The sequence below is a fragment of the Agrobacterium sp. NPDC090273 genome (assembly GCF_044772305.1).
Taxonomy (GTDB): Bacteria; Pseudomonadota; Alphaproteobacteria; order Rhizobiales; family Rhizobiaceae; genus Agrobacterium.
This window is the reverse complement of sequence record NZ_JBIVYN010000009.1, coordinates 115,344-172,101: the sequence shown is the minus strand read 5'-3', so window position 1 is coordinate 172,101 and position 56,758 is coordinate 115,344. Positions and strand designations below refer to the sequence as shown.

The 56,758-nt window shown below is 56.7% G+C and carries 56 protein-coding genes (2 of these 56 only partly in view); 41 read left to right on the top strand and 15 right to left on the bottom strand.

What is annotated here, in order from left to right; translation table 11 throughout:
• The 10 genes from ACIQT8_RS21735 to ACIQT8_RS21690 form a co-directional block, all read left to right on the top strand.
• Positions 1-381, top strand: the end of a protein-coding gene (locus ACIQT8_RS21735) for an HD domain-containing phosphohydrolase (RefSeq protein ID WP_400969599.1). 750 nt of this gene lie to the left of the window's left edge; 381 of the gene's 1,131 nt are visible here — the last part of the coding sequence; its start codon lies off the left edge, out of view; its stop codon occupies positions 379-381.
• Positions 371-694 (top strand): STAS domain-containing protein, encoded by a 324-nt coding sequence (locus ACIQT8_RS21730; RefSeq protein ID WP_400969596.1) that lies wholly within the window; start codon positions 371-373, stop codon positions 692-694. The genes ACIQT8_RS21735 and ACIQT8_RS21730 overlap by 11 nt, the downstream gene beginning before the upstream one ends.
• Positions 695-698: 4 nt before the next feature.
• Entirely contained in the window at positions 699-1,067 is a 369-nt protein-coding gene (locus ACIQT8_RS21725; RefSeq protein ID WP_262526851.1) for a response regulator, read from the top strand.
• Positions 1,064-3,031 carry a chemotaxis protein CheA gene (locus ACIQT8_RS21720; protein WP_400969592.1) on the top strand — a complete coding sequence of 656 codons (1,968 nt, stop codon included), beginning with the start codon at positions 1,064-1,066 and terminating at the stop codon, positions 3,029-3,031. The genes ACIQT8_RS21725 and ACIQT8_RS21720 overlap by 4 nt, the downstream gene beginning before the upstream one ends.
• A complete protein-coding gene (locus ACIQT8_RS21715; RefSeq protein ID WP_400969589.1) occupies positions 3,028-3,573 on the top strand; it encodes a chemotaxis protein CheW in 546 nt (181 codons plus the stop codon). The genes ACIQT8_RS21720 and ACIQT8_RS21715 overlap by 4 nt, the downstream gene beginning before the upstream one ends.
• Position 3,574: 1 nt before the next feature.
• A complete protein-coding gene (locus ACIQT8_RS21710) occupies positions 3,575-5,395 on the top strand; it encodes a methyl-accepting chemotaxis protein (RefSeq protein ID WP_400969586.1) in 1,821 nt (606 codons plus the stop codon).
• A gap of 2 nt (positions 5,396-5,397) precedes the next feature.
• A complete protein-coding gene (locus ACIQT8_RS21705) occupies positions 5,398-5,892 on the top strand; it encodes a chemotaxis protein CheW (protein ID WP_400969691.1) in 495 nt (164 codons plus the stop codon).
• Positions 5,889-6,749: a CheR family methyltransferase gene (locus ACIQT8_RS21700; protein ID WP_400969583.1), complete on the top strand. Its 861-nt coding sequence runs from the start codon at positions 5,889-5,891 to the stop codon at positions 6,747-6,749. Before ACIQT8_RS21705 ends, ACIQT8_RS21700 begins: the two co-directional genes overlap by 4 nt.
• 11 nt (positions 6,750-6,760) lie before the next feature.
• Positions 6,761-7,849 (top strand): chemotaxis response regulator protein-glutamate methylesterase, encoded by a 1,089-nt coding sequence (locus tag ACIQT8_RS21695; protein WP_400969580.1) that lies wholly within the window; start codon positions 6,761-6,763, stop codon positions 7,847-7,849.
• A 116-nt stretch (positions 7,850-7,965) separates the two neighbouring features.
• Positions 7,966-8,667, top strand: coding sequence for a ParA family protein (locus ACIQT8_RS21690; RefSeq protein ID WP_400969577.1), 702 nt, complete (start codon positions 7,966-7,968; stop codon positions 8,665-8,667).
• A 12-nt stretch (positions 8,668-8,679) separates the two neighbouring features.
• Here ACIQT8_RS21690 and ACIQT8_RS21685 read toward each other — a convergent pair whose 3' ends face one another.
• A complete protein-coding gene (locus ACIQT8_RS21685; protein ID WP_400969574.1) occupies positions 8,680-10,410 on the bottom strand; it encodes a chemotaxis protein in 1,731 nt (576 codons plus the stop codon).
• 286 nt (positions 10,411-10,696) lie between these two features.
• Between ACIQT8_RS21685 and ACIQT8_RS21680 the strand changes: the two genes are divergently transcribed.
• The 14 genes from ACIQT8_RS21680 to ACIQT8_RS21615 all read left to right on the top strand — a co-directional run bounded on the left by ACIQT8_RS21680 (position 10,697) and on the right by ACIQT8_RS21615 (position 25,119).
• On the top strand, positions 10,697-12,193 hold the full coding sequence (locus tag ACIQT8_RS21680) for an NAD(P)-binding domain-containing protein (RefSeq protein ID WP_400969571.1): 1,497 nt from the start codon (positions 10,697-10,699) through the stop codon (positions 12,191-12,193).
• Positions 12,186-12,830, top strand: coding sequence for a 2-hydroxychromene-2-carboxylate isomerase (locus tag ACIQT8_RS21675; RefSeq protein ID WP_400969568.1), 645 nt, complete (start codon positions 12,186-12,188; stop codon positions 12,828-12,830). Before ACIQT8_RS21680 ends, ACIQT8_RS21675 begins: the two co-directional genes overlap by 8 nt.
• A complete protein-coding gene (locus ACIQT8_RS21670; protein ID WP_400969565.1) occupies positions 12,827-13,828 on the top strand; it encodes a dipeptidase in 1,002 nt (333 codons plus the stop codon). Before ACIQT8_RS21675 ends, ACIQT8_RS21670 begins: the two co-directional genes overlap by 4 nt.
• A 29-nt stretch (positions 13,829-13,857) precedes the next feature.
• Entirely contained in the window at positions 13,858-14,931 is a 1,074-nt protein-coding gene (locus tag ACIQT8_RS21665) for an ABC transporter substrate-binding protein (protein WP_400969562.1), read from the top strand.
• 20 nt (positions 14,932-14,951) lie between these two features.
• Positions 14,952-16,007, top strand: a complete 1,056-nt coding sequence (locus ACIQT8_RS21660) for an ABC transporter ATP-binding protein (RefSeq protein WP_400969688.1) — start codon at positions 14,952-14,954, stop codon at positions 16,005-16,007.
• The gene (locus tag ACIQT8_RS21655) at positions 16,007-16,876 is read left to right on the top strand and encodes an ABC transporter permease (protein ID WP_400969559.1); all 870 of its coding nucleotides are present in this window, start codon (positions 16,007-16,009) and stop codon (positions 16,874-16,876) included. Before ACIQT8_RS21660 ends, ACIQT8_RS21655 begins: the two co-directional genes overlap by 1 nt.
• An 8-nt stretch (positions 16,877-16,884) precedes the next feature.
• Positions 16,885-17,673, top strand: a complete 789-nt coding sequence (locus ACIQT8_RS21650) for an ABC transporter permease (RefSeq protein WP_400969556.1) — start codon at positions 16,885-16,887, stop codon at positions 17,671-17,673.
• Between the two features lie 7 nt (positions 17,674-17,680).
• The gene (locus ACIQT8_RS21645; protein ID WP_400969553.1) at positions 17,681-19,192 is read left to right on the top strand and encodes a carboxylesterase/lipase family protein; all 1,512 of its coding nucleotides are present in this window, start codon (positions 17,681-17,683) and stop codon (positions 19,190-19,192) included.
• A gap of 43 nt (positions 19,193-19,235) precedes the next feature.
• Entirely contained in the window at positions 19,236-20,192 is a 957-nt protein-coding gene (locus ACIQT8_RS21640; RefSeq protein ID WP_400969550.1) for a LysR substrate-binding domain-containing protein, read from the top strand.
• 275 nt (positions 20,193-20,467) lie between these two features.
• Complete coding sequence (locus tag ACIQT8_RS21635) at positions 20,468-21,208, top strand: FadR/GntR family transcriptional regulator (RefSeq protein ID WP_138791733.1); 741 nt, start codon at positions 20,468-20,470, stop codon at positions 21,206-21,208.
• A 399-nt stretch (positions 21,209-21,607) separates the two neighbouring features.
• Positions 21,608-22,630: an ABC transporter permease gene (locus ACIQT8_RS21630; protein ID WP_262526878.1), complete on the top strand. Its 1,023-nt coding sequence runs from the start codon at positions 21,608-21,610 to the stop codon at positions 22,628-22,630.
• Positions 22,630-23,517, top strand: coding sequence for an ABC transporter permease (locus ACIQT8_RS21625; protein WP_400969545.1), 888 nt, complete (start codon positions 22,630-22,632; stop codon positions 23,515-23,517). Before ACIQT8_RS21630 ends, ACIQT8_RS21625 begins: the two co-directional genes overlap by 1 nt.
• Before the next feature lie 4 nt (positions 23,518-23,521).
• Entirely contained in the window at positions 23,522-24,358 is an 837-nt protein-coding gene (locus tag ACIQT8_RS21620) for an ABC transporter ATP-binding protein (protein WP_400969543.1), read from the top strand.
• Entirely contained in the window at positions 24,358-25,119 is a 762-nt protein-coding gene (locus ACIQT8_RS21615; protein WP_400969540.1) for an ABC transporter ATP-binding protein, read from the top strand. Before ACIQT8_RS21620 ends, ACIQT8_RS21615 begins: the two co-directional genes overlap by 1 nt.
• A 331-nt stretch (positions 25,120-25,450) precedes the next feature.
• Here the strand turns inward: ACIQT8_RS21615 and ACIQT8_RS21610 are convergent, their stop codons facing one another.
• The 8 genes from ACIQT8_RS21610 to ACIQT8_RS21575 form a co-directional block, all read right to left on the bottom strand.
• Positions 25,451-27,049 (bottom strand): ABC transporter substrate-binding protein, encoded by a 1,599-nt coding sequence (locus tag ACIQT8_RS21610; RefSeq protein ID WP_138791738.1) that lies wholly within the window; start codon positions 27,047-27,049, stop codon positions 25,451-25,453.
• 86 nt (positions 27,050-27,135) lie between these two features.
• A complete protein-coding gene (locus ACIQT8_RS21605) occupies positions 27,136-27,765 on the bottom strand; it encodes an SGNH/GDSL hydrolase family protein (protein ID WP_262526885.1) in 630 nt (209 codons plus the stop codon).
• 11 nt (positions 27,766-27,776) lie between these two features.
• Positions 27,777-28,925 carry a mandelate racemase family protein gene (locus ACIQT8_RS21600; protein WP_262526887.1) on the bottom strand — a complete coding sequence of 383 codons (1,149 nt, stop codon included), beginning with the start codon at positions 28,923-28,925 and terminating at the stop codon, positions 27,777-27,779.
• Positions 28,926-29,405: 480 nt separating this feature from the next.
• On the bottom strand, positions 29,406-30,326 hold the full coding sequence (locus ACIQT8_RS21595) for an SMP-30/gluconolactonase/LRE family protein (RefSeq protein WP_400969535.1): 921 nt from the start codon (positions 30,324-30,326) through the stop codon (positions 29,406-29,408).
• A 34-nt stretch (positions 30,327-30,360) separates the two neighbouring features.
• A complete protein-coding gene (locus ACIQT8_RS21590) occupies positions 30,361-31,308 on the bottom strand; it encodes an ABC transporter permease (protein WP_400969532.1) in 948 nt (315 codons plus the stop codon).
• Entirely contained in the window at positions 31,305-32,246 is a 942-nt protein-coding gene (locus tag ACIQT8_RS21585; RefSeq protein ID WP_400969530.1) for an ABC transporter permease, read from the bottom strand. The genes ACIQT8_RS21590 and ACIQT8_RS21585 overlap by 4 nt, the downstream gene beginning before the upstream one ends.
• Complete coding sequence (locus ACIQT8_RS21580; protein WP_400969528.1) at positions 32,243-33,706, bottom strand: ATP-binding cassette domain-containing protein; 1,464 nt, start codon at positions 33,704-33,706, stop codon at positions 32,243-32,245. The genes ACIQT8_RS21585 and ACIQT8_RS21580 overlap by 4 nt, the downstream gene beginning before the upstream one ends.
• Before the next feature lie 95 nt (positions 33,707-33,801).
• Entirely contained in the window at positions 33,802-34,818 is a 1,017-nt protein-coding gene (locus ACIQT8_RS21575; protein WP_400969525.1) for an ABC transporter substrate-binding protein, read from the bottom strand.
• A gap of 291 nt (positions 34,819-35,109) precedes the next feature.
• Here ACIQT8_RS21575 and ACIQT8_RS21570 point away from each other — a divergent pair, with 291 nt between their 5' ends.
• Positions 35,110-36,345: an ATP-binding protein gene (locus ACIQT8_RS21570; RefSeq protein WP_400969523.1), complete on the top strand. Its 1,236-nt coding sequence runs from the start codon at positions 35,110-35,112 to the stop codon at positions 36,343-36,345.
• A 1-nt stretch (position 36,346) separates the two neighbouring features.
• The gene (locus tag ACIQT8_RS21565; protein ID WP_400969520.1) at positions 36,347-37,069 is read left to right on the top strand and encodes a response regulator; all 723 of its coding nucleotides are present in this window, start codon (positions 36,347-36,349) and stop codon (positions 37,067-37,069) included.
• A gap of 15 nt (positions 37,070-37,084) precedes the next feature.
• Here the strand turns inward: ACIQT8_RS21565 and ACIQT8_RS21560 are convergent, their stop codons facing one another.
• Positions 37,085-37,972: a LysR family transcriptional regulator gene (locus tag ACIQT8_RS21560; RefSeq protein ID WP_400969517.1), complete on the bottom strand. Its 888-nt coding sequence runs from the start codon at positions 37,970-37,972 to the stop codon at positions 37,085-37,087.
• Positions 37,973-38,085: 113 nt separating this feature from the next.
• Between ACIQT8_RS21560 and ACIQT8_RS21555 the strand changes: the two genes are divergently transcribed.
• The gene (locus tag ACIQT8_RS21555) at positions 38,086-38,547 is read left to right on the top strand and encodes a VOC family protein (protein ID WP_400969514.1); all 462 of its coding nucleotides are present in this window, start codon (positions 38,086-38,088) and stop codon (positions 38,545-38,547) included.
• A gap of 73 nt (positions 38,548-38,620) precedes the next feature.
• Positions 38,621-39,454 carry an oxidoreductase gene (locus ACIQT8_RS21550; RefSeq protein WP_400969511.1) on the top strand — a complete coding sequence of 278 codons (834 nt, stop codon included), beginning with the start codon at positions 38,621-38,623 and terminating at the stop codon, positions 39,452-39,454.
• A gap of 125 nt (positions 39,455-39,579) precedes the next feature.
• On the opposite strand, the gene ACIQT8_RS21545 is transcribed toward ACIQT8_RS21550, so the two are convergent.
• Positions 39,580-39,966, bottom strand: coding sequence for a MarR family winged helix-turn-helix transcriptional regulator (locus ACIQT8_RS21545; protein ID WP_400969508.1), 387 nt, complete (start codon positions 39,964-39,966; stop codon positions 39,580-39,582).
• A gap of 385 nt (positions 39,967-40,351) precedes the next feature.
• Here ACIQT8_RS21545 and ACIQT8_RS21540 point away from each other — a divergent pair, with 385 nt between their 5' ends.
• The 6 genes from ACIQT8_RS21540 to ACIQT8_RS21515 all read left to right on the top strand — a co-directional run bounded on the left by ACIQT8_RS21540 (position 40,352) and on the right by ACIQT8_RS21515 (position 46,765).
• Complete coding sequence (locus tag ACIQT8_RS21540; RefSeq protein WP_400969505.1) at positions 40,352-40,879, top strand: sugar dehydrogenase complex small subunit; 528 nt, start codon at positions 40,352-40,354, stop codon at positions 40,877-40,879.
• A gap of 29 nt (positions 40,880-40,908) precedes the next feature.
• On the top strand, positions 40,909-42,540 hold the full coding sequence (locus ACIQT8_RS21535) for a GMC family oxidoreductase (protein ID WP_400969502.1): 1,632 nt from the start codon (positions 40,909-40,911) through the stop codon (positions 42,538-42,540).
• 2 nt (positions 42,541-42,542) lie between these two features.
• Positions 42,543-43,979, top strand: a complete 1,437-nt coding sequence (locus ACIQT8_RS21530) for a c-type cytochrome (RefSeq protein ID WP_400969500.1) — start codon at positions 42,543-42,545, stop codon at positions 43,977-43,979.
• Between the two features lie 131 nt (positions 43,980-44,110).
• Complete coding sequence (locus tag ACIQT8_RS21525) at positions 44,111-45,601, top strand: sensor histidine kinase (RefSeq protein ID WP_400969497.1); 1,491 nt, start codon at positions 44,111-44,113, stop codon at positions 45,599-45,601.
• Positions 45,598-46,179 carry a response regulator transcription factor gene (locus ACIQT8_RS21520; RefSeq protein WP_400969494.1) on the top strand — a complete coding sequence of 194 codons (582 nt, stop codon included), beginning with the start codon at positions 45,598-45,600 and terminating at the stop codon, positions 46,177-46,179. Before ACIQT8_RS21525 ends, ACIQT8_RS21520 begins: the two co-directional genes overlap by 4 nt.
• A 97-nt stretch (positions 46,180-46,276) precedes the next feature.
• Entirely contained in the window at positions 46,277-46,765 is a 489-nt protein-coding gene (locus ACIQT8_RS21515; protein WP_400969491.1) for a heme-binding protein, read from the top strand.
• A gap of 76 nt (positions 46,766-46,841) precedes the next feature.
• Here ACIQT8_RS21515 and ACIQT8_RS21510 read toward each other — a convergent pair whose 3' ends face one another.
• Positions 46,842-47,873: a D-alanyl-D-alanine carboxypeptidase family protein gene (locus tag ACIQT8_RS21510; RefSeq protein ID WP_400969488.1), complete on the bottom strand. Its 1,032-nt coding sequence runs from the start codon at positions 47,871-47,873 to the stop codon at positions 46,842-46,844.
• A gap of 376 nt (positions 47,874-48,249) precedes the next feature.
• Between ACIQT8_RS21510 and ACIQT8_RS21505 the strand changes: the two genes are divergently transcribed.
• Entirely contained in the window at positions 48,250-48,714 is a 465-nt protein-coding gene (locus ACIQT8_RS21505; RefSeq protein WP_400969485.1) for a heme-degrading domain-containing protein, read from the top strand.
• Between the two features lie 71 nt (positions 48,715-48,785).
• On the opposite strand, the gene ACIQT8_RS21500 is transcribed toward ACIQT8_RS21505, so the two are convergent.
• On the bottom strand, positions 48,786-49,892 hold the full coding sequence (locus ACIQT8_RS21500) for an NADH:flavin oxidoreductase/NADH oxidase (protein ID WP_400969483.1): 1,107 nt from the start codon (positions 49,890-49,892) through the stop codon (positions 48,786-48,788).
• 105 nt (positions 49,893-49,997) lie between these two features.
• Between ACIQT8_RS21500 and ACIQT8_RS21495 the strand changes: the two genes are divergently transcribed.
• Positions 49,998-50,357 carry an ArsR/SmtB family transcription factor gene (locus ACIQT8_RS21495; protein ID WP_400969480.1) on the top strand — a complete coding sequence of 120 codons (360 nt, stop codon included), beginning with the start codon at positions 49,998-50,000 and terminating at the stop codon, positions 50,355-50,357.
• A 15-nt stretch (positions 50,358-50,372) separates the two neighbouring features.
• Here ACIQT8_RS21495 and ACIQT8_RS21490 read toward each other — a convergent pair whose 3' ends face one another.
• Positions 50,373-51,215, bottom strand: coding sequence for a LysR family transcriptional regulator (locus tag ACIQT8_RS21490; protein WP_400969477.1), 843 nt, complete (start codon positions 51,213-51,215; stop codon positions 50,373-50,375).
• Positions 51,216-51,315: 100 nt separating this feature from the next.
• On the opposite strand from ACIQT8_RS21490, the gene ACIQT8_RS21485 reads away from it, so the two are divergent.
• Positions 51,316-52,554 carry an MFS transporter gene (locus ACIQT8_RS21485; protein WP_400969474.1) on the top strand — a complete coding sequence of 413 codons (1,239 nt, stop codon included), beginning with the start codon at positions 51,316-51,318 and terminating at the stop codon, positions 52,552-52,554.
• A 59-nt stretch (positions 52,555-52,613) separates the two neighbouring features.
• Positions 52,614-53,087, top strand: coding sequence for a GNAT family N-acetyltransferase (locus ACIQT8_RS21480; RefSeq protein ID WP_400969471.1), 474 nt, complete (start codon positions 52,614-52,616; stop codon positions 53,085-53,087).
• Between the two features lies 1 nt (position 53,088).
• On the opposite strand, the gene ACIQT8_RS21475 is transcribed toward ACIQT8_RS21480, so the two are convergent.
• Positions 53,089-54,033: a LysR family transcriptional regulator gene (locus ACIQT8_RS21475; protein ID WP_400969468.1), complete on the bottom strand. Its 945-nt coding sequence runs from the start codon at positions 54,031-54,033 to the stop codon at positions 53,089-53,091.
• Between the two features lie 106 nt (positions 54,034-54,139).
• Between ACIQT8_RS21475 and argH the strand changes: the two genes are divergently transcribed.
• The 3 genes in view from argH to ACIQT8_RS21460 are tightly spaced (at most 8 nt apart) and all read left to right on the top strand, a layout consistent with a single transcriptional unit that may run on beyond the window.
• On the top strand, positions 54,140-55,600 hold the full coding sequence (gene argH / locus ACIQT8_RS21470) for an argininosuccinate lyase (protein ID WP_400969465.1): 1,461 nt from the start codon (positions 54,140-54,142) through the stop codon (positions 55,598-55,600).
• Positions 55,597-56,469: an amino acid ABC transporter permease gene (locus ACIQT8_RS21465; RefSeq protein WP_400969462.1), complete on the top strand. Its 873-nt coding sequence runs from the start codon at positions 55,597-55,599 to the stop codon at positions 56,467-56,469. Before argH ends, ACIQT8_RS21465 begins: the two co-directional genes overlap by 4 nt.
• 8 nt (positions 56,470-56,477) lie before the next feature.
• Positions 56,478-56,758: the 5' end (the start) of an amino acid ABC transporter ATP-binding protein gene (locus ACIQT8_RS21460; protein ID WP_400969459.1), read on the top strand. It continues 490 nt past the right edge of the window; 281 of the gene's 771 nt are visible here — the first part of the coding sequence; its start codon is at positions 56,478-56,480; its stop codon lies beyond the right edge, outside the window.

Genomic DNA, 56,758 nt, shown 5'->3' with positions numbered 1-56,758 from the left:
GTTGCAGAAGCCATTGCTGGCGGCCATCACGAGAAGTGGGATGGCACCGGATATCCTCACGAAATTGCTGGCGAACTTATTCCTCTGGAAGCCCGTATCGTTGCAATTGCCGACGTTTTCGAAGCCCTGTGCTCGGAGCGCCCCTACAAGAAGGCATGGTCCGTTCACGAGGCCTATGCACACATCGATGCACAAAGCGGCATTCACTTCGATCCGGACTGCGTGGCAGCTTTCCAGCGCCAGTGGCCGCAGATCGAGAGATTGATGGCTGGCCATGAACTTCTGGAGATTGAGGTTCCAAGCCTTGAGATGCCGGATGAGGCCCAATCGACAGACGATCAGATCACGCACATTACACGGGAGTTTCCCAATGTCGGGTGAAATCACGAAAAACACATTGGTGATGCCAAAGGCCCTGTCCATACGCTCGATTTCGGCCGCGCACAGTCTCCTCCTCCAGGGCCTCGAAAACACCGATACCCTTATCATAGAGGTGCCTGATGAAGCCGACGCAGACCTGAGCTTTGTGCAACTCATCGAAGCTTGCCGCAAATCTGCGGCGCAAGACAACAAAACCATAACTTTGAAAGATCCAGCAGACGGCCAGGTTCTGCAGACACTCCGACGGGGCGGTTTCCTGTCGCGGATGGATGACGCCTCCCGCCGGTTCTGGCTGCATGGAAAGGACCTATAATAGAATGAGTGCGCATATTCTGACAGTCGACGATTCCGCCAGCATCCGTATGACAACCAAAATTGCCCTGACAGGCGCCGGTTATCAGATCACCGAGGCTGTCGACGGACAGGACGGCCTTGGCAAGGCAAAGGCCGCGAACTTCGACCTGATCATCACCGACCTCAACATGCCGAACATGAACGGTCTCGAAATGATCGAGGCCCTTCGTCAGTCTCCGGCCCATACCGGCATTCCGATCATCTTCCTCACGACGGAATCCGACGCCGATATGAAAGCGCGTGCCAAGGCCGCAGGCGCAACCGGTTGGCTGACGAAGCCTTTTGACGCGGAACATCTGGTCAAGATCGTCAAAAAGGTCCTTGGAAAATGACCACACTGGACCCCATTCAGGTTTTTAGGACAGAAGCAGCTGAGCTTTTCGAGCAGATCGAAAGCGGTCTGTTGGACCTGCTGCATGATCTGACCGATCAGGACCAGATCGACGCGGTTTTCCGCGGATTGCATACTCTGAAGGGGTCCGGCGCAATGTTCGGGTTCGAAGCGCTCGCAGCTTTCACCCACCATTGCGAGACAGCATTCGATCGCGTGCGGAAGGGCGAGGTTACGGCGACCAGCGAGTTGGTGGCCGCCGTCCTCGAAGCACAGGATCACATGCAGGCATTGGTCGAAAACCCGCATGGCGTTCAAGGCGACGTCGGCGAACGACTTCTTGCCAGACTGCACGCTGCGGTCGGTGCGGATGGCGACAGTGGCGTTCTCACCCATCTCCCCGCTCAGAGCACGACAGTCAAACCATCGACGACACGTTCCGCCACCTGGGAAATCCGGTTTAGATTGCCGGTCAACGCCATGGCGAACGGGACAAACCCTCTTGGTCTGCTCGATGAATTGGCGGAACTCGGCGAGTGCGAAATTGTTGCCGATACCTCCAGCGTTCCTTCGCTTGAGGTACTGAACCCAAGCGACCTCCACCTCGGCTGGACAGTCCGCTTGACGACGGAGCAACCGCAATCGGCGATCGATGACGTCTTCATCTTTGTGATGGACGACATGGAAATCGACGTACGTGAGATCAAGGCGGCGGTTGTGACAGCGCCGATCGTTCCCGAACCGCTTGCGGAGACGAAAAAGGCTGCAGTCGAACCAAAAGGTAACAAGGCCGCCGAAAACGTGCGCGTACCTGCGGAACGACTGGATGAATTGATGGATCGGGTCGGCGAACTGGTCATCGCCCAATCACGCCTCTCACAGTTGGCAGGCGGCAGTGCGGATATTCTGTTGCGGTCGGTATCAGAAGATGTCGAACGTCTTTCTGGCGAACTGCGCGACACGATGATGGTGTTGCGAATGGTGCCAATCGCCCAGCTTTTTGGCCGTTTCCGGCGCCTCATCCATGATCTGGCACGGGAAACCGGCAAACAGATCGAACTCGAGACCGAAGGCGAAAGCACGGAAGTGGACAAAGCCGTCATCGAGCGCCTTGCAGACCCGCTTGTCCACCTGGTTCGCAACTCCTGCGACCACGGTCTTGAAAAGAGCGATGAACGTATCGCTGCCGGGAAACCGGCCAAGGGTCGCATCACCCTCGTTGCCCGTCAGTCCGGCGGTGATGTGACCATTACGATCCGCGACGATGGGCGGGGCATCGACCGTCAACGGGTTCGCGCCAAGGCAGAGGCCTCTGGCTTGCTGGCTGCAAATGCCCAAGTCAGCGATCAGGACCTGTTGCAGATGATCTTCCAGCCGGGCTTCTCAACAGCGGCAGAAGTTACAAATCTTTCTGGCCGTGGTGTCGGCATGGATGTCGTGAAAAAAAGCGTGGAAGCCTTAAGAGGCACGATCAACATCGTCAGCGAACCGGGCGTCGGCTCGGAAATCTCGCTTGCGATCCCGTTGACGCTGGCCATCATCGACGGCCTTCTCGTGCGCGTCGGCAATGGCTGCTACGTTATCCCGCTGCCGGCCGTGGAAGAATGCCTCGAACTGTCACCTGAAGACGACATCCGTTCCCGTGGCCGCTCCTTCATTTCGCTGCGCGAAAGCCTTGTCCCCTTTATCCGCCTGCGCGAACTGTTCCACACCGGGACGGCGCCTGGCGAATTCCAGAAAGTTGTCGTGGTTTCCACCGGGTCCGAGCGCGTCGGACTGGTGGTGGACCAGATCATCGGCGACCACCAGACAGTCATCAAGGCCATGTCCAAACTGCACCATGACGTCGCGACCTTCTCCGGTGCAACCATCCTCGGCGATGGCAATGTCGCACTCATTCTCGATGTCGCCCATCTGGTGACAGCGGGACAGCAGCAGGAGGCGCAATTGCGGGCGGCAGGATGAACCAGCCTTTGTTGAAAAAAACCGACGGATTCTGGGGTGATTTCAGCGAGGTGGAGGTGCTTACCTTCAACATCGCCGGCGAAACCTTTGCAATAGAAGCTGTGAAAGTACAGGAAATCCTCGACCTTTTGCCAGAAACCGCGGTTCCCGGCGCAAAGCCCTTCGTGGCAAGCGTGATAAATTTTCGCGGCAAGGTCATTCCCCTTGCCGACATTCGCCTCGCTTTTGGCATGGACGCCACTGAGCGGACGATCGACAGCCGCATCGTCGTCGTCGAGCTTCTGCTCGACAACGAAACCACATTGGTCGGCATCCGCACGGACAAGGTGAATGAGGTAACAACACTTAGCAGGGCCGCAAGCGAACCCCCACCCAGTGTTGGGATGCGGTGGCGCGCAGATTACATCCACTGCCTCATCAAACGGGGCAGCGAATTCGTCATTCTTCCGAATCTCACAGCAATTTTCACGGCACACCGCGACGCGGGTCCGGGCGTAGGCAGCACACGCGGCAACGTCATCGAACTTTCCAAGGAGCATTGATATGCGATTTACAATCAAGATGAAGCTGGCCGCCGCCTTCGGCTTCCTTATATTGATGCTTGCCGGAACCGCCGGCTACGGCATTTACAGCCTTGGCGTCTCCAAGGATTCGATGGACGACGTTGTCGAAGGCACGGTCGTGCGTCTCGACAAGGTGCATCAGATGAATGCCCTGGCCCTGACGACTGTCCGGTCGCAAAAGAACATGATCCTTTCAACATCGCAGGAAGAAACCCAGCGCCACAAGGCGTCCAGCGACGAAAGCCGCAACCATATCAACGCCATGCTCAGCGATATGGCGGCCAGCGCCAGCGCCGAAACACGTGCATACTGGACGGACCTTCAGGCGATAGCCAAAGCGTTCGAAGCGAGTGACGATCGCGTGCGCGAACTGGTCGCGCAGGGCAACACTTCGCTTGCTGCGTCGTTCTCCTCCGGGGATGGTCGTCTGGCGGCCAATGCCTTGACGCAAAAGCTGGACGAAGGCGTCAAGATGAACCGCGATCGTCTTGAAGCCGCCAAGCAAGCAGCAAATGACGATTACGAACAGACCCGCACCCTTCTGATCGGTGCATCGGCGGTGGCAGTCCTCATTGCGGCGGCAACAGCACTCTGGATCGCACTTGGCATCAGCAGCGGCCTGCGCAAGATCATGACGGTTGCCGAAGCAGTTTCGGTTGGCGACCTCAACCAGAACGTCGAGATCAAGACGAATGACGAGATCAAGGATCTCGTAAACCGCATCAACATTATGACCGGCAACCTGCGCAACACCGCCAGCATTGCAGACCGCATCGCCGATGGCGACCTGACTGTCATGCCGAAGCCGCTCTCAGAGCGCGATACGCTTGGTCTTGCCCTGGAACGTATGGTCGAACGCCTGCGTGGTATCGTTGCAGATGCTCTTTCCGCTTCCGACAACGTTTCTTCCGGCAGCCAGGAGCTGTCTGCGAGTTCCGAGCAGTTGAGCCAGGGCGCTACAGAACAGGCATCGTCTGCCGAAGAGGCATCGGCCTCGATGGAAGAGATGGCTGCAAACATCAAGCAGAATGCAGATAATGCCGCACAGACGGAGAAGATCGCACGCCAGTCGTCGAAAGATGCCGAAGCCAGCGGCGAAGCCGTCAACCGCGCAGTGGTCGCGATGCGCACCATCGCAGAGAAGATTTCGATCGTGCAGGAAATTGCCCGTCAGACCGACCTTCTCGCGCTGAACGCTGCGGTCGAGGCCGCACGTGCCGGTGAACACGGCAAGGGCTTTGCCGTCGTGGCGTCGGAAGTCCGCAAACTCGCCGAACGCAGCCAGGCGGCGGCGGCTGAAATCAGCTCGCTCTCCGGCGAGACGGTGAAGGTGGCGACGGATGCGGGTGACATGCTGAACCGTCTGGTTCCGGATATCCGTAAGACGGCAGAACTGGTTGCCGAGATCTCTGCCGCATGCCGCGAACAGGATATCGGGGCCGCACAGATAAACGAGGCGATCCAGCAGCTCGACAAGGTCACGCAGCAGAACTCCGGCGCATCAGAAGAAATGTCGGCGACATCGGAAGAGCTGGCTGCACAGGCAGAGGAACTGCAGAGCAGCATCGCCTTCTTCAAGGTTGACGCTTCAGGTCTCTCGTCGCACCCGGCTCAAGTTTTGCGCCGTCCAGCCGCAAAGCCTGTCGCTACCCCACGGGCAACCACAAAACCTGCTCTCGCACGCAAGCCTCACACGGATAATTCTGTCGGTGCTCAGCAAGCCCGCGCCAAGGGTTTTGCATTGGACATGTCCATGGGCGGTCCTGACGCCGATGATGCGGATTTCCGCGAAAGCGCCTGATGATGACCAGCACGTCCTCCGATTTCCAGTTTGTGACGTTCAGCCTCGGCGAGGAAGTCTTCGCGGTTCCTGTGACTGTCGTTCGTGAAATTCTCGACTACGAGGATACTTTCAAAATCCCTCACAGCCCCGAATATCTGCTGGGTCTGAGAGACGTGCGTGGGCAGGGCGTGCCCATCATCGACCTTCGCCTGCGGCTCGGCATGAGCCGCAGCGTGAGGACGCCCCATACGCGTGTTCTGGTGTTGGATATCCCCTTCCCTTCCCGGACACTTGCTGTTGGTCTCGTGGCGGACAAGGTGTTCGAGGTAACGCCTTTCAGCCGCGACCAGATGGAAGCCGCGCCCGACATCGGTGTTCACTGGAACTGCGACTACATCGCCAGCGTCGTTCGTCGAGAGGGTGACTTTGTTGTCATCATCGACCTGGCAAAACTGTTTTCGGATGAAGAGAGCGCCCTTGCCCGGCAGAGTGGCAAACCGGTCCAAGCAGCATGAGGGGAGCCGTTTCCGTGAATGCGTCCGCCGCTGTTTATGACGGATTGAGCCAGCGGGATTTCAAGCTGCTCGCCGAGTACATCTACAATTACAGCGGCATAAAAATGCCCGACACCAAACGCACGATGCTTGAGGGACGTTTGCGAAAGCGCCTGCGCGCCACAGGCCATGCCACCTTCGGCGAATATTGCAACTTTCTGTTCCGTGAAGACGGGCTGGAAGAAGAAGCAATCTATCTGATCGACGTGGTGACCACCAACAAAACGGATTTCTTCCGCGAGCCGAACCATTTCGACTACCTGGAAAAGTTCGCCTTACCGGCATTGGTGAATGAGGGTCACAACCGCATTAGAGCCTGGAGCTCTGCCTGCTCGACAGGCGCAGAGCCTTATACCATGGCGATGGTGCTGTCCGAAGCTGTCGATAAACAGGTGATCAGCAACTTTAGCATCCTCGCCACCGATCTCTCCACCGACGTACTCAGTAAAGCCCATAGTGGCATCTATGCCCGTGAACTTCTCGATCCGGTCCCTGCAGAAATGATGCGCAAATACGTCATGCGCCCGGTCGACGCCGGTCGTCGGGACGTGAGGATTGTTCCAAGGTTGCGGTCAAAAATCGGCTTCGCCCGTCTTAATCTCATGGATAAGACGTATCAGATCGGCGATGCAGTGCAGCTAATCTTCTGCCGTAACGTTTTGATATATTTCGACAAGAAGACGCAGACACATGTGCTGACCGAATTATGCCGTCGCCTGGTGCCGGGAGGCTATCTTTTCATCGGCCATTCCGAAACCATTACCGGTATCGACCTGCCGTTACGCCAGGTCGCCAATACCGTTTTCAAGAAACAGTAACGGCAGGAACCATGTCGAAAAAGATCCGCGTCCTTATTGTCGACGATTCTGCCAGCGTCCGGCAGACCTTGACGCAGGTTCTCGAGAGCGACCCAAAGATCGAAGTGATCGGAGCCGCATCTGATCCCTTTGTCGCGGCCAAGCGTATCCAGGAAGAAATCCCTGACGTCATTACGCTCGACGTGGAGATGCCACGCATGGACGGCATCACTTTTCTGCGCAAGATCATGTCGCAAAAACCGATCCCGGTGGTCATGTGCTCGTCATTGACGGAAGCCGGATCGGAAACACTGCTGCAGGCTCTGGAAGCGGGTGCTGTCGACATCATCCTCAAACCAAAAATCGCTGCGGCAGATCATCTTGCCGAGCAGGCTTCCCGCATCTGCGAGGTCGTCAAAAGTGCTGCCCATGCCCGCGTCGGAAATGCACGCCCTGCCCTCCGATCAGCCTCGGCCAGCGGTCCCCTCGCCAAACTGACGGCTGATGCCGTGCTGCCGCCCCCGTCAGGCAAGGCGATGGCGCGGACCACAGAAATGGTGATCTGTGTCGGTGCGTCCACGGGCGGGACAGAAGCGTTGCGTGAAATGCTCATGAGGCTACCAGCAAACTCTCCCGGTATGGTTATCGTCCAGCATATGCCGGAGAAATTCACCGCAGCCTTTGCAAAGCGTCTGAACAGCTTGTGCGATGTGGAAATCAAGGAAGCAGAAGACGGTGACCCGGTTTTGCGTGGTCATGTGCTGATTGCGCCGGGCGACAAGCACATGTTGCTGGAACGGCAAGGAGCCCGTTACCGTGTCTCAATTCGCAGCGGTCCTCTCGTTTCACGGCATCGCCCATCTGTCGACGTCCTGTTTCGCTCATCCGCACGCGCCGCAGGGGCAAATGCAATGGGTATCATCATGACCGGCATGGGCGACGACGGTGCTCGCGGCATGTTGGAGATGCATCAGGCTGGTGCTTTCACAGTTGCTCAGGACGAAGCATCGTCCGTCGTTTTCGGCATGCCCAAGGAAGCGATTGCGCATGGCGGTGTCGACAAGATCCTTCACCTCGACAAGATTGCGCAGGAAATCCTGGCAGAGGATCACCGTCGTTAATATGGCCGACTGTTTTACCCGGCGTTAACCAAACTCGCCAATGATGCTGGCAACACCATGCAACAGGTGCGTTGAGCGAGGCATGACTGTCTCCGACCAATCTTCCGGGTCATTCCATGCCAGTTATCACGTTCGCGAACACCAAAGGCGGCGCAGGCAAAACAACTGCTGTGTTGCTGCTGGCGTCCGAACTGGCCCGGCGCGGGTCGCGGGTCTGCGTGATCGATACCGATCCGCAACGCTGGATATCCCGCTGGCGCGAAAAAGCCCACGCCAAAGTCGAATTTTCAGTCATCACCTATGTGACCGCGACGACACTTCAACAGCATGTCCTCGATAGCCGGCGCGCGTTCGACCACGTCCTCATCGATCTGCCGGGCGCCCAATCACCATTGCTGGCAACGGCGATCGGACTTTCTAACCACGTACTCATTCCCGTACAGGGCAGCACGATGGATGCTCAGGGTGGCGCACAAGTTCTGGAACTGCTGCGCTACCTCTATGAAAAAGCAAATATCCGGATCGAGCATTCGGTCGTCCTGACCCGCGTTAATCCGCTTGTCACCACGCGTGCCCTGCTGGCCGCACGCGAACTCCTGGCACAAAGGAATGTCCGTGTCCTCGATACGCCGATTTTCGAGAGATCGGCATTCAGAGATATGTTCGAGTTCGATGGATGCTTGCACACGATGAATTCAGGCACTGTCAGCAACCTCGACAAGGCCCTCAAAAATGCAGGCGCTTTCGCAGACGAAGTTCTTCGGTTGCTTGAAGCTTCAGAGAAGGAGACCGCCAGCAAACTGATGCAGGCGGCCTGAAACAAAGAAATTCTAGAAAAGCGCGTCGGCGAACAGATCGTCGTCGTCATCCGAGGCTGTACTCATCGGCTCCTTCTGCCCGGACGCGAGATCGACCGGCAGGTAGTGCATATGGACGTCGCGCTCCTGTGCCATTGTGTAGATCTTGTAGATGCGAGACGATAAGGGAAGGATCTTTTCTGCGAATGCCGTTATATCCTGAGCGCTGGTTACAGCGATATCCCCGGCAATTTGCCTGCATTCTTCCAGAACGTTGCCAAGCTCGCTCTCAAAATCAAGCTTCACCACGGCGGCGCTGATACGGCTGAAAACCGCCTGCCCTTCTTCCGCCAGATCCCGCAGACCAGTTTCCATCTGGGTCTTTGCCTGGCTGACTGCGTCAAGCGCCTCATTCAACGGTTCGCGCAGATCTGCGGAGCCCTGTTTTTCGCCAGCCAGATCGGCAATCGCCGCCTCGATCCGGCGAAGATCGCCAACGATTGCGTCCGCAGGTGTCTCCAGCTTGTCGGCGAAGACCCGAAGCTCAGCGCTGACAACATTGACCGAACGTCCCTCGTCACCCAGCTTTGAGCAACGCAGGTTCGAGTTCAGCGCCATGTAGTGAATTTCGGTTTTGATGGACCGTAGAACCTCGATGCCCTGCAAGAGATCCTGCGCCGTACTGGTCACCGATGAGACGGCCGCGTTAGCTTCAACCATACTCTCCTGCACGCGACCTGCGAGATTGCACGCCTTGGCAATATCTCTTTCGAGCAGTTGAAGCGCGCTGCCGCCGTCCTTGTCCGCATCTTCCACCAGCCGATCGCGGAGGGAGAGAATGTTGGCGGCATCATCAGCAAAGCTTGCGATTCCCGCAAAAATCTTGCGGCAATCCTGTTGGAAGGTTGCAGCTGTTTCCTCGATCTGCGCGCGAACAAGCTCGAACACCGTATCACATAAGGCATCCATTTCGGCAGCGCTCAGCACACGTGCTTCCTCGGAGTGCCGGTACTCGTCAAAAAGAGCCAGTGTTGTATTCACATGCTCGATGCGCTGGCGGGTTATGTCGCCGATCTGCAGCGAAGAGAGTGTCGATCCGATCTTGACCTGTACGCCCTGTGCAATCGACTTCACCTTGGATGCCATCGCCGTCATATCGCGATGTTGATCGCCGATGCGACCCGCATTGGTTTTCAACCCTCTGACAATTTCTGGGATCGTCGCATCGAAATCCACCCCAATAGCAGACGAAACATCACGCGCTTTGGCGAGCTGCTTATCCATGAGATCGAGATATTGCGCAAATTTGGCAACTTCATCACCGCCGAAATGAATGCGCTCACGTATTTCCTCGGCAAAAGCGGAAAACTCGGAGATACCCGCGCCCGTGATCTTCACGGTGACTGCGAAGGTTTTCAAATAGCGGATAGTCTCCTTGATATCGTCCACATGGCCGTTCGAGGATTTGCAAAGCGCGCCCATTTCAGCGAACGCGGTTTGCCGAGCGTGTTCCATTTCGGGAAGACGGATGAGCTCATCCACCGTCTTTTGCATGTTCGACACGGCCGTACCAGCGGTATCGCCATCCATGGAACCGGTCATGCGATCCAGGATCGCGACGAGTTCGCTTAGGATTTCCATGACTGAGACGAGGACCGAACCGCCATCAAGGAAGGTTTGCTCGATGCGAGACTGCGCAAGCGCCAGACGCTCGGTCAAATAGGCCTGCGGGTCGTGCGTTTCAGCTTTTGATAGATGTCTCACGTCGCGATTTTTCCTGTAGTTGAATAACGCAAGGATAGGGCGAGCTCAAAAACAGTCGGTGAATATTTTAAGTTGATCGCGCGTTAACAACTCGCGTGGTTGACCAAGTCCTACCTTTGCCGCGTGGATCAGCATAGAGGGCGGCAAATGCCCACAAAATGTTCAGCGCCTTAATTTTTGCCTGAAACAGCCAATTATTAGAAGATTTTTGCTTTCAGGGATCGGCGTTCTGTGGTTCTTATGATGCGCAAATAGAATTCATTACATTGATAAATGCAGAAAAAGCATGATTGACGATCACGGGACGAGCCGTTCACAGGAAAGATCCTTCGGGCTGAAGGCGCTTGAGGAAAGGCTTGCCTATGAATTGCAGCTGCTTGAGCGACCGGCACGGTCGTGGGTTCCTGAGACGAACTCTGCTGAAGATCACGTTCTTGATGTTGCGGTGATTGGGGCGGGACTTTGCGGCCTGACGGCCCTTGCTGCCTTGCTTTTCACCGGCATTAACAATGTCCGGGCTTTCGACAAGTCTCCCGCTGGCCAGGAAGGGCCGTGGATCACGTCAGCGCGTATGGAAACACTGCGTACGCGCAAGGAACTTGCAGGCCCGGCGCTTGGTATTCCATCGCTAACCTTCCGCGCATGGTACGAAGCCCAGTTTGGTGGACAGGCCTTCGAGGCCATGCCGCTTATTCCGCGTGAAATGTGGATGGAATACATGGTGTGGTACAGACGTGTTCTGACCCTGCCTGTGAGCAATGACCAAGCACTCGAAAACCTGGCAATCCGGCATGACGGACTGCTGGAACTCGATTTCGGTGGAGAAACAGGAAGCCAGCGCGTATTGGCGCGACGCGTCATTCTTGCCACCGGTCTGGATGGCCTTGGCGCACCACGACTGCCGGACGTCGCTGCGACCGTTCCAGCCCGTTTTATCCGCCATAGCGGTGATGTGTTCGATATCTCGACATTACGTGGAAAGCGTGTCGCCGTCGTCGGGGCCGGAGCTTCAGCCATGGATAATGCTGCATCAGCACTAGAGGCGGGTGCGGCGAGCGTCGATCTCTTTATACGGCGTGAGGATATTCCCCGCGTCGAGAAGTTTGGAGGCGTTGCCGGTCTTGGCATGACACACGGTTTTATCGGCCTGCCGGATGAAGATCGTTGGACCTTCATGACAGAAGCCGAGCGCACGCAAATTCCACCGCCGCGTCACAGCGTTCTTCGCGTGTCGCGCCATAAGAATGCATTTTTCCACCTTGGCAGCCCCATTAACGCGCTGACGCAAACCAACGAAGCTGTGGAAATCTGCACCCCCAAAGGCCGCTATACAGTCGACATCATCATTTTCGCGACGGGATTCGACGTCAATTTTGCACAACGGCCTGAATTCACGGCTCTTCAGGATCGCATCCTTTTATGGCGCGATGTCTATCAGCCACCGGCACATAACCGGAACGAGGCGCTGGGTAGCTATCCCTATCTCGGGCCATCGTTCGAGTTTCTGCCCAAGCCTGACCTCAGCGTTGCGGAAGCGGAGACAATTTCACACATCTATTGCTTTGCTTACCCGGCGGTTCCTTCTCACGGCAAGATCACTAGTGGCATCCCTGCCGTCAGCCACGGCGCAGAACGGCTGGCCGAAGGCATCGCCCGCTCACTCTTCGTCGAAGATCGCTACCGCCATCTCGAGACATTCATGGGCCACGACGTCTCGGAAATCATTGGCGACGAATGGCTCGACGCGGATGAAAATCAAGAACAGGAGACCGCAAATGGTTGAGACGGCTGTCAAACTGGAGATATTCTACGGCATCTCCTCGCCTTGGGCCTATTTCGGTGCGCCGCACGCGGTTGAAATCGCAAAGGCGAATGGTGCGGAGGTTGTCTTGCGCCCAATTCGCATCATAGAGGCCAATGGCGGCATTCCGCTGCGCACGCGTCCCGACGCGCGACAGCGATACCATGCTGTCGAGCTCGATCGTTGGCGCCGGCACCTCAACATGCCCCTTAACCTGACACCAAAATTCTACCCCTGTGCCACCATTGAGCGAGCAGCACAGACCGTCATCGCCGCACAGACGGCGGGTCTCGATGCCATCAGCCTCTCCTTTGCAATCCAGCGTGGCCTGTGGGCGGAGGAACGCGATATCGCCGACCTCGACACGTTGCGCGCCATTGCTACGGCGACTATTGGCCCCGAAGGTGCCGCGCTCGTGCGTGATCCTCAGCCCGACGACATCGTTGCCGAATGGCACGGTAACCTGGCGGAGGCGGAGCGTCTCGGCATCTTCGGCACGCCCACATATGTCGTAAACGGCGAATTGTTCTGGGGTCAGGACAGACTGGAATTCGCCGGCCGCGCCTTGGCGGCCCTCAAGCAAGAACAGACACAATCTGCGGTAAGGACGTTCCGATGAACGATGCTCAAAAACTCCACGACCAAGCCATCGTGATCGATGGCCTGCAGACCTGCCAGTGGAGCCGGTCGATATTCGAGGACATGCGCAAGGGCGGTCTGACCGCAGTAAACGCGTCGAGTGTGATCTGGGAAAACTTCCGCGAAGGCGTCGGTTATGTCAGCCAGTGGAAGCGCTTTATGCGCGAAAACGATGACATTATCCGACCAGTGCGTACTGTTGCCGATATCCACGACGCCAAGGAAGAAAACAAGACAGGTATCATCATCGGCTGGCAGAATACGTCGCCGCTCGAAGACAAGCTGGATTATGTCGAGATTTTCAAGGATCTCGGCGTCGGCATCATGCAGTTGACCTATAATACCCAGAACTATTCCGGAGCGGGATATCTGGAAGAGAACGATAGCGGCCTGACCGGTTTTGGGCGCGAAGTGCTCTCGGAAATGAACCGCGTTGGTCTGCTTTGCGACCTCAGCCATGTGGGTGACAGGACGACGGCAGATGTGATCGAGCGATCCAAGTCACCTGTCTGTATCTCGCATGTGTTGCCCCGCGCGTTGCGTGACGTGAAGCGCAACAAGCCGGACGAATTGTTCAAGGCATGCGCCGAAAAGGGCGGAATCATCGGCGTCAGCTTGTTCGCGCCGGGCCTTGCAGCCGGCAACGACGCAACGGTCGAAGACTATCTTGATGCCATGGCCTACATCATTGACCTCGTTGGGGAAGATCACGTGGGCATCGGCACCGACTTCTCTCAGGAACGCCCGCGCCCTGGTCCTTGGCAGATCTGGGCGAACAAGGACAAGGGAACAGCCCGCACCCTGACTGAATTCGCGACGGTGAAGATTTCCAAACCGCAGGGCATCGAACGAATTGGCGACGTTCCGAACCTTACGTCCCGTATGCTCGCGCGCGGCTGGAGCGAAGCTCTGGTTCTCAAACTCCTGGGGCAGAACTGGCTACGCGTACTTGATGCCGCCTGGCGGCCGACAAACTGACAAGACTTTATCAATCGGAGGCAATTGACATGAAAAATGCTATCAAGGGCCGCAAGGCCGCGACCTTCGCCGGCATCGTTGCTGCCGGTATCGCCTCGCTTTCTGGCTCTGTCTTCGCGCAGGACGCGACCAAAGGCACCGTCAACGTCGTCGGGTTCTCAGGCGTGTTTGCGGATAACTACCAGAAGTTCGTGATCGACGCCTTCAAGGCCAAATATCCGGGCATTGAAGTCACGTATCAGCAGAGCAAGAACTCTGCCGAGACACTGGCGCTCCTTACCCTCCAACGCGCCGACCCGAAGGTCGATGTCGCGCTGATCGACGTTTCGGTTGCTATCAAGGCCAACAAGGAAGAACTATTCACCAAGCTTGATGCCGCCAAGGTGACCAATCTTGCCGATCAGCCAGAATGGGCACGGATCGACGGCGACCGCGCCGTCGCCTTCTCGCAAGACAACCTGGCTATTCTCTACAACACCGACAGCGTCAAAACTCCGCCAACAAGCTGGAACGACCTGGCGGACCCGCAATACAAGGGCAAGATTGCCGCCAAGCTTTCCGACACACGCGGCGTCATCCTTTTGCCGATCCTGACCAAACTGAAGGGTGGCGACTACAAGAATTCGGTCGATCCAGGGATCGAACTCTTGAACGAAATCGCCCCAAGCGTTTCAACGTTCGAGCCCGCACCGGATTGCTATGCAGTGGTACAAAGCGGTGAAGTCGATCTTTCCATCTGCTGGAATGGTCGCGCTCAGTATCTGCATGACACCCAGGGAGGCAAGATCGGTGTGGCGCTTCCAAAGGAAGGCTCAATCGGCCAGACGAATACCATTGGTCTCGTCGAGGGTTCCAAGAACAAGGAAGCAGCGGAACTCTTCGTGAACTACGCACTAAGCCCGGAAGCACAGGCGACTTTCGCCGAGAAGAGCTTCTACGGTCCTGTTAACACCAAGGTTTCGCTGACGGAACCGGTTGCTGCCCGTATCTATGGCAGCAAGGAAGCACAAGCCGCACAGTCTTCGCTGGACTGGAACTTCGTGTCGGAAAAATACTCGGCATGGATTCAGCTGATCAACCGCGAGGTTATCGCGGCAAACTGAGAATAGAGGCAAAGGACGCCATGGCCGATCACCACCTCGAGATCGACAATCTCGTGAAGACCTATCCGGGCGCCCTCAAGCCCTCCGTCGATCACGTCAGCCTTTCCCTGCCGCGCGGGGAAATGCTGGCGCTGCTCGGCCCTTCGGGCTGTGGAAAGACGACAATCCTGCGCATGATCGCAGGTCTCATTCCCGTAACCTCGGGCGAGATCCGTCTCGATGGCCGCGACATCTCGGCAATCCCGGTTTACAAACGCAACATGGGCATGGTCTTTCAGGCCTATGCCCTTTTTCCGCATATGACCGTTGCCGAAAACATTTCCTTCGGTCTGGAAATGCGCGGCATCGCCAAGCCAGAGAGAACCGAGCGGGTGCTTAAAGCACTCGATCTCGTGAAACTGTCTGGCTATGGCGAACGACGCGTGTCGCAGCTTTCCGGCGGACAACAGCAACGTGCGGCAATTGCCCGATCACTTGTCATCGAACCCGCCCTCCTCCTTTTCGATGAACCGCTTTCCAATCTCGATGCGAAGTTGCGGGACGAGATGCGCGATGAAATTCGCGATATTCAGAACCGTACAGGGGTGACCAGCATATTCGTGACGCACGATCAGGATGAAGCGCTTTCGATGGCCGACAGACTTGCCGTGATGTCCGAGGGACGGCTGGAACAGATCGGTACGCCACGCGAGATTTTCGACCGCCCACGTACGGAATTTGTTGCGTCCTTCATCGGTGCCGGCTCCTTCCTGGCTGGAACCGTAACGGCGCCGGGTCAGGCAGAAATTTCAGGCCTCGGGCCGCTTCATTTTTCGGGCAAAGTCGCCGTTGGCGAAACTGCGCGCTTCCTCGTGCGTCCGCATCGCTTTGTGCTGGGTGAAGGCGTCAATTCGTTTTCAGGCATCGTCGATCACGTCGTTTATCGCGGCCAGATGCTGACGATTTCTGTGAAAACGGGTGATCATCGCCTTCAAGCCGATCTTCCAACCCATGCTGCGACTTTGCCGATGAAGGGTGACCACGTCACCCTCTCGGTCGCGCCCGACGATGTGACCCTTGTCGGGGAGGCCGCGTAATGGCGGTTCCCGGCCATTCCTCCAGTGGCGGTTCTCGCGGTGTTCTCCTGCTTCTGCTGTTGCCGGGGCTTCTCGCCCTGCTGACAACATTTCTGTTGCCACTGTTTTGGCTGGTGCGCGCATCATTCGCCTCATCCGCCGTTGCAGCACTGAAAGGTGGCGACTGGACGCTTGAATCTTACCGCACCGTTCTATTCGATCCGTTCTATTGGAAACTCGCCTGGAACACGCTCTATCTTGGCGTGAATGTCGCGTTTTTCGCGGTTGTGCTTTCCTATCCGATCGCTTTGTTTCTTGCCCGCACGAAGAGCCGCTGGCGCGGTGTTTTGACAGCGCTGGCGGTCGCGCCGCTGTTGACCTCTTCGGTCGTCCGCACCTATGGCTGGATGGTCATCCTGGGTGACCGCGGCGTCATCAATACAACACTGCAATCTGCCGGCTTGACGGATGGTGTCATCAGACTGACCAACAATTATTTCGGCGCGACGGTAGCACTGATCGAAATTCTGATGCCCTACGCCATTCTCGCAATGTTGAGTGGCTTTGGCCGCCTCAACGCACAACTGGAAGAAGCAGCCGCGATGCTCGGAGCCAACCGTTTTCGCGTTTTCACGCGCATCATCCTGCCCTTGTCGCTACCGGGGGTCCTCACCGCAGCATTGCTGGTTTTCGTGCTGGCAATTTCATCCTTTGTCACGCCGCGCCTGATGGGCGGTGGCCGTGTGTTCGTCATCGGTACGGAAGTGTTCAATGAGGCGACAGTCACCCTGAATTGGCCATTGGCAGCGGCACTTTCTGTGTTGCTCCTCGTCCTCTTCGGCAGCGTGATCCTGATTTACCAGCGCGCGATGCGCGCGCTTGAAACGTGAGGCCGTCCATGAACGCCAAACTCGAACGTCTCACATTCGGCCTGACGATCACGCTGCTCTACCTCTTCCTGCTGGCGCCGATCATCGTCGTTCTCGTCATTTCCTTTGATACAAGGCAATATCTGGCCTTTCCGCCAGAGAGCCTGTCTTTCGGCTCCTATGCGAAGGTATTTGCCAACGCCAAATTTATTGCCGCCTTCTGGCGAAGCCTCGGCATTGGTCTACTGGTCGGTTTTGTTTCGATCTTCGCCGGGCTTCTTCTATCGCTTGCGTTGTCGCGTTACGACTTCAAGGGCAAGGGCGCTATCAACTTCCTGATCCTTGCGCCCTTCCTCGTCCCACACATCGTGCTGGCCGTCGGCGTTATGCTTGTGCTGGGACCGCTCGGTCTACTCGACAGCTATACCGGCATTTTCCTTGCCCATCTCGGCATTACCACACCCTATACTGTGCGTACGATCAGCATGAGCCTGATGGCAGTTGATCGCCGCATAGAAGAAGCGGCACTGGTCCATGGTGCCTCACCCGCAATGGTGCTCTGGCGCATCACACTGCCATTGGTCAGGCCTGGCCTGATTGCAGGTGCGGTCATCGCCTTCCTCATCTCTTTCGACGAAGCGACAATTTCTCTCTTCATCGTGTCGGTCAAATCTTCAACGTTGCCGACGGAGATTTATCACTACCTCGAATACTCGACCGATCCGCAGATTGCAGCACTTTCGGTCATTCTCATCCTGATTTCCGTAGCCGTGGTCGTGGCTGTTGAACGGCTGATCGGTCTGCGCAAGGCATTGTGAGGAGACGATGACGGTTGTCAAAACCACCAGAGGTACCATAGGCGGATTTGTCGAAAATGGCATTCACTCCTTCCTGAGTGTCCCCTATGCAGCACCGATCACACCGGCGTTGCGTTTTGAGGCGCCGCAATCAGTCTCACCATGGCATGGCATACGGGACGCGACGACACTTGGTCCGGTCTGCCCACAAATCCCGACATATGGGCCGGTCGGGACCGCAGCAACCTCGACACTGACCTTTGGGACCGACTTTCTGACACTTAACATTCGCACGCCAGATCCGGCCGGCAAGGCACCAGTTTTGCTTTGGGTGCACGGTGGCGGTTATGCAGTCGGCTCAGCCAATGAGGCTGTACTTCAAAGCGGCGCTTTCGCGGCTAGCGGCATTGTCGAGGTGACGGTGAATTATCGCCTCGGCGCGCTCGGTTTCCTCCATGTCGACGGCAAGCCGGACAATCGTGGATTGCTCGACATCATCTCGGCTTTGGAATGGGTGCGCGACAACATCGAACGTTTTGGTGGCGATCCCACCTGCGTGACTTTGGCAGGAAGATCTGCCGGTGGCTTTGCTGTTGCTACATTGATGGCCATGCCGGCGGCACATGGACTGTTTCATCGCGCCATGCCGCAAAGCGGCGCAAGCACGGCCATTGCATCACCCGATGACGCCAGAAAGCTGACGCAGCGTTTTGTCTCCGCGATGGCCGCCGACGAGAGCACGCTTGAAGAACTTCCGATCAGCCGGCTACTCGAAATCCAGCGCGACCTCTGCAACGAATCCTACGAGCGACACGATTTCGAACGCGATGGATCGGCTGCCATGCTCGGTGTTCCGTTCGTGCCCGTCATAGACGGCACGAGCCTACCGGAACACCCGGAATGCGCGGCGGCTGCAGGACGAACCGCCCCTGTCCCGATTATGATAGGCTGCACAACGGCAGAGTATCTCACACATGCAACGGCACAGCCGGAGATGGACTTCGATCTCTGTGCAACGCTGCTGCATGAACGAGTGAGGCCACATGGCCTCAGCGGACGCGGAATTGTCACGCGTTACCGCCAGGCACTTCCAGAACACAACCCACGCGGCATTTGGCGTGCGGTCGCTGGCGATCTCGTATTCCAGCTACCGGCTGTCCGCTTCGCCAGATTGCATTCCCGTGCGAACCCGGTTCTCAAATATCTCTATGGAGCGTTTGAAGCACACGAACTCGGCGCTGCGCACGGCGCGGAAGTCGGTGCAGTCTGGTTCAGGGCTGGCCGTGACGAGAACGCTTTACCGGAACGTCAGCGCGTAACGGACGTGTCCTTCGCTGCTGCAATACACAATCTGTGGGCCGCTTTCATAAAGGATGAGCGGTCGGCGGCGGAGGAAATCGAATGGCCGTCTTACACCGAGCTGAACCCAGTCGTGCTTCAGCTGTCACCGAACGGATTTGTCGCCAAGATCGATCCCTTTGATACGCGTACGGCTCTATGGACGAAGCAGACTGGCAAAGCAGACGACAACGCGGCATAAGCCCCTAAAATAGAAGACGTGAATTCTCGTGGCGGAGCGAAAAATGGTGTCTGATTATCTCGACACGCGGCAGTTGGAAGCCTTTGTTGCTGTCGTTTCCATTGGCAGCATAACCGGCGCCGCGAAGGCACTGGGGAAATCCCAGCCAGTCGTGACCAGGCTAATCCAGGATCTGGAGGGAGAACTCGGTTTCGCACTTCTGCATCGCAATGGTCCCCGGATAACCCCGACGGAAAAAGGCGTGGCGTTCTATTCGCAGGCCGAACTATTTCTAAGCGGGCTAAAGACCATCAGCGAGCGGGCACGGCGTATAGAAGCCAGCCGTCCCACCTCGATTGAAGTGGCATCCATTCCCGCTATTGCCGCAAGCTTGCTGCCGCGCGCACTTGCAACGCTATCTCCCGAACGATTTCCCAACCACGTTCATCTGCAAAGCATATCCTCGGAGAACGTCGTGCAGGCGGTCGTTGCCGGAACGGCAGATCTCGGCGTGGTCAGCCTACCGCTCGACAATCCCGGCATCGAAGTTCATTGGTTGGGCGAAGTGCCCTGCGTCGCAGTTGTTGCAGAAGATCACCCGCTGGCCGACAAAAATGTACTTTCCGCCACCGACCTTTCCGGTCACCGGTTGATTGCCTCTGCCAACCCGTTCCGTCTCCGGATGCGGATCAACGAAGCCCTTGGCAAACATGGCGTCGAGCCGGCTTCAGTCATCGACAGCAACGCCACCTATGTTTCCCTCTCGCTTGCGCGTATGGGTCTTGGTATCGCCATCGTTGAGTCCGTTACACTCTGGGGATTGCCTGTCCAGGGTGTGAAGGTCCTACCTTTGTCCTTCCGTATCCCTTTCCAGTGGGGTCTGGTGACCGCAGCCGGTCGCCCAGCCATATCGGAAGTGGAACAGCTGGTGGCAGCGGCCCGCAGGATCGTTGACGACATTCCCCATGCTGTGACCTACGATACGCTGGCGGAAGTGCCCGCAATCGACAGAGGCAACTGACAACATCCTCTCCCCTGATCGCCAGCATCCAGAGCTAACACTTTACGATCTCACTCCGCCTAAAATGCTGCAACCTGTTCCGCTAGATCGCGCCTGATTGCGATGACAACGTGAAGTTTAATTTCCATGTCCACGGATGGTAGCTGGAAGACGACGCATGACGTCGGCTGGAAGGCGCCGCCCCATGCCTGAGCATCTGTTCGCATGATGCTACTCTTGCTTTCGGCGTGATAACGGCTAACATGCCAGACAGGTTCTAACAAGTGAGGGCGGACATGGACGCTGCAAACACGACCGTACGTGGTGCATCGCTCGCGGCAACCATCAGCGCCGCGCTGCGAAAAGATTTGACAGAAGGCGTGTTTCGGCCCGGCGACAGACTGCCGAGCGAAAATGCCCTGACCCGTGAATATTCCGTCAGCCGGACCGTTGTGCGGGAAGCTATCGCCATTTTACGCGCCGATGGATTGGTGGAAGCAAGAAAAGGCGCCGGTATTTTTGCGCTTGAAACGAAGCCGAAACCCGATCAGCCGTTCAAGGATCTGACGACACAGCGCATCTCATCCGTAATCGAGCTTCTCGAACTGAGAACGGTGTTCGAGGTGGAATCAGCGGGGCTCGCGGCATCGCGTCGGTCAGCGGCTCAGATCGAAGCGATCATTGATGCGCATCAACGTGTCGGAGACTGTCTGGCAACTGGAAGCCCAACCCGCGACGCGGATTTCGAACTTCACCTTGCCATTGCCGAGGCGACGCAAAACCGCCGTTTCCCGGAATTTTTGCAACTGATACGGTCGGGTATCATACCGCGTGGCGAGCTTCAGGGCTCCGCACCTGGATCACGACCCAAGGACTACAATCTTCATCTGCAGGAAGAACATGGGCTTATCGTCGAGGCGATCATTGAAGGCAATGCGACTGCAGCACGCGAGCGGATGCGCGCGCATCTTCGCGGCAGCCTTGAGCGATATAATGTGCTTCTTCGTTCCCGGACGACAACACCCGAATCGTCCTGATTGTTTCCAGAAACTTCTGGTAAGATAGGTCTATCTCGCCGGCAGAGCGGCACGACCCGGAAACATCGCTATCAAGTGATCATACAAGTTGGAATCCTCGCTAGCGCCTCCTGGCGTTCCATCTAAAGGCGCGGCGAGATGATCTCGTGATTCCCAACCATCTTCGTGCAGTCACACCTGTTTTTCCGACGAAATTCCCAGGCCTTCGCGCTCAATGCGAGCACCTTGCAAGTCATAGTTCTCAGCTAATTTTTGCTCTACTGCGCGGCACCGCTCCGTTTCCTGGCGACGGCGCGGCTTGACAGCCCTGATAACCTGTGACAGGTTTGCCATAATTGTCATACAGGATGGGAGCCTGTATCGCCCGCTTCTTAGGAGGTGAGGCCGCAGGGAGGAACCATGTCAAAACGCCCCTTACGATTCTACGGTGCAGCCGGTCAGATTGGCACGATAGCTATAACGCTGCTCGGGCTACTGCTTCTGACCTTCTTCATCGGTCGGCTTATGCCGGCCGACCCGGTCCGCGCCATGATTGGAGAAGACGCCACCCGCGAAACCTATGAGCAGGTCTTCCGCTCGCTTGGCCTCGACCGTCCACTATGGGAACAGTTCATCTACTATCTGGGCGATGTCTTTACCGGCAACTTCGGCACGTCGATCCGTACCGGCCAGCCGGTCATTCAGGACATTCTGCATGTCATGCCAGCGACCATCGAACTGGCTACATTTGCGATCCTGATCGGTGCAGGACTTGGAATTCCGCTTGGCGTGATTGCAGCCGTCAACAAGGATCGCTGGCCGGATCACGTCGTGCGCGTCTTCAGCCTTTTCGGTCACTCGATGCCGATTTTCTGGACCGGGATGATTGCTTTGATCGTCTTTTACGCCCATCTCGGCATCGTCGGCGGAAGTGGACGAATGGATCAGTTCTACATCGGACTTGTGGACGAACGGACAGGGTTTCTGTTGATCGACAGCCTGCTCGCCGGAGAGATGGATGTGTTCTGGTCTGCGGTTAACCACATCATCCTCCCTGCCGCCCTGCTCGGTTATTCTTCCTCGGCCTACATCACCCGCATGACACGCAGCTTCATGCTCGATCAGCTCGGCCAGGAATATGTTACGACGGCCCGCGTGAAGGGGCTGTCTCAGAACCAGACCATCTGGCAACACGCCTTCATCAATATCCGCGTCCAGCTCGTCACGATTATTGCGCTGGCCTACGGTTCGCTGCTCGAAGGCGCCGTTCTGATCGAAACCGTTTTCGCATGGCCGGGGTTTGGCCAGTATCTTACCAGCAACCTCATTACCGGCGACATGAATGCCGTGATGACCTGTGTGCTGATCGTCGGCGTCATCTTTATCGGATTGAACCTTCTGTCTGACGCCCTTTACCGCATCTTCGACCCGAGGACCCGCTAATGACCACCCGTGCTGAAGCCACCGTGCGTCTGCCAGCCTCGCTGATCGCACTTAAAAACATCGTTCGTTTCCTGCTGAAAAGCCCGACCTCGGCATTCGGCCTCGCTGTCCTGTCGCTTCTGATCCTGACAGCGATTTTCGCACCGTTGATTGCGACGCATGATCCTTACGCCCAGAACCTCGTCAACACGCTGCAGGCGCCCGGCAACGGCCATCTTTTCGGCACGGACGAACTGGGCCGCGACATCTTCAGCCGATTGGTCTGGGGTGCCCGGATCACGTTGACGATCATCTTCCTCGTCTCGATCGTTGTTGGGCCTATCGGTTTGATCGTCGGCGCCACGTCCGGTTACCTTGGCGGCAAGGTCGACACCGTGATGATGCGTGTGACAGATATTTTCCTGTCGTTTCCAAGCCTCATCCTTTCGCTCGCCTTTGTCGCTGCACTTGGACCAAGCCTGAACAATGCGATCATAGCCATCGCACTAACGTCATGGCCGCCGATCGCACGTCTTGCGCGCGCCGAGGCAATGACATTCCGCAACGCCGACTACATTTCTGCAGCGCGCCTGCAGGGTGCATCGTCGACACGCATCATCGTCAAGTCGATCATGCCCATGTGCCTGCCGTCGGTCCTCATCCGGCTGACACTGAACATGGCAACCGTAATTCTGACGGCAGCGGGCCTCGGCTTTCTCGGCCTCGGCGCTCAGCCACCGTTGCCGGAATGGGGTGCGATGATCGCAACCGGTCGCCGTTACATGCTCGATAGCTGGTGGCTGGTAACTTTCCCCGGCGTCGCGATCCTGTCGGTGAGCCTTGCTTTCAACCTTCTTGGCGACGGACTGCGCGACGCGCTTGATCCCAAGCAAATGAACCGGAGATAAGGCGATGGACAAGACAATTCTCGACGTCGAAAACCTTCGTATCCGCTATGGCGGATCACCCGCCGATGCCGTCCGTGGCGTTTCCTTCACCCTTGGCCGTGAACGCCTCGGTATTGTCGGTGAGTCTGGCTCGGGCAAATCCACCGTCGGCCGTGCGCTTTTGCGACTTCTCCCCGGTGCGACGATTACCGCAGATACCCTGCGTTTCGATGGTCTGGATCTCACTTCGCTCAGCGAAAAGGAGATGCTCAAGATCCGTGGCCGACGCATGTCGATGATCCTGCAGGACCCCAAATTCTCGCTGAACCCCATTGTTCGCGTTGGCGAGCAGGTTGCGGAAACCTACCTGCGACACTTCAAATGCTCGAAAGCGGAGGCGCGAGAAAAAGCGCTCTCCATGCTCGACGCCGTCAAAATCCGCGATCCCAAACGGGTCTATGACCAATATCCGCACGAAATATCCGGCGGCATGGGTCAGCGTGTCATGATCGCCATGATGTTGCTGGCAGATCCTGACCTCGTCATTGCCGATGAGCCGACGTCCGCGCTTGACGTGACGGTACGTCTCCAGGTGCTGAATATCCTCGACGGACTGGTACGCGATCGCGGCATTGGCCTTATCATGATCAGCCACGACCTCAATCTCGTTCGTAATTTCTGCGACCGCGTGTTGATCATGTATGCGGGACGTATCGTCGAAACGATAGCCGCGAAAGATCTTGAAAAGGCCACCCATCCCTATACCCGCGGCCTGCTGGCGGCCCAACCGAGGATTGGCGGCGCACGCGCGCCTCTTGCAATGCTCGATCGCCGTCCGGAATGGCTGGAGGAGAATGCCTGATGTCCGTTTCCGTCGAAACTCGTAATCTTTCCATCACCTTCGGCTTCGGTCCAACTGCAACCAAAGTCCTGCCCGACGTCACCTTCAACGTAGCACCTGGCGAATGCTTTGGCCTCGTCGGAGAAAGCGGCTCCGGCAAATCGACGGTGCTACGCTGCATCTCGATGCTCAACGACATATGGACTGGCGATATTCTGATCAATGGACAATCGGTCAGAGATATGCCGCTGATCGAGCGCTGCAGGACGCTGCAAATGGTGTTTCAGGACCCCTATGGCTCCCTTCATCCGCGCCAGTCCGTTCGTACCGTTCTGAACGAACCGCTTGCCATCCACAAACTTGACGACCGCGAAGCCCGCATGCGCAAGGCCATCACTGACGTTGGCCTTCCCGTCTCGTTTCTTGACAGGTTCCCCCATCAGCTTTCTGGCGGGCAGCGCCAACGTGTGGCGATTGCCCGCGCTCTTATTCTCGAGCCGTCACTGTTGCTGCTTGATGAACCGACATCGGCACTCGACGTCTCCGTCCAGGCTGAAATCCTAAACTTGTTGCAGCGCCTGCGGGAGGAACGAGGTTTCACCTACATTATGGTCACGCATGATCTGGCCGTCGTCGATCACATGTGTGACCGTTTCGCCGTCATGCTGCATGGTGAGATCACCGAGGTTCTCCCGCGTGAAGCAATCGCTGGCAACCAGGCCACCCACCCCTACGCACGGGAACTGATCGGCGCATCGCTGGAATATGAAGGCGTGCACTGACCAACGGGTCGAAACCACTCCCCTCGACGACTAACGAACAGTCTTCCTCCCCGATTTACCCGGCCTCTGTGCCGGGTATTTTTTTGGCCATCGTTTGAAGCCCAGCGTTTGAAGATGTCTGCTCTCTAGTGGAGGTCAGTCGTATCAGGCTCTGGGTTAAGCAGCGGAAGGCGGGAACCAGTGAATGGATCATGACAAACTGCGCCGGGCCGAAGCCACGTGTATCCTGTCGTTCTCTCTATGCGACAGAAATCCTGTTGAGTGCGGAAATGACAAAAGAAAAAGGCGTGTCCTGAGACACGCCTTTCCATAACATTGATGACGTCAGTGATTAACGGGCTTTCGACACTTCTTCGAAACGAGAGAGCCACGGGCTGACGATCATTCCCTTGACGTCGCTGCGGAACGCGGCGGTATCGATGACTTCCGAGAACGGCTGGATCGACATGACGATCTCGTCCATATATTGCTGCACACCCTCGTAGAGCTTGGCCTGTTTGGCCGGATCCTGCTCGACCAACGCTTCTTCGATCAGCTTGTTCAGCTTCTCGTCGAAGAAACTCGTCCGCCAGCTCTGATAGTTAGTCAGCTTTGCATCGTCAGAATTATTGGGGTTATAGGCAATCGAGCGCAGGTTGTTGTCCGGATGCGGCTGCTGACCGCCACCGCCGCGACCGAGCAGCATCTCGAATTTACGCTCACGCATCGCGCCGTAAATCTGGTCGCCCGAACCGCTGATCAGTTCGGCCTGAATGCCGGCCTGTGCCAGCGTATTCTGGATCGCTGTCGCCGCTTTCATGAACGGATCTTCGGAGAGCACGCGAAGCGTTGTCTTAAAGCCGTTCGGATAACCCGCCTCAGCCAGAAGCGCCTTGGCCTTCTCGACATCCAGCTTGTAGCCTTCATCTGGCAGGGCGCCCATGACGCCGGTGGAAAGCGGACGCTGATGAAGCTTACCGTAATAAGGCATAACCGCCTTATCGAGACCGTCATAGTCGATCAGGTAACGAAGCGCCTCACGCACTTTCTTGTTTGCGAAGTGATCGTCCTTCATCGAGACGCTGAGATAATAGAAGCCCGAACCGGGCGTGGATTCGATTGCAACCTCTTTGTCAGCCTCAAGCGACTTGAGGTCCGGAGCCTGCAGCGAATAGGCAACGTCGATGTCGCCCTTCTCGAGCAGGAGGCGCTGGGACTGCGATTCCGGCAGGTGGCGCAACAACACGCGCTTCATGGCCGGAGCCTTGCCCCAGTAATCGCTGCTGCGGGTCAGAATGATGAACTCGTTCGACTTCCACTGCGTCAATTTGAATGGGCCGGAACCTGCGGAATTCAGTGTCAGCCATGCGCCACCGAGATCGCCATCCTTCTCATTGGCTAAGACCGTCTTGCTATCCAGGATGGAACCAGGGCCATTTTGCGCCAGGATCATCAGCAGCAGGTTGGGGTCATCAGCCTTTGGCAGATTTAGCACAAAAGTGTGGTCATCTTCGGCAACGAACAGCTTGTCGGCAGCGTCAAGCGTGAAACCGCGCGTTTTCAAGAATGAGGACTGCGCCAGATTGCGCGCGAGAAGGCGCTTCAGGCTCCATGCAACGTCCCCGGCAGTGACAGGATTTCCGGAGGCGAATTTAGCGTCGCTGCGCAGATGGAAGCGGATCGATTTGCGATCTTCGGAAATCTCCCATTTCTCAGCAATTCGCGGCTGAACGCTGCGATCTGAAGGCGAGAGCACCACGAGCGTGTCGTAGATGTTGTTGAGCACCTGAACGGTTTCACGACCCGTGATCGCAGCCGGATCAAGTGTCAGGATGTTGTTCATGGTCGTTGCGACGACGAGCTGATCTTCCGGGGTCTCAGCCAAGGCGCCGTAGGGCATGGCTGAAACCAGAAGCGCACCGAACGCGACCGTTGCTAGAAAATGTTTCATGCTTCCTCCTTTTGAGGCCGATCACACGGAATACGGCCTACGGTTACAAGACCCGCCAGCCTGTTCCTCCACAGGAACTGGACAGTTCAACCAAGTAATTCGAGGACGGGCGCAACGAGCGCCCGGCCGATCGCCGCCGTTTCCACGGCTTCGAGATGTACGCCATCGACGGTAGACGCCGAGGCAACGGAACCAGCATCGAAGAAACCGTGACCAAGTTCGTCGGCGAGTTTGCGGTAGAGAGGGGCAAGTCGTTCGGACTCGGCAACGCTACGTCCCGCCGCCGGCTGCCCATTCGCGCTTTCGCCACAGGCCGGTGGCGCCACGATCAGAAGTTTCGGTTTTGCACCGCTTGGCTTATAGGGAAAGGTATCGACGATCTGCGCAAGACGGCGCATGCCGGAAAATGCCCCATCAGCGCGTCCTCCGTGAACAGGCTTGATGTCGTTCGTGCCGAGCATGACAATCACGAGATCAAGCGGCATATGACTGGCAAGCGCAACCTGCAGTGCTTTCGCACCGTTGCGGCAGGCCGGCCCGGCATGGTCGTCATAGCAGGTGGTGCGACCACCTAATCCTTCTGAAACGACGGCTACCGCACTGCCGAGTTCCGCGGCCAGCACCTCGGGCCAGCGGCCTTCAGGCGGGTGCCGCAAGCCCGTCGTGGGATCAGCACCCCACGTCAGACTGTCACCAAAAGCCAAAACATTCTTCATCGTCGCCGCCTTCACCGAACGCGATTGTTTTCGATAAATTCGAAATTGATGTCTTCGCCGAGGCCTGGGCGATCCGGCACGTGGACAAAACCGTCCCGATCCATCGGGTCAGACAGCGATTTCAGATAATCGTGCCCGTCGTCATATTCGAGGAACGGGTGAAGAAGGCCCCGCTCATACCAGCGGCAATTTTTTGTTGCTGCCACAACGTGCAGGTTCATCGCCGTGTTGCCGTGCACTTCACACTCCATGCCAAAGGCCTCGGCCAGATGCATGGTCTTCAGGGCAGGCGTGATACCACCGACATCGTTGACGCCGGTACGCAGAATGTCGCAAGCGCCTGACTTGATCCACTCGGCACGATGCCAGTGCTTGCCAGCCGCGCTTTCGGGACCGACGACCGGAATATCGAGATTATCAGCAAGCCACTTGTAGGAAGACAGCGACTGCTCATCCATTGGCTCCTCGATCCAGTCGAAGCCAAGTTTTTCAAGGCCGCGACCGAGTTCCAACGCATCGGTACGCGAATACCAGTGAAACGCATCGATCATCAGGCGAATATCGGGGCCCACAGCCTCACGCACAGCAGCACAGGCTTTCAGGTCCATCTTCACATCAGGCGCCCAACTTACCGGCGGCATCCAGGTGTGTAGCTTGATCCCTTTGTAGCCACGCTTAACAAGCGTTTCACCGAAACGGCCATAGTCGTCCGGCGTGGCAAGACCGCCTTCGATTTCGTCGCCGCACATGATTGAACCATAGGCCAGAACCTTGTCGCGATAACCACCGATCAACTTGTATACAGGCTGGTTCAATGTGCGACCGGCCAGATCCCACAGCGCACAATCAACAACCGCCAGTGTGCGATCGGTAAGCTGTGCTGCGGAGCCACGCTGCCAATGGGCAAGATCCTGCCACAGACGTTCGCGATCGCGATAATCCTGTCCAATGAGCACCTTTTTCACGAACTTCTCGATGACGTGCGGACGCACAATCTCCGGAGCTGTAAACGAATGCCCTTCATGACCGTCTTCAGTGCGAATGGTGAGCATGGCCTGCTCGACCTGATGCGCGGGACCCGGATGTGCATGGCCAGCACTGTCCGAATGGCGGCGCGTGGTCGTGCGGAAAACCCGCACTTCGACGTCGGTGATAATCATTGTTCCTCCAGTATGCAAACAGGCGCAGTTTCAAACGCCGTCTTGTCTAACACGATATTAGACAGACAGCAGACAACTTGTCAAACTTGCATGACAAATAATCACCTTTGTTTCGCGAGGCCTGAGATCGGCCAGACAAGACGCTGATTTATCTAAATAATCACGAAAAAGTGCATCCTAGCGCCAACGTCAAGCGGCCATCGAGACGATGGGATGTGTCGTGCAATACAGCTCCTGGCCTAGAGAAATCACTCGGTTTTTGCCATTCCAGCCTTAAGAGGAGCAACTTGTGGACAGATTAAGAAACAACTCCATTGGCCTATGTAGCGTTCGATGCGCTGGAGTAGCGGCAAATGGAAAGCGCAATGTTGGGGGCGACGAGTAGCGCCGTCGTAACCGATGGCCCGCGACGAGAAAAGCGTGCCGCAAGGGGTTTGCAGCACGCCGGTTGGTCCAAATTCGCGTCAGCGTCTCTTGGGTCTAGGGTACCTGGGCGCCGGTCGCCGCGACATAGACCGAGTAAAGCGACTTTGTTGCTGTGATGAACAGGCGGTTCCTCTTTGGGCCGCCGAATGTGAGGTTTGCCACCGTCTGCGGCACCTTGATCTTGCCGAGCAACGTCCCCTCCGGAGAAAAGCAGTGGACCCCGTCCCCTGCACTGGTCCAAAGATTACCCGCCGTATCCAGCCTGAAACCATCGGGCAGGCCTTTGTCGATGTTGCAAAACTCTCGCCCATTAGCGAGCTTCACGCCATCAACCACGTCGAAGACGCGGATGTGGCGCGGGCGGGAAACGTCGTGACTGAAAGAGCTATCTGCAACATAGATCCTGGTTTCGTCAGGTGAGAAAGCAAGGCCATTTGGCTGAACGAAATCGTCGATAACGATCAAGATCTCGCCTGTTGCGGGGTCCAGCCGATAAACGTTGCGCGTTCTCTGTTCAGGTTCGGCCTTGTAACCTTCATAGTCTGAGAGGATGCCGTAGGTCGGATCAGTAAACCAGACACTGCCATCAGACTTTACCACCACATCATTGGGAGAGTTCAAACGCTTTCCGTCGAAACTGTCAGCGAGCACAGTGATGGAGCCATCCACCTCGGTCCGCGTGACACGTCGCCCGCCATGCTCACACGATACCAGCCTCCCCTGCCGATCGCGGGTGTTTCCGTTTGTGAAGTTTGAGGGCTGGCGGAAGACGGAAATCCCGCCATCCGGTACCCACCGTAGCATACGCTCATTGGGAATATCACTGAATAGGAGGCAATTCAGGTCCGAGAACCAGACTGGCCCCTCCGCCCAACGGCAGCCGGAGTAAAGCTCTTCCAGTTCGGCATTGCCGACAATCAGGAGACGAAAGCGCTCATCATGGATTTCGTATGGAGAGGTGAGGTCTGTTGTCATGTGCGTTGTCCGCTTGCAGCTTCTTGTTCAGGGTTCAGCGCGTTGCCTTGGGGCCACTCGCCAATAGAATGACGGAAATGATGATGAGCCCGGTGAGAATGAGGCGAATTCCCGCGCCGAAGCCGTAGGTATTCAACATAGAAACCACCAGAAACATGAAGAGCGAGGCGCCCCAGATGCCCGGCACGTTGGAATCTCCACCCGCGACGGCTGTCCCGCCGATCACCACAACGGCGATAGACATCAGGAGATACTCCGAGCCCATGTTAAGTGCTGCACCGCCGGAAAAACTGGCGAGAAGGTAACCGGCGATAGCCGCCAGCACGGCACAGAGCACATAGGTGATAAAGCGCGCGCCATCGACGGGAATGCCAGTCATTCGGGCAGCGAAGGTGCTTTGCCCGATCGCCGAAATCCAGCGGCCGTAAAACGTGCGATCGAGCAACAGCCACGCTATGACAGAAAGCAGCAATGCCACAAGTGCCACGTTTGGAATGCCGAACAGGCTCGAGGTGGCAAATGTCGCCAGGGTTTCCGGAGGTTTGATACGCAGGCCACGGTTTGACCAGATCGCAATGGATTGCACGATAAAACTCATGGAAAGCGTCGCGATGATCGGCGGAATGCGCAGAAGCTTTATGAGCGCGTAGTTTCCAATCCCAATGCCGATACCGATCAGTATGGCCACCAGCAAACCTGGCAGGATCAGTCCGTCTGACACATCCATGAATTTGAGCGCTAGCGTGCCGGACAGCGTCATCGTCGCAGGGACGCAGAGATCAATATTTCCCGGCCCAAGCGTGATAACGAACATCTGGCCAATTCCGACAATGACCGAAAAGGCCGCGAATGTCAGTGCCGCGTGCGAGAGACCAAAGGAGCTCGCGCCACCGGTGAACAGAACGGTGATGGTCCAGACCGCTGCCGCAGCAGCAAAAGACCAGATCCAAGGTTTCTTGGAGAGAGTAGCAAAACCGTTCATTGATTTTTCTCCCGCTTTTCAAGACGGTTGAGCAGGATGCGCAAGGCAAGCACGATGATAAGGATCGCTCCCTGGGCACCAATTTGCCAGTCAGGTGAAATTCGCATGAAAGACAGAAACGAGCCCGCGAGCGTCAGCGTCAGTGCACCGATCACCGCGCCGATGGGCGAAACACGGCCACCGACAAATTCCCCACCGCCCAGAATGACACCAGCAATCGACAGGAGCGTGTAGCGCAATGCGATGTTGGCATCAGCAGACGTCGTCAATCCGACCAGTGCAATGCCTGAGAGCACCGCGAAGAAGCCGGCAAGTGCAAAGGTACCAGCACGAATGCCGACGACAGACCAGCCGGACCGCTCGACAGAGCGGAAATTTCCGCCGACGCCGCGCATCAACACACCAAAGGAAGAGCGCATGACGATGTAGTGAGCTATGGCAGCGATGAGGATACTGGCAACGATGGCAATCGGTACAAATGGCGGTTTTGCCGTCATGATGGAGCGGATGAACGCAGGAGCCTGTCCTCCCGGCGATGGCAGTATCAGGACTGCAAGACCGCCCCAGACGAAACTCATGCCGAGTGTCACAACGATGGACGGCAAGGAACGAATATGGATGACGGCGCCAAGCAGCGCATAGACGGCGATCGCTCCGGCGAAGATCAAAATCCCGACAAGTGGCGCATCTTGCAGAAACGTCGCAGTCACGCAGGCACAGAAACTGACGAATGTACCCATCGACAAATCGAGATCGTTGACGGACATGATCAGCATCTGCGCAATCGTGGCAAGTGCGATTGGCACCGCGAGATTGAAGAGCAGATTGAGGCCCGTGTAACTCATGGCGCGCGGCTGCATATAAAAGACCGCGATGAGAAGAAAGCTAAGGGAGGCGGCAGGAATGATAAGGCGTAGAGCGCTCGCAGAGACCTTCATGCGTGATCGCCTCCGGAAAACGATGCAGCCAGAACATTCTGTTCGGTTATATCCTCGCCGATCAATTCCGCCTGGATGGCACCATCACGAAACACATAAACTCTGTCGCAAAGACGAATCTCATCCATTTCCGTAGAATACCAGATGAACGTGCGGCCATGAGATGCTTCGGTTCTCAAGATATCGTAGACCTCCTGTTTGGTACCGATATCGACGCCACGCATCGGGTCGTCCATCAGCACAGTGCCGGCCGTAGTTGCGAGAGCGCGCGCAAAAAGCACCTTCTGCTGATTGCCGCCGGAGAGAGAAAGAATTTTGTTGCCCATATCAGGCGTGCGGATCTCGATACGTTTTTTCCATTGAGCGCCGAGTTCACCTTCTTTTTGCCGGTCGACGAGACCCAAGGAGGAGATATCGCGTAGTGAAGCGATGGAGAGGTTTTTTAGAATGCTCCACAAGGGAAACGTGCCGTTCAGGCTGCGGTCGCCAGCAACAAAGGCGATGTCAGTCTTGCGAGATGGCAGCCAATTGCTGTTTTGCGTGAGATATAGATCAAGTAGCGCTTCCGTCTGGCCGTGACCGCCTAGACCTGCCAACCCAATGATTTCACCACGATAGGCTTTAAAGGCGAGACCTTCTCCCTTACGAGCAGGCATGGACAAAAGCAGGTCACCCGCCCCTTGATCGTCACGTTTGCGTCTGTCCTGCTCCTTGACGACACTACCCATGGTTTCTACCAGCGTGCGGGTGGTAAACTCGCCAACAGGCCGGTTGGCGACGGCCCGACCATCTTTCATCACCACGATACGGGTCGCCGTCGAAAGAATTTCGCCAAGAATGTGCGAGATCAACAAAACGGAGCCGCCGCCGCGAACGAAATGACGAACATAGTCCATCAATTGCTCAGCCAGCCCCGCATCGAGCGAGGATGTCGGTTCGTCAAGGATCACCAGCCTCGGCGCCTCCGGGCTCCGACAAAAATTGATGGCAATCTCGACCATTTGCCGTTCAGCGATCGAAAGTTCATCAACGGTCAGTTCGCAGTCGATACCGTGGCCAGGGAAAATGTCATCCAGTGTCTGCCGGATCATCGTAAGCGCACGGCCGCGCCAGTTTCGTCCGCTCATCGCCGCATGCATGACCCTGACATTTTCGCTGATCGTCAGGTTCGGGCAGAGAGAAAGCTCCTGGAAGACACAACGCACACCGTTTGCACGTGCTACAGCAATGCCGTGATGGTGCTGGTGACCGCGGTACGAGACGACCCCCTCATGAGGGGTCAATCCGCCATTGATAACGTTGACGATCGTAGATTTTCCCGCACCGTTGTGGCCAACGAGCCCGACGCATTCGCCTGAGCGGATAACCAGATCTGCACCATCAAGCGCCTTTACCGCGCCGAATACGACTTTCACACCGCGCGCGGCGACGACCTCTTCGGTCTCGATGATGTCATTCATGAGCAAATACGCCAGTAATCTGCGACGAGGAATAGAGCGAGGTCGCGGCGCCCTTCAAAGAACGCCGCAATCTCTTGTGATCAGGAAGCACGAGCCTATTTGGCCGAGGAGATAACCTTCTGGGCATCTTCCAGCGAATATTCGACATTCGCCACCCCACCCTTCTGGGTGTTCTTGAGATTGTCCTCGAGATTACCCTGATCGATGCGAAGGAAGGGAACGGTCAGATCCTTCTTTACATCCTTGCCGTCAAGGATTTGCTGGGCCACCCAGAAGGCAAGCGTAGAGACGCCGGGAGCAATGGAAACCGACATGGTTTCGTAACCGCTCGCGTCCTTCTGCTGCTTCCACCATTGCAACTCGTCTTCACGGTTGCCCATGACGATGGTCGGTGTCGGGCGCTTTGCAGCAGCAAAGGCCTGCGCCGCACCATAGCCGTCGCCACCCTGCGTCACGACAGCAGCGACCTCAGGAAGGCTCGGCAGGATACCTGCGACAGCCCGCTGTGCGACATCCTGCGCCCAATCGCCATTAACTGAACCGACAATTTTGAATTGCGGGTTCTTGGCAACGCCAGCAGCAATGCCGGCGTGAATCTCGTCATCGACCGAGACACCTGCCAGTCCGCGGATTTCCAGCAGGTTTCCGCCCTTCGGCATTGCTTTCGCAAGATAGTCGACCTGGCTTTCGCCCATGGCCTTGAAGTCCACGGCAATACGCCATGCGCACGGCTCGGTGACGATGCCGTCAAAGGAAACGACAATGATACCCGCGTCACAAGCTTCCTTAACCGCACCGTTCAACGCGGTAGGAGATGCAGCATTGATGACGATCGCATCATAACCTTGAAGAATGAGGTTCTGGATCTGGGCGGCCTGCTCGGTCGCCTGGTTCTCCGCAGTCGTGAACGGGTCGGCCGCAGCGACCTGTTTATCGGCCACCGCCTGTTTGGTGATTTTGTCCCAGCTCGTGAGCATGGCCTGGCGCCATGAGTTCCCAGCATAATTGTTCGATAGCGCGATTTTTTTTGCCGATGTATCGGCGTGAGCGACGATCGGCAAAGCTGCGCACGCGACAGCGACCGATGCCAAAAGCATCTTACTGAAAGCCATTGATTTCCTCCCTGGTGGCTTGCCCTTTGCGGGCCGGAAATCCGATCTTCCGCAAATCTCCTCGGCGGTAGTCGAAATTCCTTTGCACTGGAGCTCCTTTCCCCAGTACAAGCGAGAATGACCAAGAAGGTTGGGCTTGTATAGGCGCATAACGGCAATCTTCCTGCGCGTTTCCGCAGAAAGGATGCGGGAACCCGCAAGACGAACAGCACCGTGAAGCGCACAATAAGTTGCTGGTGCTCGTTTGACACCCAATACCGATACGGCAGGCGCTTGGGAGGGCGTCCGCACATGCTGGACACGCCAAAAAGCGCTCTTTTCCATCACTATATGGGCATTTCGCGTCTGCTTGCCGGGCAGCTCGAGTTCAATGCGATCATTCAGGCAGTGGCGACCGAGGTCACCCATATCATCCCGCATGACCATCTTGATGTCTGCATCAAGCAACTCGACGACAAATATCACATTGCATATGAAAGTGGCCTCGCAAGCGCCTGGAGCAGACAGCCACCGGCACTTTTGACGGGAAGCCCTATCCGCTCGGTGCTGTCAGGCGAGGTCGACTATCTCTTGAGCGGGGATGCCTGCGCGGATCCACGTTTCCATTTCGAAGGCGCCTTTTCCAGCCCGATCATAGAGCTTAATCTGCATAGCCGTCTGCATGTGCCGATGAAGGTGCATGGAGACATTATTGGTGCTTTGAGTTGTTCATCACATCAATCCAATGCCTACTCGATGGAGGATGTCACCAATGCCCGCGCCGTCGCGGATTTGCTGGCCCCCTATTTTTACGCGATCCGCGCCGCGGAGCAGGCAAAGCGTTCCGCGATCGAAGAAGCCCGTGCCAACGCCCGCGAGGAGGGCCTTCGGCTGGGCGCCCTACAATTGACCGAAGCGCTGGAGGCTGAACGACAACGCATAGGCATGGATCTGCACGATCAGACACTGGCGGATTTGACGCGGCTTGCACGACGTATCGAGCGGATGAGTTATACGACAGACCTCTCCGGTGAGATGCTCGAGCCGGTGGTGCGAAGTCTCCAGCATTGCATGCAGGATCTGCGTGAAATCATCGAGGAGGCAAAGCCTTCAATTCTGCAATTGTTTGGTGTCGTGCAGGCAATCGAAACCTATGTGGACCGGTCCGTGCGCGACAGCGGATATATCATCGAATGGTCAGTCGCCGACGATACGGATGGTCTGGTCGAAACGCTCGATAAAACAGTGGCGATTTCGCTCTTCCGTATCGTTCAGGAGGCAATCAACAACGCAATCCGCCATGCCCAACCCGAAACGATTGCGGTGACATTATCGATTGTGAATGGTGGCCTCAGGGTCAAAATCAGCGACGACGGTACGGGCGGTGGCGAAAATGGCAGTGTCGGCGGTCATGGCATCAGCAACATGAAAACAAGGGCGCGGCTGATTTCCGCTCGGTTTGAGATTGGCAGGAACGATCAGGCTAAAGGTACCTGCATCACCGTTTTCTTGCCCAAGGATGTTTTCGACGGGCGCAAGGAGCTTTGACATGGATGTGTTGATTGTTGAGGACGACGCTTTGCACCGCGCCTATCTTAACGAAGCAGTGCGGGCCGCCCTGCCGGAATGCGACACCGTTCTGGAAGCTGCAAACGGCAGGACCGGCGAAAAACTCGCACGCGAAAACCGCGCGGCTCACATCGTCATGGATCTACAGATGAACGAGCGTAATGGCATTGAGGCTGCGCGCACCATCTGGAAGGAAAGACCTGATACTCGCATCCTGTTCTGGTCGAACTACTCCGACGAGGCCTATGTCCGAGGGGTGTCCCGAATTGTTCCGGAAGGCGCAGCCTACGGTTATGTTTTGAAATCGGCATCCGACGACCGCTTGCGGCTGGCATTGCGCAGCATTTTCATCGAGGCACAATGCGTGATCGACAGGGAAGTGCGCGGTCTACAGGAAAAAAGCCTGGGCAAAGCCCACGGCTTTACCGACTCCGAGTATGAAATCCTGGTCGATGTTGCACTCGGTCTGACTGACAAGGCGATTGCCCGTCGGCGCAATCTTTCGCTACGCAGCGTGCAAAATCGCCTACAAAGTCTCTACGAAAAACTGAACGTTCATCAGGCCGCCAGTGACGATGAAGCTGAAGGCCGATATAATCTCAGAACGCGCGCAGTGACCGTCGCCTTCCTGCGCAAGCTGTTAAACTACAGCGCGCTCGAACGGGCAGAACGAGAATTGTCCGAATGGGCGGGAACCCGTTAACCGCCTGATCCTGTCTCACGAGACCCGTAAGGCTTCAATCACGGCACGCAAGCCTGCGGATATATACCTGCGTGTCGGGTAATAGATGTAGAGCCATTCCATCGGAGCGCTCCAGGACGCTAGGCATTCTACCAGCCTGCCATCGGCGATATGGGGGCGTGCCCTCTCCTCCCAGACATAGGCAAGACCGATGCCGGAAAGCGCCGCCTCAACCATCAACTCGTGGTCATCAAGCGAGAGCGGTCCCGACGGTTGAAATTCAATGATTTTTCCAGCTCGACTGAACTCCCAGGGATATGGCGTGCCACTAGGGTAAATGTTGCGCAGACAAACATGAGCCTGCAAATCCTCCGGAGATTTCGGAGCCGGATGCGTGGCGAGATATGCGGGCGAACCAACCACCGCAAACCTGAGACGGGGGTTGATCTTTACCGCCGTCATACCATCCCGAAGGCTTTCTCCGAGCCTTATCCCGGCGTCGAACCCCTCCTCGACGATATCCACCAGTCGATCCGTTGTAACGATCTCAACTTCAAGATTGGGATTGGCCGTTATCAGCGGTGCCATGACCGAGCGGAAAACGAAAGGCGAGACCGAACTCGGCGCATTGATGCGAACTTTTCCAAAAGGTGTATCGCGAAACTGGTTCAACGCATCGAGCGCTGAACCAATGTCTCCGAATGCAGGTGAAAGCTGTGCCAGAAGCATTGCACCGGCGTCTGTCAACGAAACGCTGCGTGTCGTCCGGTTCAACAGGCGTATGCCCACCCGTGCCTCAAGATTGCTGACCGCGTGACTGATTGCGGATGCGGTCACACCTCTCTCCTCCGCCGCCCGACGAAAACTTCGATGACGAGCGACGGCATCGAAAGCTGCAAGTTCAGAAAGATCGGCTGCACGCATTGATGAACTACGCTCATGATTGAAGAGAGAATTACCTCTCTAATAAAAAATCTGAAAAGGGTCCAGATTTCTCCTCGCAAGCCTCTGAACGCCTTACCGACAAGGAGAAACCCATGGCCGACTTTATTGCTCCCCCACAAAACAAAACATCGCCATTTGCCGACATGCACGGCCACCACGTCGCCGTTCGCACACCTGACCTTGAAAGTGCTAAACGCTGGTATGTCGAGAAACTTGATTTCCGGGTGGTCGCGGAATGGAATTACACAGATGAGCAACTCGCTTATCTTGCCCCAGCGACGGACGACAATTTCTACATCGAAATACTGGGGGGCGGCGATCCCTCTCCCATCGAGCTTCGTCCCTACGCAGATCTCGGAGACAGCCTGAAATATGCCGGCTACCACCATTTCTGCCTGAACGTCACCAGCGTCATCGATACGGTCGAGGAGCTGCGAAAACGCGGCGTCACCATCATGACCGAACCCTTTGAACTGCCCGCGATCAGCCGGCGTCTCGCGTTCTTCTGTGATCCCTTCGGCAATCTGATCGAACTTGCTGAAGTGCTTGCCTGATCTTTCCTCATCGTCGCCCGCTCATAATCCGACGACGGCTCATCAACATCTTCATCTTACAAGGAGAATACCCATGAAAACCTGGTTTATCACCGGTGCATCGCGCGGTTTTGGCGCTCTCGTCACGGAATTGGCTCTGTCCAATGGAGATAACGTCGTTGCCACGGCCCGTAACCCGAAGTCGATTACCGATCGTTTCGGAACACATCCCAATCTGATGCCGATCTCGCTTGATGTCACCAACGAACAGCAGGCCGCAACGGCAGCACGTGAAGCAATCGTCCGCTTCGGTCGCATCGATGTCCTTCTGAACAATGCCGGCTTCGGACTGATGGGAGCAGTTGAGGAAGCTTCTGCCGCCGAGGTAGAAGCAGTTTACCGCACCAACGTCTTCGGCCTCCTGAATGTCACCCGCGCAATCCTTCCGCATATGCGGAAAGCGCGTTCGGGTCGCATACTCAATATTTCCTCGATCGGCGGCTATCGCGGTGCTGCGGGATTTGGTGTCTATTCGTCGACCAAATTCGCGGTTGAAGGAATAAGTGAAGCCCTGCACGATGAACTCGCACCGCTTGGTATCCATGTGACAGTGATCGAACCGGGCTATTTCCGCACCGATTTTCTCGACAGCACTTCGCTATCCGTCAGCACAAACATTATCGCCGACTACGCGGCCACCGCCGGGATGGTCCGCACGGTAGCGACTGACCTCAGCCACAACCAGCCCGGTGATCCGAAAAAGCTGGCGGCAGTTCTCCTAGATTTCGCAGATGCCGCCAATCCCCCGCTGAGACTGCCCCTCGGCAGTGACACTGTCGCCGCGATTGAAGACAAACATCGCAAAGATGCGGCAATTCTCTCGGAATGGCGTTCGGTATCGATATCGACCGATTTCATTTCTGAATGACACTCTTCATACACAGAGGCGGAGATAATTCGTCTCTGTGTATTTTTTTCTCTTACAATTGAGAACGCTGGCTCTCTGGGAGCTCTACACGAATTTGCTAGCAGCCATGATACTGCGGCGACAATTCAATCCTGGTCCTGCTTTTCAGATGCAGGCACCGCGATGAAATCATTCATGCTCTTGAGGAACGCCTGGAACTGATCCTTCCCCATGGAGGCTTCAATCCGGGCGCGGGCGCGGGCAGCAGCTTTGGTGAGCTGATCCAGAACTTCGATCCCCGCCGGCGTGATGTGGAGAAGGCGGGCGCGTTTGTCAGAGGGGTCAATCGTTCGTGTGATCAGTTCGCGTGCCTCCAGGATCTCGACACACTTGGTGACCGAAGAGCGATCAAGGGCGATGCGTTCACCAAGCATGTTCTGTTGAATGCCAGGTTCAATCTGCACAAAGGCAAGTGCGCTGAACTGTGTCGGAGAAAAGCCAATGTCCTCCGCTTCCTCGGTAAATATGCCCAAGGCGACCTGCTGGCAACGCCGCAGGAGGATACCGTGGGTGTTAAGCATATGCGCGGCTGTAAGCATTAAGACTGCGAGTGCCTCTTCCCAGAATTGACAATATGAAATTAGTGGCGTAGCTGATTATCGGCAATCCAACTAATTTATGGTAGGACGCTGCGCCTTGTTGTCGCAGACCTCCAGCATCGATGACACGACTGAATCCATGACTGAATACAGCTTCCCTCCCCATAACAACGCGTCGGCCTTTCACGAGACTCGATAGAGGCTGCCGCAGGGCAAATATTGCCCGACCTTGCCCGCTCGCGCAACGCTCCGCAACCGGCGTTTTCGCGCCTGGTTTTTCCTGCGCGGCGGTACCAATCATTGAAGTGGACGAACGATAGTGCCCCAAACAGCCAACACTTTATCTCGCCGCAGCTTGCTGCTCGGCGGAGCAAGCCTCATCGGCGGCAGCATGCTTGCGACACTCTGTCCGCCGCTGTCGCTTGCAGCGACAGATGCCGCCGACATGAGCGGGCGCTTCATGAGAATGTCCAACCTATTGATCGACCATCGGCTGAATGCCGATGTCGGCGCGCGCATCGCAGAAACGGCCTCCAAGCAATACGTCCGCTGCTCCGAAATGCTTGATGCAATCATCGCCATTGCCGAGAAAAACAACGCCAAAGTCGTCGAGGACTTCTTCTCCGACGTGCCGGATGGAGAATTGAAGGATTTCGCTTTGTGGGTGATATCTGCCTGGTATAGCGGCTGTTCCTCCGAAAAGCGCGACGCGACGGTCTTCACCTTCGAAGAAGCGCTCACCTTCAAGACGACGGGCGATATCGTGACGATCCCGTCTTACGGACTGACTGGTCCAAACATGTGGCACCGTCCAAGCGTGCCGCTCGCGGATATGCCGCGTTTCTAAGAAAACCCAGCGAAGAAAAGACCTTTCCCATGGTTACCAAGAACAGTGCCGACGTCGTCATCGTCGGAACGGGCGTCGTTGGCGTCGTTATCGCAGAACAATTGCTCGATGCCGGTCATTCCGTTTTGATGATCGAGGCCGGGCCGCGCGTTACGCGGGCCGAAGTCGTCGAGAACTTCCGAAACGCCCCACTCGGTGTCAAAGGCGATACATCCGTTGCCTATCCACCGCGTCCCTGGGCACCCCATCCGACCGGCGGAGAAAAGCCGGAAGACGCCTATCTTCAATTAAGCGGTCCCGACAGTTACGCCCAGACCTTCATTCGTTACGCCGGGGGCTCCACCTGGCACTGGGCTGGTACGTCCTGGCGCCTGACACCCGAAGACATGCGTCTTCGCTCTCTCTACGGCGTTGGCCGCGACTGGGCGTTCGATTACGACACGCTTGAGCCCTATTACGTCCGCACTGAGCAAAAGCTTGGGATCTGCGGCCCCTCTGACCCTGCGCTGCAATGGCCTCAACGCCCGCGCTCCGCGCCCTACCCCATGCCTGCTTTGCCGTTCTCTCCCGGCGAAAACCGTTTCACCGAGGTCGTAAAGACCCTGGGATACAACAACATTCCGGTCGCACAGGCGCGCAACAGCGGCATGCCCTACGATGACCGCCCCGCCTGTTGTGCCAGCAACAACTGCGTCCCGGTCTGTCCGGTTGGAGCACGATACGATGCGGCAACCTCGCTACATCGGCTGGAAAACAAAGGCGCCACGATCCTTGTCGATTCTGTCGTCTATAAGGTGGAGACCAATGCACAGAACAAGATCGAGGCTGTCCATTACCTCGATCAAAACAAACAGACACATCGTGTCACGGGCAAGCTTTTCGTGCTCGCCTGCAATGGCCTCGAAAATCCCAAGCTGCTCTTGATGTCGGCAGACGACCGCAATCCAAACGGTGTCGCCAACAGTTCCGATCAGGTCGGCCGCAACATGATGGATCACCCTCAGCTCACATTGACCGTGACGACGAAGGAACCCTTCTGGGCAGGCGTTGGACCCGTCGTCAACAGCGGCATTATGGAAACGTCCCAAGGGCCATTCCGCTCCGAACACGCTGGAGCCTATTTCCGCTTCAACAACTTCGCCCGCAACCGTTTCGTCACCTTCGCGGCCTTGAAGAAGGGGCTCGTCGGCAAGGCGCTCGACGCCGAAATCCGCCGGCTGACAGCTTGCACGGCCGATATCGTCGCTGCGCACGAAGTCCTTCCCGACCAGAACAACCGACTGACGCTATCCGAAAAGAAAGATTGGCACGGCTTGCCCAAGCCATCGATCCACTACGATGTCGGCGAGTACACCCGCAAATCTGCCGAAGTCTATTCGCTGCCGATCGGCCGTCGCATCGCCGAGGCGATGGGCGCGACCGACGTCAAGATCAGCCCCAAGTTCAACCAGAGCAAGCACATTATGGGTGGCACGATCATGGGCAATGACGCGAGCAATTCCGTTGTCGATGCCGACTGCCGTTCACACGACCACGAAAATCTCTTTATTCCCGGCGGTGGCGCCATGGCATCCACAGCCTGCGGCAACAGCACGATCACCATGACCGCTCTTGCCATCAAGGCCGGTGATGCAATCGTCAGCCAGATGCGGGGCGCATGATCATGACTACAAAGACATTCGTTCTCGCCTTGGCTCTCGGCGCTTTCCTGCCGGGCATCAGCACTGCGCAGGAGTTCTCGAAAGAACTGGTGGACAGAGGCAAATACCTCGCCACCGCCGCCGATTGCATCGCTTGCCATACAAATCATCATGGCGGCGAACCAATGGCCGGCGGCTTACCGATGGCCTCTCCCGTTGGCACGATCATGTCGACCAACATCTCGCCATCGAAACAATTCGGTATCGGAAATTACAGCGAAGCAGAATTTGCCAATGCTGTCCGAAAGGGCGTTCGTGCCGACGGCGCCAATCTTTACCCGGCGATGCCTTATGTGTCCTATTCTGTGATGACGGATGAGGACATCCACGCGCTTTATGCTTATTTCATGCAGGGTGTCGAGCCGGTTGAGAAAAAGGCGCCGCAGACCAGCCTTCCTTTCCCGATGAACATCCGGGCGTCGATGATGGGCTGGAACCTTCTGTTCCGCCCCAGCGAAACCCATGTGGATGATCCACAGCAGTCGGCCGAATGGAACCGTGGGCGATATCTCGCCGAAGGCGCTGCACACTGCAGCACCTGCCACACGCCACGCGGCTTGCTTATGCAGGAGCAGAAGGCTGCCAATCTCAGCGGTGGCCAGGTCGGCCCTTGGTATGCGCCTGACATCACCAACGACAAGGTCACCGGTATCGGTTCCTGGAGCCAGCAGGACCTCGTGACCTACCTGAAGACCGGTAGACTGGATCACCGCGCCCAGGCGGCCGGAAGCATGGCGGAAGCGATCAGCTACAGCTTCCAGCACCTGACAGATGCCGATCTCAACGCGATAGCCACTTATATTCGCAGCGTGCCATCCGCTCGCCCTGCGAAAGAGGCGGCAGCTCCGACCCGCTTCGATCTGGGCAGCGCGGCGAATGAATTGACCGGGTTCCGCGGTCAAAACTATGCAAAGGGTCTCGCCGGCGTAAATTCCGGCGCGCAAATCTACTCCGCCAATTGTGCATCGTGCCATGGCTTCAACGCTGAGGGCACCGGTGACGGATATTACCCAAGCCTGTTCAAGAACGCCGCAACTGCTGGTGACAATGGCGTCAATCTGATCGCAACGATCCTCTACGGCGTTGACCGTCATACCGAAAACGACCACGCATTCATGCCACCGTTTGGTGATCAGCCCAATGCATTGACGTCGCTTAACAACGTCGAGGTGGCATCACTTACCAACTACATCTTCAAACATTACGGGAACGCCGATCTGGTCGTAACGCCAGATGACGTTCAAGTTATCCGTAATGGCGGCCCAGCCTCCAACCTGGTGGTCATGGCACAAATTGGTGTCGGCGCCGGGGCAACCGTAGCCTTGGTTATCTTGGCTGCAGGACTTTATGTCCTGCTACGTCGGCGCCACCGTAAATCCACCATGCCGCTAGAGGGATGACCATACATTATTGACGCATAACGTGTTGCTCGCCATGCCATGGCGGGCAACCTGCTATTTTGACAAAGCTTGACAGGTCCCTGTCCACAAGACATGCCATTTTCGATGGCATCTGAACAATCGGGATCATTTTGCGAGCAGCCACACTAGGATTTTGGGCCACATTCCTCGTCACGACTTTGGTCGCCATCGGCGCGGTCGCGGTCGTCCGATACAACACGGGATTGTCGGAACTTGCTGCCACGACCCGGCAGACTGATGTCCTGCTGGCAGAAAAACTGGCGCAGCACGACGCACACCTGACGGCGCTTGCGGCAGTCGTCCGCATGTCGAACGATGAACCTGCAGAAAGCGTGCAGGGGCTCGCGCAATCCGTAAGCACGTTTTATTCACGCATTACGAACATCGCCACGATCAGGATCGAAGGCCCGATCTCGCGCGTGGTCACCTATGGCGCAGCGACAGGCCCACTTGTCTCCTTCGAACCCACAGAAGGTTTGCTCCTGCCACAAAGGCCTGGCGACACGATGGTTCGCGCAATCCCTGGCGCGCACGCCTATGACATCTACAAGCTGGTTGATTTCAATCGGCTGCTGCGGCTGAGGATCGACGCAACCCGATTGCTGGCAATCGAGCAGATGCCACCGGAGTATTCTGTAGGCCTGTCCCTCGGCGACAGTGTGCTTTTCGCGCGCCCAACGAGCGCACCTGCCATCACCTCGGCAACCGAAGCGCTTTCGTCCTCCAATGCCGGACAACCTCTGGAGCTTACAGTCAGCCGCGTTTTCGGACCGAAAGAACTGTTGCCTCCACTAGTTCTGATACCGGTTCTCGTTGTGCTGGCTGGAGCACTCTGGCTTGTTCGACAGTATCGCCATGCCAGCAGCGAGCGACGGCGTCAGGAGCAACGCGCGGCCCTGCTTGAACAAGAAACGCAGCTTGCTCATGCTGGGCGGGTAAACGCGCTCGGTGAAATGGCGTCAGGTATTGCACATGAACTGGCCCAGCCTGTGGCCGCAATGCTTGCGCAAAGCCAGGCAGCGCGCCGCGCGATCACGATCAACCGCACAGATATTCTCGAACAGGCGCTTGACGCCAATGTCCGAGAAGCCAAAAGAGCAGGAGACATTCTCGGCCGTATGCGCGCCTATATTTGCGGAGCTGATGCAAAGATCGAGAATGTGTCCTTGACTGACGCGCTGACCGGTGCACTGCGTCTGGTGGAGACCGACATTGTGCAAAGGGGCATCGTTCTGGAAACGTCGATTTCCGAGAAACCATGTCTTATCGCCATCGACGTCATTTCCTTCCAGCAGGTGATCCACAATCTGATCCGCAATGCTGTTGACGCGCTGGTCAACCGCCCGGCCCCGCACATCAGAATTTCGGCTGAACCTCAAGGAAAGGAAGTGATCATCACTGTCCGCGACAACGGTCCGGGCTTGGACCCTGCCTTGATCGAGCGCATATTCGAACCATTCTTCACGACGAAGAAAGACGGGATGGGTCTTGGCCTGCCGCTTTGCGCACGCCTCATCGAAAAAATGAACGGCACCCTTGAAGCACACAATGATGATGGCGCCTGTTTTACGATCCGCATGCCATTGGGGAGCGCCGAATGATCTACGTCGTCGATGATGATGTCTCCGTTCGCGAAGCCCTTTCTCTGCTTCTCGCCACCTACGGCAAAGAGGTGACCGCTTTTTCCGATGCCGCCCATCTTCTTGCCCATCTGGACAAAGCAAAGCCAGGTGTTCTCATTCTGGATCTGCGCATGCCAGCAACCAGCGGACTTCAGCTTCTAAAAAAACTGTCCGAGATGGATATAGATTGGCCGGCGATCATGATCACCGGGCACGGCGATATCGAAGCCTGTCGTCGCGCTTTCAAGGCAGGCGTCATGGATTTTCTGGTGAAGCCGGTCGACGAACATGTACTGATTGACGCGATCACATCATGCGAAGCCAAGCTGTCCGAATTGATGGCACAGCATGAAACGGGCAAGCTGCTGGAGCAACTCACCAGCCGCGAGCGCGAAGTCATCGACCTTGTCACAAAAGGTTTCGGCAGCAAAGAGATCGCGGCCGCGCTCAGTGTATCGATCCGTACCGTGGACAGCCACCGGGCAAATATTGCGCTGAAACTTGGAACGCCTGCCGTTGCCGAGCAGACGCGTATCTGGCTTGCGCTTAATCGGTAATCCTACCGATAGAGGTCGGTGTCTCTGCGAATTTTGGCAATGTCTCTCTTTGGCTAAATATGTCTCCAGCAACACCAGCAACTGGAGACCCACGGATATGAAAAACGTTCTGCTTTCGATCGCACTTTCAACCGCTTTCGCAAGCTGCGCCTTCGCACAAGACACCGTCAAGCAGACGAGCCTTGGCACGGCTGCGGCAGTCGAACTGGCGAACGCAGCAGTCGCCGCGTGCTCTGCCGAAGGTTACAATGTTGCGGCAGCCGTCACCGACCGGGCTGGCATCCTGCTGGCACTGGTTCGAGCTGAAAACGCTGGTGCCCACACGGCAAATGCCGCCACGGCCAAGGCATACACATCGGCATCCTCACGCAATCCAACTAGCGGGGTGGCCGAAACCGTCTCGAAAAACCCCGCAGCTGCCGGTCTCGTCGACATTCCGGGCTTCCTGGTCCTGGCGGGAGGCATTCCGCTCAAGCTCGGAAAAGACACCATCGGTGCAATCGGCGTTGGTGGTGCGCCCGGCGGTCAACTCGATGAGGCTTGCGCTACGAAGGCGATCGAGAAACTTGCTGACCGGCTGAAGTAAGCTTCAATGAGCTATGACCAGCGCCTGCCAATGACTTGCGGGCGCTGGTCTTCTCTATTCTGGCAATAGGCGTACGTCACTGCGTGACGGGGCGCGGAGCAGGTAACGGCACACTCTCAACGGTTTCGCTGGCCCATGTGCGGATGGCGTAGACCTGGCTTGGCCCCTCACCTTCCAAATAGGTTTCGTGGCCGGGCAACCCCATTGGGTAAAGTGCTTCACGGCTGGTCTCGTAAGCCGCGCTCTGGTTGGTACAGAGACGTATCCGCATATCTTCCGGCGCGACCTCCGGCCTGTTTGGAATGTCATCCACGCGCTCAGCACGTGCCGCCAATTGCCCGTCGAAGGCCTGAGTGAGGTACTGCGCGGAACGCTCATTGCGTTCTCTCTCCGTGGTCGCACCGAGCACGACGACCATAACCTGCTTGCCATTGCGCGTGGCAAGGCCGACATAGTTTCTCCCCGACGCACAGAGAAAACCGGTTTTCATTCCAATCGTGCCGGGGTAGCGGCTCAGGAGCAAATTGTTCGACTTGATCTCCTTGCCGTCGATGGTCACTGCCGTGGCCTGGAAGAAATGGCGGTACTCGGGAAACAGCCGATCAATTTCCATACCAAGGATCGCAAGATCACGGGCCGTTGAATAATTCTGCCGGCTGAAAAGACCGTTCGGACTGGCGAAATGCGTTCCAGTCATCCCAAGCTGCGCGGCCCTCTCGTTCATGCGGGCAACGAATGTTGGTTCGCTGGATGCAACGGTTTCGGCCAAAGCGACCGCCACGTCATTTGCAGACGCGGTAATCGTCGCATAAAGCGCATCCTCGATCGTCATCGTTCGGCCAAATGTGAGGCCGGACTCCAAAAACGCCTGTTTCGTCGCGTTACGCGACATCACAACAGGCGTCTTCAGGCTCACGACATTTGCATGAAGAGCCTCGAAGGTCAGCAGAGCCGTCATCATTTTGGTTGTCGAGGCCGGATACCAAGGCACGCCGGCATCCTCCTGATAAAGCACATCACGACTTGCGACATCCACAACCAGCACCGGCGTTGCACTGGCCGGCACGCTCGCCAGGCAAGAGGCAACAAGCAAAGCGCCTTTGAACATTCGCTTCGTCGGCTGTTTTCCCGGCATATCCGGGTTGCCAGGTAAGCCGCATCCTAGACGATGAAAAATGGAATGCTTTGAGAATAACATGGGCAGATGCTTTGGCTGTGGTCGGTTCATGTGAGATAGGGAAGATCGAGCTGATGTGTCGAAGCCGGCGCAAGATCAGAAAAACAAGATGTTCGAATACTACCAGTACCACCGACAGCGCAATGGCTAACGCTTCCACATCACGAGAAACTGTTCGGCTCTGACGGGCATCTGCGAGATCGGTTTGGACTAAGCACAGACACTTCCTGACGAATTGATATCCGCGTTCCGAGACGATAACGTCACGCACGGAAGATCGGGTTTCCTTAGCAAAAACGAGAACATGATGAGTGATTTGAAGACCGTCCTGGAGCAGGAACGCAGACTTGTCCTGCCGAAGTTTGATGAAGATATCGCGTTCGAGCTTGGAACAAGCGGCTGGAGAATTGCCACCGAGCGGCAATTACCAATTGCCATCGATATCAGAACGTTCGACCGTCAGATTGTCTATCTGTCGCGCCCAGGCGCCTCCTCAAACAACAGCGAATGGGTGAGACGCAAGGCAAACACGGTGCGCCGGTTCCTGAAGTCAACCTATCGCATCGTGCTCGAGCAGGGTCGCGAAGGTGAGTTTTCAGCGAAGACCGGTGCCGATATCGCTGACTACGTCATGGCAGGCGGTGGCTTCCCGATTGTCGTACAGAACGCCGGAATTATCGGAAGCCTGACGATCTCAGGTCTGACCGGGGAAGAAGATCATGCTCTTGCAGCCCAGATCCTCACGGAGCATCTGAAAATCGATCCAGCGTAAGCGGGATTTTTGGCGATACCCGCAAAGGGTTGAAAGCATACCCCGACTTAAGCGTCGGGGTATGCTTGATGTTAGAGGGCCTTGAACAAGGTTTTCAGGGTCGCCGGCTGACTGCGGTGATATTGAGGAGCGGCGGAAACTTCGCCACCGAGCGCTGCGGCAGCATGCCATGGCCAACGTGGATCATAGAGGATCGTGCGGGCCAGACCGATCAGATCGGCATCTCCCGTCGCAACAATACCTTCCGCCTGAGATGGCTCGGTGATCAATCCGACAGCAACGACCGGCATATTCACGGCAGCCTTCACAACGCGCGCGAACGGCACCTGGTAGCTAGGAGAAACAGGGATCTTCTGCTCGACATGCAGGCCGCCAGTCGAAACATTGATCGCATCGCAGCCACGCAGCTCGAGAGCTTTGGCAAATTCAACCGTTTCCTCGAGATTCCAGCCACCATCGTACCAATCTGTCGCGGAAACACGGACAGAGACAGTCTTGTCTGCTGGGAAGGCCGCGCGCACCGCATCAAAGACTTCCAACGGAAAGCGCATCCGGTTTTCGAGGCTTCCACCGTATTCATCCGTTCGCTGATTGGCGAGCGGCGACAGGAACGAGTGGAGCAGATAACCATGCGCGGCGTGTATCTGTACAGCATCGATGCCGATACGAGCGGCACGGACGGCAGCTTCTGCGAAAGCGTCGCGGATCGCGTTCATGCGCTCGCGGGTGAGTTCAGTCGGCGCATTGTCGGTCGATTTGAATGCGACAGGCGACGGCCCCTCGGTTTGCCAACCATTCTTGTGGTCTGGCGCAATCTGCCCACCACCCTGCCAAGGTAGATCCGTCGATGCTTTTCGTCCGGCATGAGCAAGTTGGATAGCAATCGGGATGTTCGACCACTTCCTGACGCCCTCGAGTGTTTTGCGCATCGCATCTTCAGTTGCGTTATCGTACAAGCCGACGTCGGCGTAGCTGATGCGCCCTTCAGGTACAACTGCTGTCGCCTCGATCGTCAGCAAACCAGCGCCGGAAAGGGCAAGCTGCCCAAGATGAATAAGGTGCCAATCCGTCATGCAACCGTCGACGGCCGAGTAGGTGCACATGGGAGCAATGGTGATACGGTTCTCGAGTTCGAGGTTACGGATCTTGAAGGGTGTAAAAAGTTGGGGTTGGGGCATGAGGTCACCTTTGGTATGGGATAGGCCATACCTAGGATGCAAGCGGGTATGCGTCAAGCCATACCTTAGACTTGCACCAGGCAGCCAATCCTCGTAATTTACAGTATGCCAGAAATTCTTCCCCAGCCCACGCGTGATGAACTCGACCTCAGCGTCGTGTTTTCCACCCTGTCCGATCCCTTGCGTCGCACGGTGATTGCCATTCTGGCGACGCTCCCGGATTGCACTGAGCGCAACTGCGCATCGTTCGGCTTTCCGGTCGCCAAAGCGTCGCTGACCCACCACTTCAAAATTCTTCGCGAAGCGGGTTTGATCAGCCAGATCGACTACGGGAACCGTCGCGCGTCCTCGCTTCGTCGTGACGACATTGACGCCCGGTTCCCGGGCCTTATCGCTCTTTTGATGGAAGAGCTGGAGCGGGATGGTGGTGTCGACAAAGCTGTCGCCTCAACCGGAAAACGTTGAGCCATCATTGCTGCTTCACGATGACTGAAAAGCACGTGTTATCCGTCGAAGTACAGCGTTGGCGTGATCCCCCGTCACCGCAGAAATCATCACGACATCCAACGTTGGAAGCTCTGGTAGAAGAGTGCCGTTGATATCCCGCACCCCGGCAGGTGCTGCGCTCTGCGCCAGAAGTGCAACGCCGATCCCAGCTTCAGCCGCCGCCCCCACAGCCGTTGCTCCAGTCCCTACAAAGACCTCACGCCAGGCAATATTCGCGCTCTCCAGAGATCGAAGCGCCATGGCGCGCAGATTGCAGGGTTCCGGTTGAAGCACGAGAGGTACAGGGGCGTCCGGAGGCAGACTGAAGTCCACGCTGCAGTACCAGTTGAAGTTTTCCTGAAACAAGGTCTCACCGTCGCGACGGATATCGTCATGCCGTAACACGACGATCGCGTCGAGCTCGCCGGAATCGTAAAGTTCGAGCAGCGTTCTTGTGCCGGCGGTTCGAAGATGAAGCGTTACGCTCGTCTCCCGTTCACTCACAACACGAAGGATGCGGGGCAGATCGGCACCGATCAAGTGATGCGTGACACCAATCGCAAGACGCGTTGGTTCTTTACCAAAAACATCAAGGGCGCGACGGCCCGCAGCAACATAAGCACGTGCCGGCTCCAGGAAACGCTCACCTGCCGCCGTCAAACGGACGCGACGCGGTGTTCGTTCGACAAGACGATGCCCCAGCATGTCTTCGAGCCTGCGCAAGCGCAGGGAGATCGCGGCTTGCGTCGTGCTCATCACTCCAGCAACCCGAGTGAATGACTGTAATTCGGCGACGAGAAGAAAAGCCTCGACGGCTTCGAGATCAAGGGAGCGCATACATCTATAACAAACTGTTATCGCTGAAATGCGCAAGCCCCTAATTCTGCAGACTTTAATAGAGCGCTATTCCGACGAGAACTCTCGATAGGATTTTCTCGTGTCATCACAAATTTCACCGCCCTCCCCCACATCCGCAGTTCCCGTCGTCCCTCGAATATGGGCAGTCCTTGCAGTGGCGGTAGGCACTCAAACTGCAGGCTCCTTTGTTTCGCAAGGGGTTTACATCCTCGTACCCTTCTGGCGCGAAGCGTTCGGCGTCTCCCTCGCATCAGCCTCACTGGCTGTGACCGTCATGAACGGCGTCCAGATAGCAACCATGTTCATGCTTGGTCGCGCCATTGACAGTCACGGTGAACGCCGCATCGTCGGCATTGCAATGCTCGGTATGGCAATCGCTATGGCCTGCGCTGCGACATTCGCAGACAGCCTGCTGGCACTACTTCTCTGCATGGCATTTTTGGGTGGCACCTACGCTGCGGTGCAGCCAGGCGGTACACGTGCGATCATGCGCTGGTTTCCACCGGCAAAACGCGGCATAGCCACGGGCTTCAGACAGGCCGCTGTTCCTTTTGGAACGATGATCGCAGCAGCTCTTCTCCCCTTCATCGCAGTTCAGCACGGCTGGCATGCTGCGGCTTGGCTCAGCGCCGCTGTTTCCTTAGCCGGCGCCGCACTTTTCTGGGGATTATACCGTGAAGGAGGCGATCTCGCCGCCAAAACCGAGCGACCACTTCCACTGTCGCAACTCGTTCGCACCGTTGGGCAAAACAGGAATTTCTGGCCTGCATTGCGCCTGGGCATTGCCATGTCCGCATTCCAGTTTACCTTCACGGCACACATCATCGGCTTTCTCGCAGATGGTTTGGGACTTGGGCTTTTCGCAGCCTCATCCATGTTTGCCGCAACGCAGCTTGTCGGAATTCCCGGTCGCATCCTGTTGCCGTGGATTAGCGATAGCTTCCGGCCCGGGCGTCGCAGCCAATCCTTCGGCCGCGTGTCCGTGGTTGCCGCAAGCGCTGCCGCGACGCTTGCGGCTTTACCCTTGGGAACTCCCACACCAGTCATTTTACTCGTTCTTGTTGGCCTCGGTATTTTTGGAATTGGCTGGTTTCCGCTCTACCTTCTTGAAATCGCGGAAAGTGCACCGAAAGGTTCGATCGCATCTACCGTTGCCTTCGCCTCCACGATCTGTTTGGCGGTCATGGCACTAGGCCCTTTTGTCTTCGGACTTCTCGTCGACCATTCTGGCTATGGCCTGGCGTGGTCGGCACTCGTCGTGCCGGTGTTCGTCACGGCGCTGCCTCTGGCCATATCATCACCGTCTCATCCGAAATAGTTGCAGATGACCGGCGCCATGTCGTTAATGGAGGTCATGATCGCCGGGAGAAGAAAAGAATGGCTTACCTCGTCCAAAGGCTGGAACAGCATTCCGAACTGCTCGGTGAGTTTGCCGAACTGCTGGAAGAAATGCAGGCGCACTACGACGTGCCCTGCCCCACCCGCGAAAACATTCTGAACGGATTGAAGGAACGGCCCGACGCGTCCGAGATCATTATCATCACCGAACAGGGCACTATCCTTGGCTTTGCTGCCTTTAGCGCACTCTACCCCGGCCCTTATCTGCAACCCGGTCTTTTCCTGAAAGAACTTTATGTCCGGCAGCGCTACCGAAGCCGGGGCATCGGTCAAAAATTGCTCGCGCACTTGGCACAGCTTGCCGTGGAGCGCGGGCTTTCGCGGATCGATTGGACGGCAGATGCGAATGACGACCGCTTGTTGCGCTTCTATGACAACATTGGCGGCACGCAGAAACCGGAGAAGATCTTCTATCGTCTCGACGGAGAGGCGCTGAAACGGCTGGCGAACTGAACTAGTCTCTCATCGTCCGGGCTTCTTCATAGAGCCATTGCTCGAAAAGGCGCATGGACTGGCTGGTCGGAATATTGCCAGGCTTGGTGAACCAATATCCGAGGTCGCTCCGGTATCCCATTCCGCCGGGATTGACGAGACGCCCGGCAACAAGGTCATCGACGATCAGACCGTGCGGGATAAGCGCCATGCCCTGCCCCGCAAGTGCTGCGCGGATGACCATGGTGTAATAACCGAAACGCATGGTGTGGCGGATTTCAAGGCCTTTTCGGTCATTCGCCTCGGCAAAAAAAGGCCAGTGAAACGGGGTCTGCGGATGCTCCAGCATCACCCCTCTTGAAACGGCTTCGATGGTGCCATGGTCACCTAACTTTTCCCAGTAGGAGGCGGCACTGACCAGGCGGACGTCATTGCCGAACAGATAGGCACCTTCTTCTTCAGCACCGGGGCAGATGACAAATCGCACGCTTCCGTCCGGCACCTCGGTCTGCGCCTTCGAGACAAAGGTGGTGAACTGCACTTCGATTTCCGGATGTGCCTCGGTAAATTGTGCAAAGCGCGGCAACAACCAACGATCTCCGAAGATCGGCGGCACCTGAAGACGAAGCACGCGCGGTCCCGGCCTGAGGCGCGCGACCTTCAGCGCAGCATCTTCCATGGCCTTTATGGCCGTTCGGGCATGGTCAATGTAGATGGCACCCAATTCGGTCGGAACCATGCCGTTCGGTGTTCGTGAAAAAGCCGGGCCACCAATGATATCTTCAAGTCCGATCAACTGCTTACTGACTGCACTTTGAGACAGTGCCAGCGGCTCGGCTGCAGCGCTCGTTGACCCGCGCTCTGCCACCGCGAGCAAAACCTGCAACGCCGTCATCGATGGAAATTGTTTGCGACCGGACACTTTGACCTCGCCGTTAGTCGCTTTCAGCCTAGTCCCCAAAACCATGACTGGCTAGTCGTTTTTGTCATAGGCCAAGGAATTAACTTCGCTTGCCCGAATTGGCATCACATGGGAGCGTTGCCTCAACATTAAACAAAAAAGGGAACAAAACATGTCGGAGCCGACCCAGCTCTGGGGTGGACGATTCAAGTCCGGCCCCTCGGAAGCACTTGCCAATCTTTCTCGCTCGCACCCCACATATTTCCGGCTTTACCGGGAAGATCTGGCTGGTTCGCGTGCACATGCCTCGGAACTGAAACGCGCCGGCGTGCTGGACGAGGCGGAATTCACCACCATCCGCGAAACGCTCGATCATATCGAAACGGATGTTGCCAGCGGAAACGAAAAGCCTATCGCTTCCGATGAGGACATTCATACCTTTCTCGAGCGCCTCTTGATGCAGCGCCTTGGCGTGCTGGGAGGAAAGTTGCGTGCTGGACGTTCGCGCAATGACCAGACGTCCAACAACACGCGTCTTTATCTTCGCCGCAAGGCACGCGAACTCGCTCTCGGCGTCGTCGCCGTCGAAGAAGCACTCGTTCTTCAAGCCACAAGGCACACCGAAACGGTTATGCCTGGTTTCACCCACTTGCAGCCGGCACAGCCAGTCGTGCTTGGCCATCACCTCATGGCACATGCGCAAAGCCTGTTGCGCGACATGGAGCGCTTTGAAGATTTCGACCGGCGCTTTGACCGTTCACCGCTCGGTGCGGCGGCACTAGCAGGCTCTGGTATCGCTTGCCGCCCGGATCTATCCGCCATCGAACTTGGCTACGCTGCAGCCTGCGAAAACTCCATCGACGCCGTCTCCGCTCGGGATCATGTCGCCGAGTTCCTGTTCATCTGCTCGCTGGTCGCTGTCAGCCTTTCTCGCCTCGCAGAAGAAATCTGCATCTGGAGCTCCAAGCAGTTTAGCTGGGTCAAGTTGCACGATTCCTATTCGACCGGCTCCTCCATCATGCCGCAGAAGAAGAACCCGGACATTGCCGAACTGACGCGTGGCATGAGCGGCACCCTCATTGGCAACATTGCCGGTTTCCTGGCGACGATGAAGGCCATGCCGCTGGCCTATAACCGTGATCTCGCAGAGGACAAGCGAGCTTTGTTCGAAAGCATCGATGTTATCGAACTTATCTTGCCTGCTTTTGCAGGCATGGTTGAAACACTGGAGTTCGACGTTGCAAAGCTACGCGAAGAAGCACCAAAGGGCTTCACACTCGCAACCGAAGTGGCTGATTGGCTCGTGTCCCAGAATGTGCCTTTCGCACAGGCGCACGACATAACCGGGGCTGTTGTCCGCTATTGCGAGGAACGTGGCCACGATCTGGCCGGTTTGACAGCAGATGATCTCCCGCACATCGATGAACGCCTTAACCCTGGCGTTCTTGAAGCCATCACGCTGGAAGGCGCGCTTGCAAGCCGCCATGGCTATGGCTCGACATCCCCGGTTCGGGTCCGCGAGCAGATCAAGCGTTTCACCACGATACTGGACGCAAAGAAGACGTTCGCCACCAGCACACTGAACCTGCCCGGCAGCGATGCCACGGGGCTGCGTGAAAGAGGTGCGCGATGACCATCACCGATACCCACCCAGCATCGCTTGAAAAAAAATACGAGATTGCGCATCTGACACTCGTTCCCAAGCGCCATATCGGGCGTATGGTAGCGGCCGCAGTGGTTCTTCTCGCGCTCGCAGCAATCATCCGCGCTTTCAGCGTCGGCCAGATCGAATGGAGCTATGTTCGCGATTTCCTTTTCGCTCCCGCCATTCTGGATGGATTGAGAAACACGCTGTTGATGACGGTTGCGGCCATGACACTGGGGATCGTTCTCGGTGTTGTCATTGCCATCATGCGTGTATCTGGCAATCCGGTATTGTCTTCGATCGCCGTCGGATATGTCTGGATTTTCCGTGGTGCGCCAGCGCTGCTTCAGCTGATGATCTGGTTCAATCTGGCTCTGATCTTCCCAACCATGGGGATTCCTGGCCTGTTCGAGTTCCGCACCGTCGACATCATGACGCCCTTCGTTGCGGCCATGCTCGGGCTTGGCATTTCTCAAGGCGCCTATACGTCGGAAGTCGTTCGTAGCGGGCTGCTTTCCGTCGACAGCGGACAATATGAGGCTGCGCGTTCCATCGGCATGACGCAGATGATGATGTTGCGTCGCATCGTCCTTCCTCAGGCCATGAGGGTGATGGTTCCTCCTATCGGCAACGAGGTGATCGGCATGGTCAAACTGACGTCATTGGCAAGCGTCATCCAGTACTCAGAGATCCTGCACAACGCTCAGATTATCTATTTCGCCAACACCCGTGTTCTTGAATTGCTGCTGGTTGCAAGCTTCTGGTATCTCGCCGTCGTCTCCGTCCTGTCGGTCGCTCAGCACTATATCGAGCGATATTTTGGTCGTGGCAGCAAAGCTGTCAGCGCTTCGATGTGAGGTCCGTCATGAGCAAGAACATCATTGTAAAAGCAGTCGACGTTACCAAGCTTTATGGCACCTTCGCCGCGCTTGATCAGGTCAGTCTCGAAATTGCCAAAGGAGAGGTCTGCTGCATCATCGGCCCTTCCGGATCAGGCAAAAGTACCTTTCTGCGATGCATCAATCAGCTTGAGAAAATGAACTCTGGAGCGATCTGGGTCGGAGACGAGTTGATCGGGTACCGCCGCGAAGGCAACAACCTCTATGAGGTGAGCGACGCCGAGATTTCCAGGCAACGCCGTCGCAT

What these genes read in the sequence shown, in the direction of transcription:
- ACIQT8_RS21730 (WP_400969596.1), top strand. Translation starts at nt 371, where the DNA reads ATGTCGGGTGAAATCACGAAAAACACATTGGTGATGCCAAAGGCCCTG.
- ACIQT8_RS21725 (WP_262526851.1), top strand. Translation starts at nt 699, where the DNA reads ATGAGTGCGCATATTCTGACAGTCGACGATTCCGCCAGCATCCGTATG.
- ACIQT8_RS21720 (WP_400969592.1), top strand. Translation starts at nt 1,064, where the DNA reads ATGACCACACTGGACCCCATTCAGGTTTTTAGGACAGAAGCAGCTGAG.
- ACIQT8_RS21715 (WP_400969589.1), top strand. Translation starts at nt 3,028, where the DNA reads ATGAACCAGCCTTTGTTGAAAAAAACCGACGGATTCTGGGGTGATTTC.
- ACIQT8_RS21710 (WP_400969586.1), top strand. Translation starts at nt 3,575, where the DNA reads ATGCGATTTACAATCAAGATGAAGCTGGCCGCCGCCTTCGGCTTCCTT.
- ACIQT8_RS21705 (WP_400969691.1), top strand. Translation starts at nt 5,398, where the DNA reads ATGACCAGCACGTCCTCCGATTTCCAGTTTGTGACGTTCAGCCTCGGC.
- ACIQT8_RS21700 (WP_400969583.1), top strand. Translation starts at nt 5,889, where the DNA reads ATGAGGGGAGCCGTTTCCGTGAATGCGTCCGCCGCTGTTTATGACGGA.
- ACIQT8_RS21695 (WP_400969580.1), top strand. Translation starts at nt 6,761, where the DNA reads ATGTCGAAAAAGATCCGCGTCCTTATTGTCGACGATTCTGCCAGCGTC.
- ACIQT8_RS21690 (WP_400969577.1), top strand. Translation starts at nt 7,966, where the DNA reads ATGCCAGTTATCACGTTCGCGAACACCAAAGGCGGCGCAGGCAAAACA.
- ACIQT8_RS21680 (WP_400969571.1), top strand. Translation starts at nt 10,697, where the DNA reads ATGATTGACGATCACGGGACGAGCCGTTCACAGGAAAGATCCTTCGGG.
- ACIQT8_RS21675 (WP_400969568.1), top strand. Translation starts at nt 12,186, where the DNA reads ATGGTTGAGACGGCTGTCAAACTGGAGATATTCTACGGCATCTCCTCG.
- ACIQT8_RS21670 (WP_400969565.1), top strand. Translation starts at nt 12,827, where the DNA reads ATGAACGATGCTCAAAAACTCCACGACCAAGCCATCGTGATCGATGGC.
- ACIQT8_RS21665 (WP_400969562.1), top strand. Translation starts at nt 13,858, where the DNA reads ATGAAAAATGCTATCAAGGGCCGCAAGGCCGCGACCTTCGCCGGCATC.
- ACIQT8_RS21660 (WP_400969688.1), top strand. Translation starts at nt 14,952, where the DNA reads ATGGCCGATCACCACCTCGAGATCGACAATCTCGTGAAGACCTATCCG.
- ACIQT8_RS21655 (WP_400969559.1), top strand. Translation starts at nt 16,007, where the DNA reads ATGGCGGTTCCCGGCCATTCCTCCAGTGGCGGTTCTCGCGGTGTTCTC.
- ACIQT8_RS21650 (WP_400969556.1), top strand. Translation starts at nt 16,885, where the DNA reads ATGAACGCCAAACTCGAACGTCTCACATTCGGCCTGACGATCACGCTG.
- ACIQT8_RS21645 (WP_400969553.1), top strand. Translation starts at nt 17,681, where the DNA reads ATGACGGTTGTCAAAACCACCAGAGGTACCATAGGCGGATTTGTCGAA.
- ACIQT8_RS21640 (WP_400969550.1), top strand. Translation starts at nt 19,236, where the DNA reads ATGGTGTCTGATTATCTCGACACGCGGCAGTTGGAAGCCTTTGTTGCT.
- ACIQT8_RS21635 (WP_138791733.1), top strand. Translation starts at nt 20,468, where the DNA reads ATGGACGCTGCAAACACGACCGTACGTGGTGCATCGCTCGCGGCAACC.
- ACIQT8_RS21630 (WP_262526878.1), top strand. Translation starts at nt 21,608, where the DNA reads ATGTCAAAACGCCCCTTACGATTCTACGGTGCAGCCGGTCAGATTGGC.
- ACIQT8_RS21625 (WP_400969545.1), top strand. Translation starts at nt 22,630, where the DNA reads ATGACCACCCGTGCTGAAGCCACCGTGCGTCTGCCAGCCTCGCTGATC.
- ACIQT8_RS21620 (WP_400969543.1), top strand. Translation starts at nt 23,522, where the DNA reads ATGGACAAGACAATTCTCGACGTCGAAAACCTTCGTATCCGCTATGGC.
- ACIQT8_RS21615 (WP_400969540.1), top strand. Translation starts at nt 24,358, where the DNA reads ATGTCCGTTTCCGTCGAAACTCGTAATCTTTCCATCACCTTCGGCTTC.
- ACIQT8_RS21610 (WP_138791738.1), bottom strand. Translation starts at nt 27,049, where the DNA reads ATGAAACATTTTCTAGCAACGGTCGCGTTCGGTGCGCTTCTGGTTTCA.
- ACIQT8_RS21605 (WP_262526885.1), bottom strand. Translation starts at nt 27,765, where the DNA reads ATGAAGAATGTTTTGGCTTTTGGTGACAGTCTGACGTGGGGTGCTGAT.
- ACIQT8_RS21600 (WP_262526887.1), bottom strand. Translation starts at nt 28,925, where the DNA reads ATGATTATCACCGACGTCGAAGTGCGGGTTTTCCGCACGACCACGCGC.
- ACIQT8_RS21595 (WP_400969535.1), bottom strand. Translation starts at nt 30,326, where the DNA reads ATGACAACAGACCTCACCTCTCCATACGAAATCCATGATGAGCGCTTT.
- ACIQT8_RS21590 (WP_400969532.1), bottom strand. Translation starts at nt 31,308, where the DNA reads ATGAACGGTTTTGCTACTCTCTCCAAGAAACCTTGGATCTGGTCTTTT.
- ACIQT8_RS21585 (WP_400969530.1), bottom strand. Translation starts at nt 32,246, where the DNA reads ATGAAGGTCTCTGCGAGCGCTCTACGCCTTATCATTCCTGCCGCCTCC.
- ACIQT8_RS21580 (WP_400969528.1), bottom strand. Translation starts at nt 33,706, where the DNA reads ATGAATGACATCATCGAGACCGAAGAGGTCGTCGCCGCGCGCGGTGTG.
- ACIQT8_RS21575 (WP_400969525.1), bottom strand. Translation starts at nt 34,818, where the DNA reads ATGGCTTTCAGTAAGATGCTTTTGGCATCGGTCGCTGTCGCGTGCGCA.
- ACIQT8_RS21570 (WP_400969523.1), top strand. Translation starts at nt 35,110, where the DNA reads ATGCTGGACACGCCAAAAAGCGCTCTTTTCCATCACTATATGGGCATT.
- ACIQT8_RS21565 (WP_400969520.1), top strand. Translation starts at nt 36,347, where the DNA reads ATGGATGTGTTGATTGTTGAGGACGACGCTTTGCACCGCGCCTATCTT.
- ACIQT8_RS21560 (WP_400969517.1), bottom strand. Translation starts at nt 37,972, where the DNA reads ATGCGTGCAGCCGATCTTTCTGAACTTGCAGCTTTCGATGCCGTCGCT.
- ACIQT8_RS21555 (WP_400969514.1), top strand. Translation starts at nt 38,086, where the DNA reads ATGGCCGACTTTATTGCTCCCCCACAAAACAAAACATCGCCATTTGCC.
- ACIQT8_RS21550 (WP_400969511.1), top strand. Translation starts at nt 38,621, where the DNA reads ATGAAAACCTGGTTTATCACCGGTGCATCGCGCGGTTTTGGCGCTCTC.
- ACIQT8_RS21535 (WP_400969502.1), top strand. Translation starts at nt 40,909, where the DNA reads ATGGTTACCAAGAACAGTGCCGACGTCGTCATCGTCGGAACGGGCGTC.
- ACIQT8_RS21530 (WP_400969500.1), top strand. Translation starts at nt 42,543, where the DNA reads ATGACTACAAAGACATTCGTTCTCGCCTTGGCTCTCGGCGCTTTCCTG.
- ACIQT8_RS21520 (WP_400969494.1), top strand. Translation starts at nt 45,598, where the DNA reads ATGATCTACGTCGTCGATGATGATGTCTCCGTTCGCGAAGCCCTTTCT.
- ACIQT8_RS21515 (WP_400969491.1), top strand. Translation starts at nt 46,277, where the DNA reads ATGAAAAACGTTCTGCTTTCGATCGCACTTTCAACCGCTTTCGCAAGC.
- ACIQT8_RS21510 (WP_400969488.1), bottom strand. Translation starts at nt 47,873, where the DNA reads ATGTTCAAAGGCGCTTTGCTTGTTGCCTCTTGCCTGGCGAGCGTGCCG.
- ACIQT8_RS21505 (WP_400969485.1), top strand. Translation starts at nt 48,250, where the DNA reads ATGAGTGATTTGAAGACCGTCCTGGAGCAGGAACGCAGACTTGTCCTG.
- ACIQT8_RS21500 (WP_400969483.1), bottom strand. Translation starts at nt 49,892, where the DNA reads ATGCCCCAACCCCAACTTTTTACACCCTTCAAGATCCGTAACCTCGAA.
- ACIQT8_RS21495 (WP_400969480.1), top strand. Translation starts at nt 49,998, where the DNA reads ATGCCAGAAATTCTTCCCCAGCCCACGCGTGATGAACTCGACCTCAGC.
- ACIQT8_RS21490 (WP_400969477.1), bottom strand. Translation starts at nt 51,215, where the DNA reads ATGCGCTCCCTTGATCTCGAAGCCGTCGAGGCTTTTCTTCTCGTCGCC.
- ACIQT8_RS21480 (WP_400969471.1), top strand. Translation starts at nt 52,614, where the DNA reads ATGGCTTACCTCGTCCAAAGGCTGGAACAGCATTCCGAACTGCTCGGT.
- ACIQT8_RS21475 (WP_400969468.1), bottom strand. Translation starts at nt 54,033, where the DNA reads ATGGTTTTGGGGACTAGGCTGAAAGCGACTAACGGCGAGGTCAAAGTG.
- argH (WP_400969465.1), top strand. Translation starts at nt 54,140, where the DNA reads ATGTCGGAGCCGACCCAGCTCTGGGGTGGACGATTCAAGTCCGGCCCC.
- ACIQT8_RS21465 (WP_400969462.1), top strand. Translation starts at nt 55,597, where the DNA reads ATGACCATCACCGATACCCACCCAGCATCGCTTGAAAAAAAATACGAG.